Annotated in this window: 49 protein-coding genes and 1 pseudogene (2 of these 50 running past the window's edge); 40 read left to right on the top strand and 10 right to left on the bottom strand. The window is 36.8% G+C overall.

Annotated elements, in window-relative coordinates; translation table 11 throughout:
• Nucleotides 1-316, bottom strand: the beginning of a protein-coding gene (locus AY601_RS02060) for an aminotransferase class I/II-fold pyridoxal phosphate-dependent enzyme (protein WP_232324680.1). It extends 947 nt beyond the left edge of the window; 316 of the gene's 1,263 nt are visible here — the first part of the coding sequence; its start codon is at nucleotides 314-316; its stop codon lies off the left edge, out of view.
• A 126-nt stretch (nucleotides 317-442) separates the two neighbouring features.
• Here AY601_RS02060 and AY601_RS02065 point away from each other — a divergent pair, with 126 nt between their 5' ends.
• The 9 genes from AY601_RS02065 (at nucleotide 443) to AY601_RS02105 (ending at nucleotide 16,546) form a co-directional block, all read left to right on the top strand.
• Entirely contained in the window at nucleotides 443-817 is a 375-nt protein-coding gene (locus AY601_RS02065) for a hypothetical protein (protein ID WP_068395704.1), read from the top strand.
• A 113-nt stretch (nucleotides 818-930) separates the two neighbouring features.
• The gene (locus AY601_RS02070) at nucleotides 931-5,292 is read left to right on the top strand and encodes a CusA/CzcA family heavy metal efflux RND transporter (protein ID WP_068395706.1); all 4,362 of its coding nucleotides are present in this window, start codon (nucleotides 931-933) and stop codon (nucleotides 5,290-5,292) included.
• A gap of 19 nt (nucleotides 5,293-5,311) precedes the next feature.
• Nucleotides 5,312-6,481 carry an efflux RND transporter periplasmic adaptor subunit gene (locus AY601_RS02075; protein WP_084359027.1) on the top strand — a complete coding sequence of 390 codons (1,170 nt, stop codon included), beginning with the start codon at nucleotides 5,312-5,314 and terminating at the stop codon, nucleotides 6,479-6,481.
• Nucleotides 6,482-6,614: 133 nt separating this feature from the next.
• Nucleotides 6,615-7,175 (top strand): hypothetical protein, encoded by a 561-nt coding sequence (locus AY601_RS02080; protein ID WP_157287642.1) that lies wholly within the window; start codon nucleotides 6,615-6,617, stop codon nucleotides 7,173-7,175.
• A 7-nt stretch (nucleotides 7,176-7,182) separates the two neighbouring features.
• Nucleotides 7,183-7,920: an ATP-binding protein gene (locus AY601_RS02085; RefSeq protein ID WP_068395715.1), complete on the top strand. Its 738-nt coding sequence runs from the start codon at nucleotides 7,183-7,185 to the stop codon at nucleotides 7,918-7,920.
• 18 nt (nucleotides 7,921-7,938) lie between these two features.
• Nucleotides 7,939-8,964, top strand: coding sequence for a S66 peptidase family protein (locus tag AY601_RS02090; RefSeq protein ID WP_068395716.1), 1,026 nt, complete (start codon nucleotides 7,939-7,941; stop codon nucleotides 8,962-8,964).
• Nucleotides 8,965-9,099: 135 nt separating this feature from the next.
• Nucleotides 9,100-11,487 carry a TonB-dependent receptor gene (locus AY601_RS02095; protein ID WP_068395721.1) on the top strand — a complete coding sequence of 796 codons (2,388 nt, stop codon included), beginning with the start codon at nucleotides 9,100-9,102 and terminating at the stop codon, nucleotides 11,485-11,487.
• 390 nt (nucleotides 11,488-11,877) lie between these two features.
• Entirely contained in the window at nucleotides 11,878-15,072 is a 3,195-nt protein-coding gene (locus AY601_RS02100; RefSeq protein ID WP_068395724.1) for a SusC/RagA family TonB-linked outer membrane protein, read from the top strand.
• A 61-nt stretch (nucleotides 15,073-15,133) separates the two neighbouring features.
• Nucleotides 15,134-16,546 carry a RagB/SusD family nutrient uptake outer membrane protein gene (locus AY601_RS02105; protein WP_232324681.1) on the top strand — a complete coding sequence of 471 codons (1,413 nt, stop codon included), beginning with the start codon at nucleotides 15,134-15,136 and terminating at the stop codon, nucleotides 16,544-16,546.
• A gap of 82 nt (nucleotides 16,547-16,628) precedes the next feature.
• On the opposite strand, the gene AY601_RS02110 is transcribed toward AY601_RS02105, so the two are convergent.
• Together AY601_RS02110 and AY601_RS02115 are read right to left on the bottom strand one after the other, a co-directional pair.
• Nucleotides 16,629-18,014, bottom strand: a complete 1,386-nt coding sequence (locus AY601_RS02110) for a S41 family peptidase (protein ID WP_084359029.1) — start codon at nucleotides 18,012-18,014, stop codon at nucleotides 16,629-16,631.
• A 12-nt stretch (nucleotides 18,015-18,026) separates the two neighbouring features.
• The gene (locus tag AY601_RS02115; protein WP_068395733.1) at nucleotides 18,027-20,399 is read right to left on the bottom strand and encodes an ABC transporter permease; all 2,373 of its coding nucleotides are present in this window, start codon (nucleotides 20,397-20,399) and stop codon (nucleotides 18,027-18,029) included.
• A 413-nt stretch (nucleotides 20,400-20,812) separates the two neighbouring features.
• Between AY601_RS02115 and AY601_RS02120 the strand changes: the two genes are divergently transcribed.
• Both AY601_RS02120 and AY601_RS02125 read left to right on the top strand, forming a co-directional pair.
• Nucleotides 20,813-21,511: a hypothetical protein gene (locus AY601_RS02120; RefSeq protein WP_068395736.1), complete on the top strand. Its 699-nt coding sequence runs from the start codon at nucleotides 20,813-20,815 to the stop codon at nucleotides 21,509-21,511.
• Between the two features lie 171 nt (nucleotides 21,512-21,682).
• Nucleotides 21,683-22,819: a hypothetical protein gene (locus AY601_RS02125; protein WP_068395739.1), complete on the top strand. Its 1,137-nt coding sequence runs from the start codon at nucleotides 21,683-21,685 to the stop codon at nucleotides 22,817-22,819.
• Nucleotides 22,820-22,904: 85 nt separating this feature from the next.
• Here the strand turns inward: AY601_RS02125 and AY601_RS02130 are convergent, their stop codons facing one another.
• Together AY601_RS02130 and AY601_RS02135 are read right to left on the bottom strand one after the other, a co-directional pair.
• Nucleotides 22,905-23,777 (bottom strand): WG repeat-containing protein, encoded by an 873-nt coding sequence (locus tag AY601_RS02130; protein WP_084359031.1) that lies wholly within the window; start codon nucleotides 23,775-23,777, stop codon nucleotides 22,905-22,907.
• 163 nt (nucleotides 23,778-23,940) lie between these two features.
• Complete coding sequence (locus AY601_RS02135; RefSeq protein ID WP_198163583.1) at nucleotides 23,941-24,273, bottom strand: winged helix-turn-helix transcriptional regulator; 333 nt, start codon at nucleotides 24,271-24,273, stop codon at nucleotides 23,941-23,943.
• A gap of 90 nt (nucleotides 24,274-24,363) precedes the next feature.
• Here AY601_RS02135 and AY601_RS02140 point away from each other — a divergent pair, with 90 nt between their 5' ends.
• From AY601_RS02140 to AY601_RS02215, 16 genes are all read left to right on the top strand, one after another.
• Nucleotides 24,364-25,305 (top strand): MBL fold metallo-hydrolase, encoded by a 942-nt coding sequence (locus AY601_RS02140; RefSeq protein ID WP_068395749.1) that lies wholly within the window; start codon nucleotides 24,364-24,366, stop codon nucleotides 25,303-25,305.
• Between the two features lie 10 nt (nucleotides 25,306-25,315).
• Nucleotides 25,316-26,170, top strand: a complete 855-nt coding sequence (locus AY601_RS25835; protein WP_198163584.1) for a hypothetical protein — start codon at nucleotides 25,316-25,318, stop codon at nucleotides 26,168-26,170.
• Nucleotides 26,142-26,729, top strand: a complete 588-nt coding sequence (locus tag AY601_RS25840) for a M20/M25/M40 family metallo-hydrolase (protein WP_198163585.1) — start codon at nucleotides 26,142-26,144, stop codon at nucleotides 26,727-26,729. The genes AY601_RS25835 and AY601_RS25840 overlap by 29 nt, the downstream gene beginning before the upstream one ends.
• Nucleotides 26,730-26,739: 10 nt before the next feature.
• On the top strand, nucleotides 26,740-27,159 hold the full coding sequence (locus AY601_RS02150; protein WP_068395752.1) for a RidA family protein: 420 nt from the start codon (nucleotides 26,740-26,742) through the stop codon (nucleotides 27,157-27,159).
• 886 nt (nucleotides 27,160-28,045) lie between these two features.
• On the top strand, nucleotides 28,046-29,176 hold the full coding sequence (gene aepY / locus AY601_RS02155; protein WP_068395756.1) for a phosphonopyruvate decarboxylase: 1,131 nt from the start codon (nucleotides 28,046-28,048) through the stop codon (nucleotides 29,174-29,176).
• Between the two features lie 39 nt (nucleotides 29,177-29,215).
• Complete coding sequence (gene aepX, locus AY601_RS02160; protein ID WP_068395758.1) at nucleotides 29,216-30,097, top strand: phosphoenolpyruvate mutase; 882 nt, start codon at nucleotides 29,216-29,218, stop codon at nucleotides 30,095-30,097.
• A gap of 183 nt (nucleotides 30,098-30,280) precedes the next feature.
• Nucleotides 30,281-31,450 (top strand): pyridoxal phosphate-dependent aminotransferase, encoded by a 1,170-nt coding sequence (locus tag AY601_RS02165; protein ID WP_198163586.1) that lies wholly within the window; start codon nucleotides 30,281-30,283, stop codon nucleotides 31,448-31,450.
• A gap of 341 nt (nucleotides 31,451-31,791) precedes the next feature.
• Nucleotides 31,792-34,236 carry a TonB-dependent receptor domain-containing protein gene (locus tag AY601_RS02170; RefSeq protein WP_068395764.1) on the top strand — a complete coding sequence of 815 codons (2,445 nt, stop codon included), beginning with the start codon at nucleotides 31,792-31,794 and terminating at the stop codon, nucleotides 34,234-34,236.
• Nucleotides 34,237-34,641: 405 nt separating this feature from the next.
• Nucleotides 34,642-35,958 carry a radical SAM/SPASM domain-containing protein gene (locus AY601_RS02180; protein ID WP_068395770.1) on the top strand — a complete coding sequence of 439 codons (1,317 nt, stop codon included), beginning with the start codon at nucleotides 34,642-34,644 and terminating at the stop codon, nucleotides 35,956-35,958.
• A gap of 20 nt (nucleotides 35,959-35,978) precedes the next feature.
• The gene (locus AY601_RS02185) at nucleotides 35,979-38,186 is read left to right on the top strand and encodes a peptidase domain-containing ABC transporter (protein ID WP_068395773.1); all 2,208 of its coding nucleotides are present in this window, start codon (nucleotides 35,979-35,981) and stop codon (nucleotides 38,184-38,186) included.
• Between the two features lie 47 nt (nucleotides 38,187-38,233).
• The gene (locus AY601_RS25985; protein ID WP_068395776.1) at nucleotides 38,234-39,580 is read left to right on the top strand and encodes a glycosyltransferase family 25 protein; all 1,347 of its coding nucleotides are present in this window, start codon (nucleotides 38,234-38,236) and stop codon (nucleotides 39,578-39,580) included.
• A gap of 18 nt (nucleotides 39,581-39,598) precedes the next feature.
• On the top strand, nucleotides 39,599-40,306 hold the full coding sequence (locus tag AY601_RS02195) for a LicD family protein (RefSeq protein WP_068395779.1): 708 nt from the start codon (nucleotides 39,599-39,601) through the stop codon (nucleotides 40,304-40,306).
• 31 nt (nucleotides 40,307-40,337) lie between these two features.
• Nucleotides 40,338-41,120, top strand: coding sequence for a phytanoyl-CoA dioxygenase family protein (locus AY601_RS02200; RefSeq protein ID WP_068395782.1), 783 nt, complete (start codon nucleotides 40,338-40,340; stop codon nucleotides 41,118-41,120).
• Between the two features lie 15 nt (nucleotides 41,121-41,135).
• On the top strand, nucleotides 41,136-41,846 hold the full coding sequence (locus tag AY601_RS02205) for an NTP transferase domain-containing protein (protein ID WP_068395784.1): 711 nt from the start codon (nucleotides 41,136-41,138) through the stop codon (nucleotides 41,844-41,846).
• Between the two features lie 3 nt (nucleotides 41,847-41,849).
• The gene (locus tag AY601_RS02210) at nucleotides 41,850-42,395 is read left to right on the top strand and encodes a class I SAM-dependent methyltransferase (RefSeq protein ID WP_068395787.1); all 546 of its coding nucleotides are present in this window, start codon (nucleotides 41,850-41,852) and stop codon (nucleotides 42,393-42,395) included.
• A gap of 601 nt (nucleotides 42,396-42,996) precedes the next feature.
• On the top strand, nucleotides 42,997-44,232 hold the full coding sequence (locus AY601_RS02215) for a hypothetical protein (protein WP_068395790.1): 1,236 nt from the start codon (nucleotides 42,997-42,999) through the stop codon (nucleotides 44,230-44,232).
• A 368-nt stretch (nucleotides 44,233-44,600) separates the two neighbouring features.
• Here AY601_RS02215 and AY601_RS02220 read toward each other — a convergent pair whose 3' ends face one another.
• Complete coding sequence (locus AY601_RS02220) at nucleotides 44,601-45,293, bottom strand: hypothetical protein (protein ID WP_068395793.1); 693 nt, start codon at nucleotides 45,291-45,293, stop codon at nucleotides 44,601-44,603.
• Nucleotides 45,294-45,572: 279 nt separating this feature from the next.
• Between AY601_RS02220 and AY601_RS02225 the strand changes: the two genes are divergently transcribed.
• From AY601_RS02225 to AY601_RS02240, 4 genes are all read left to right on the top strand, one after another.
• Nucleotides 45,573-45,836 (top strand): helix-turn-helix domain-containing protein, encoded by a 264-nt coding sequence (locus tag AY601_RS02225; protein ID WP_068395796.1) that lies wholly within the window; start codon nucleotides 45,573-45,575, stop codon nucleotides 45,834-45,836.
• Between the two features lie 346 nt (nucleotides 45,837-46,182).
• A complete protein-coding gene (locus tag AY601_RS02230) occupies nucleotides 46,183-46,596 on the top strand; it encodes a plasmid mobilization protein (protein WP_198163587.1) in 414 nt (137 codons plus the stop codon).
• The gene (locus tag AY601_RS02235; RefSeq protein WP_068395801.1) at nucleotides 46,577-47,599 is read left to right on the top strand and encodes a relaxase/mobilization nuclease domain-containing protein; all 1,023 of its coding nucleotides are present in this window, start codon (nucleotides 46,577-46,579) and stop codon (nucleotides 47,597-47,599) included. Before AY601_RS02230 ends, AY601_RS02235 begins: the two co-directional genes overlap by 20 nt.
• Nucleotides 47,600-47,651: 52 nt before the next feature.
• Nucleotides 47,652-48,074, top strand: a complete 423-nt coding sequence (locus AY601_RS02240) for a hypothetical protein (protein WP_068395804.1) — start codon at nucleotides 47,652-47,654, stop codon at nucleotides 48,072-48,074.
• Nucleotides 48,075-48,178: 104 nt separating this feature from the next.
• Here AY601_RS02240 and AY601_RS02245 read toward each other — a convergent pair whose 3' ends face one another.
• Nucleotides 48,179-48,445 carry a helix-turn-helix domain-containing protein gene (locus AY601_RS02245; RefSeq protein WP_068395807.1) on the bottom strand — a complete coding sequence of 89 codons (267 nt, stop codon included), beginning with the start codon at nucleotides 48,443-48,445 and terminating at the stop codon, nucleotides 48,179-48,181.
• Nucleotides 48,446-48,858: 413 nt separating this feature from the next.
• On the opposite strand from AY601_RS02245, the gene AY601_RS02250 reads away from it, so the two are divergent.
• The 9 genes from AY601_RS02250 (at nucleotide 48,859) to AY601_RS02290 (ending at nucleotide 53,751) form a co-directional block, all read left to right on the top strand.
• Nucleotides 48,859-49,755: a HEPN domain-containing protein gene (locus tag AY601_RS02250; RefSeq protein ID WP_068395810.1), complete on the top strand. Its 897-nt coding sequence runs from the start codon at nucleotides 48,859-48,861 to the stop codon at nucleotides 49,753-49,755.
• Complete coding sequence (locus tag AY601_RS02255) at nucleotides 49,748-50,110, top strand: hypothetical protein (protein ID WP_068395813.1); 363 nt, start codon at nucleotides 49,748-49,750, stop codon at nucleotides 50,108-50,110. Before AY601_RS02250 ends, AY601_RS02255 begins: the two co-directional genes overlap by 8 nt.
• A gap of 18 nt (nucleotides 50,111-50,128) precedes the next feature.
• Nucleotides 50,129-50,422 (top strand): hypothetical protein, encoded by a 294-nt coding sequence (locus tag AY601_RS02260; RefSeq protein ID WP_157287644.1) that lies wholly within the window; start codon nucleotides 50,129-50,131, stop codon nucleotides 50,420-50,422.
• The gene (locus tag AY601_RS02265; protein WP_157287646.1) at nucleotides 50,409-51,158 is read left to right on the top strand and encodes a hypothetical protein; all 750 of its coding nucleotides are present in this window, start codon (nucleotides 50,409-50,411) and stop codon (nucleotides 51,156-51,158) included. The genes AY601_RS02260 and AY601_RS02265 overlap by 14 nt, the downstream gene beginning before the upstream one ends.
• Nucleotides 51,159-51,168: 10 nt before the next feature.
• A complete protein-coding gene (locus AY601_RS02270; RefSeq protein ID WP_068395821.1) occupies nucleotides 51,169-51,546 on the top strand; it encodes a hypothetical protein in 378 nt (125 codons plus the stop codon).
• 190 nt (nucleotides 51,547-51,736) lie between these two features.
• Entirely contained in the window at nucleotides 51,737-52,153 is a 417-nt protein-coding gene (tssD, locus tag AY601_RS02275) for a type VI secretion system tube protein TssD (RefSeq protein ID WP_068395824.1), read from the top strand.
• Between the two features lie 15 nt (nucleotides 52,154-52,168).
• Nucleotides 52,169-52,558, top strand: coding sequence for a type VI secretion system tube protein TssD (tssD, locus tag AY601_RS02280; RefSeq protein ID WP_068395834.1), 390 nt, complete (start codon nucleotides 52,169-52,171; stop codon nucleotides 52,556-52,558).
• 3 nt (nucleotides 52,559-52,561) lie between these two features.
• The gene (locus tag AY601_RS02285; RefSeq protein ID WP_068395837.1) at nucleotides 52,562-53,326 is read left to right on the top strand and encodes a hypothetical protein; all 765 of its coding nucleotides are present in this window, start codon (nucleotides 52,562-52,564) and stop codon (nucleotides 53,324-53,326) included.
• Nucleotides 53,327-53,328: 2 nt separating this feature from the next.
• Nucleotides 53,329-53,751, top strand: coding sequence for a hypothetical protein (locus AY601_RS02290; protein ID WP_068395840.1), 423 nt, complete (start codon nucleotides 53,329-53,331; stop codon nucleotides 53,749-53,751).
• A gap of 226 nt (nucleotides 53,752-53,977) precedes the next feature.
• Here the strand turns inward: AY601_RS02290 and AY601_RS25845 are convergent.
• The 3 genes and pseudogenes from AY601_RS25845 to AY601_RS02305 all read right to left on the bottom strand — a co-directional run.
• Nucleotides 53,978-54,208, bottom strand: a pseudogene (locus tag AY601_RS25845) (tyrosine-type recombinase/integrase); the annotation flags it as partial.
• Nucleotides 54,209-54,314: 106 nt separating this feature from the next.
• On the bottom strand, nucleotides 54,315-56,135 hold the full coding sequence (locus AY601_RS02300) for a reverse transcriptase/maturase family protein (RefSeq protein ID WP_068395848.1): 1,821 nt from the start codon (nucleotides 56,133-56,135) through the stop codon (nucleotides 54,315-54,317).
• 548 nt (nucleotides 56,136-56,683) lie between these two features.
• Nucleotides 56,684-57,671: the 3' portion of a site-specific integrase gene (locus AY601_RS02305; protein WP_232324682.1), read on the bottom strand. The gene runs 35 nt beyond the window's last position; the window shows 988 of its 1,023 coding nt (coding positions 36-1,023); its start codon lies beyond the right edge, outside the window — the gene reads right to left on this strand; it ends in the stop codon at nucleotides 56,684-56,686.

The raw sequence follows: 57,671 nt of genomic DNA on the forward strand, positions 1-57,671 counted from the left end.
CACCAATTAACGGTGATGCTCCTGCACCAGTACCGAAGTCTGATATTCCCTGAATAGCAGCCGCTTTTACTTTTGGATGCTGCGTAAAACCCAGGTAATCATTAGAGACAAAGCTCACATAATCAAAACCATCCTCATGTATTGAAGTTTTTACACGCATTTCCGGACCGCAGCCTGAGAAATTCTGAAGACGGTAATTCATATGGCCATTGTCTTTCATGTATTGAAGGAAATCGCCGAAAACAGCTGCTCTATCATACATATCATGGCCTTCAATGTTCTCGAAATTTTTAAAAGTAGCAGTAGTGAAATCCATTTTCATGGCTATTTAAGATTGAGAGGTGAGCGAAAATAATTTAATACAATGCTAGTTAACGTTATTCAAGTTTGCAAATAAATTTCACGTTATATTGAATGATGATGATTTGTCTATATTTACAGCGTGAAAAAGGCATGTTTATACGTACTATTTCCAATTCTTTTTCTGAATACCTCTTTCTCCGAAGTATTCAAACTGCCTCATCTTGTCTCACATTTTCAACAGCACCACCAACAAAACAGTCAGGTTGGGATTATCGATTTCTTATCCATGCATTATTTTGGGGAAGATTTAAACGATAATGATGATGAAGAGGACATGAAACTGCCATTTAAAAAGATCAGTAGCCAGGGACATATTTCTCAAGCTATTTCTTTTTCAAAAACTATTCAATTTAAACAACACTATATCTTTTTGGTAGAAGCCCCTGTTAAACCCGGGCAACACTGGCTGTGCAATCCTGCACTCGACAATTTATTCAGGCCACCCAGAGTATAAATTCTTCTTTTAAAATTCCGCAGAAGCCATTTAACCGGCTTTAATTAGTGTGCCATAGAAAAAATGTCTCTATAGCACTGACGTATTCCTGTTTTTTAAAATAATTAGAAATTATGCTTAACCTGATTATTAGCTTTTCTATAAAGAATAAGCTGATCATTGGTCTTTTTGTACTCGCGCTAATTGGCTGGGGTACTTATGAGGTCACCAAATTACCTATAGATGCACTTCCCGATATTACAGACAACCAGGTCCAGGTGATTACTGTATCACCCTCTCTTGGTGCACCAGATATCGAAAGATTAATTACATTTCCTATTGAACAAGCCTGCAGCAGTATCTCTGGTCTTAAACAAATCAGAAGTTTTTCTCGTTTTGGACTTTCCCTGGTTACTATTGTATTCGATGAAGAGACCGATGTTTACTGGGCAAGGCAACAGATCAGTGAGAAATTACAACAAGTTCAACAAGAGATTCCTGCCGGTGCAGGATCTCCTCAAATGGCTCCTGTTTCAACCGGACTGGGCGAAATTTATCAATATGTGGTCAGACCACTCAAAGGGTATGAAGCGCAGTACGATGCTACAGAACTCCGGACCATTCAAGACTGGATTGTACGCCGCCAGCTTTTAGGAACCCCCGGTATCGCGGAAGTGTCCAGTTTCGGTGGTAAACTCAAACAATATGAAATTGCTGTGCGTCAGGAACAATTAAAAGCCCATAATCTTACCATTGCTGATGTATTTGAAGCGCTGGAAAGAAACAATGAAAATACCGGTGGCGCTTATATTGAAAAAGGTCCTACCGTGTTATACATCAGAAGTGAAGGATTAACCGCTACAACGCAGGATATTCAGCAGATCGTTGTCAAAACATTAGAGAATGGTACCCCTTTACTGATGAAAGATGTTGCGACTGTTCAGTACGGAGCTGCAATCAGGTACGGCGCAATGACCTATAATGATCAGGGAGAGGTTGCCGGTGCCGTGGTCATGATGCTGAAAGGAGAAAATTCTTCAGTAGTCGTTAAAAGAGTTAAAGATAAGATTGCTGAAATACAGAAAATGCTGCCAAAAGGAGTAGTTATTGAACCTTTTCTGGATCGGACTAAAATGGTGGATAACGCTATTCATACTGTAGAAACCAACTTATTAGAAGGTGCATTGATTGTTATTTTTGTTCTCGTATTCTTTTTAGGTAACCTCAGAGCAGGGCTTATTGTATCGTCAGTTATTCCGCTTTCGATGTTATTTGCAATTATTCTCATGAATAAATTTGGCGTTGGCGGCAATCTGATGTCATTGGGAGCCATAGATTTCGGACTGATTGTCGATGGGTCTGTTATCGTTGTAGAAGCAATATTACACCGTTTTTCGCATTCCAAACAATTCAGAAAAGCAGGACATATCAATCAGGATGAGATGGATAAAGAAGTAGGTAAATCTACTGGCTCCATGATTAAATCGGCCGTTTTCAGCCAGATCATTATTCTGATCGTTTATTTACCAATCCTCTCTCTCGAAGGCATTGAAGGAAAGATGTTTAAACCGATGGCATTTACAATTGCATTTGCTATTCTTGGTGCATTTATATTATCCATTACCTACGTTCCCATGATGTCGGCCCTATGCCTCAGTAAAAATTTGAAGCATGAAAAAAATATGACTGACAGGTTGATGGCATGGTTGGAAAGAAGATATCAGCCCATACTCAGTAAAGTATTACATTTTCCTAAAACTATCATTCTGGTTACCCTTTCACTATTTGTGCTCGCAGTATTTATACTTACCCGTTTGGGCGGAGAATTTATTCCCCAGCTGGAAGAAGGTGATTTTGCCGTTGAAACCAGGCTATTGACGGGTAGTAACTTAAACAACACGATTGAAACAACGCAGAAGGCTTCTAAAATTCTCCTGAAAGAATTTCCTGAAGTCCAGAAAATCGTCACCAAGATTGGAAGTGGCGAAATCCCTACAGATCCGATGCCTTTTGAAGCAGGTGATATGATGGTTATTCTTAAAGATAAAAAGGAGTGGACTTCAGCTAAATCATTTCCGGAATTAAGTGCGAAAATGACCAGGGCACTTGAAGTTGTTCCAGGTATTACAGTTGGATTCCAATTCCCTGTTCAGATGCGTTTTAATGAATTGATGACAGGAGCAAGGCAAGATGTGGTCTGTAAGATTTTTGGAGAAGATCTGGATTCTCTGGCGAATTACGCACATCGCCTAACCGGAATCATTCAGACTGTCAAAGGAGCTATTAATATTTATGAAGAAAAAGTAAATGGGATGCCACAGGTTGTGGTTAAATACAACAGAGAAGGCATGGCTAAATATGGCTTGAATGTGAGTGATGTAAATCGTGTCGTGAATACAGCTTTTGCCGGGCAGGTAGCAGGACAGGTGTATGAAGGAGAAAAGCGATTTGACATGGTGGTCAGATTAGACGGTGGGGCACGCAAGAACATTGCTGACATCCGTAACCTGATAGTTCCGGCAAAAACCGGTGGTCAGATTCCATTATCACTGGTCGCATCGGTAGAAGAAGTAGAAGGAGTGAACCAGATTCAGCGGGAAGACACCAAACGCAGGATTATTATTGGTTTTAATATCAAAGACAGGGATGTACAATCCATCGTCGAAGAATTACAGCAGAAAGTTGGAAAAGAACTCCGCCTGAATAAGGGCTATACCATACAATACGGAGGGTCTTTTGAAAATATGACCGCCGCCAAAGCAAGGTTAAGTATTGTGGTACCTATTGCACTTTTACTTATCTTTTTGCTGCTGTACTTCGCTTTTAGTTCAGTAAAACAAGGATTGCTTATTTATACTGCAATCCCATTGTCAGCAATTGGTGGGGTTCTGGCACTGTGGATGAGAGATCTTCCTTTTAGTATTTCTGCCGGAGTGGGTTTTATCGCTTTATTCGGAGTTGCTGTTTTAAATGGAATCCTTTTAGTAACTGAATTTAACCGTTTGAAAAAAGAAGGCTGGACAGATGTTAAACGTATTGTGATACATGCTACCAAATCCAAGCTCAGAGCTGTCCTGATGACTGCTCTGGTCCCTTCTCTTGGATTTATTCCGATGGCTATCAGTACTGGTGCTGGTGGTGCTGTACAGAAACCACTGGCTACAGTTGTTATCGGTGGTTTAATTGTCTCGACCTTACTTACCCTATTCGTTTTACCTATGCTTTATATACTTTTTGAAAAAGGATTCAAATATTTCAGGCCACAGAAAGCGATAGCTGTCCTGATTATTTTATTCTCAATCAGCTTTCATGCAATCGCTCAGGAAAAAATACATTTGCCAGCGGCGATAGACAGCGCATTAAAAAATAACAATGCTTTGCGTGTTTCCGCACTGGAAACCAATTATCACCGGGAATTGAAAACAAGCAGCTTTGATGTTCAAAAGGCAACTGCAGGATTTGAATTTGGTCAGTATAACAGTTTAAACAATGATAACAGGTTTTCGATCTCGCAAAGCATCGATTTCCCTACTGTATACACCAGGCAGTCGGCTATTTATAAAACAAATATCCTGATTAGTGAAACTGGACAGCTACAACAGCAGCTAGGGCTCAAAACAAGCGTTAAGTCTACCTATTACGGATTGCTGGTTTTGGAAAATAAACGCAGGCTATTGCTACAAGCTGACAGCATTTATGGTAACTTTCTGAAGAAAGCTGAACAACGTTTTAATTCAGGAGATGTAGACGCACTAGAACTCGTCACTGCCAGAAATCAGCGTTCACAGATCTCTAACCAGCTGGAAATTCTAAAAACAGACTATGAAGTGTTATTGAATCGCTTTAACCTTTTGTTAAATAGCCAGCAGAAAATGGTTCCAGAAACCGATAGCGTGTTATACAAACTTTCTTCTTTGCCACCAGCAGATAAAATAGCAGATAACCCTTCGTTAAAATTGCAACAACAACAAATCCTGCTCTCTCAACAGCAGTACAAATTAGAAAAAAGTAAGCTCATGCCTTCCTTAAATCTTGGTTACAGTAACGCCAGTATTGTAGGCTTGCAGACTACAGCTTCGGGCACTGATTTATACTTTGATAAAAGTAAACGTTTCTCTTCTGTAAATGTCGGTGTTGGAATACCGCTGTTCTTTGGTGCACAGCGTTCAAGGATCAAAGCCTCGAATGTATTAATCAGGCAGCGTGAACAGGAGTTTTCTGTGATTGAACAGGAGTTGACTAACAGGATGGGAGATGCCTTGAAAATCTACGCACAGCAAAGCAGGCTGGTGACTTCTTATCAAAACTCAATTCTCCCGAATGCATCCAGGATAATTACCATTACTACCGATAAATTAAATGCAGGAGAAATCGGTTATCTGGATTGGGTGATCCTGATCAATCAATCTATTCAGATCCGTAGTGAATATTTCAATACCGTTCAACAATTGAATGAAGCGGCTTTTGAAATAGAAAAAATAAGTGCCATTAACTAAGTTTTAACAAAATATACAGATGAAACCATCAATAAAAAAGATGAAAAAAGTAATTCAATTCGCATCCCTTATGCTCTTTTTATGCGCATCCTGCAGCAATCAGCAACAAGATGAAAAGGCTGCCTTAAAGGAAGAAAAACCTCAAACAAAGGTTGATGAAGAAGTGGTTCAGCTTTTGCCAGAGCAGATCAAAAACTCAGGAGTGGAAACCGGGCCTTTTGAAAAGAAGGAAATGCACACAGCCTTAAAAGTGAATGGTGTGGTTGACGTACCACCAGAAAATATGATATCAATCAGTATCCCATTAGGCGGATATGTTAAAAAGATGAGGCTGATCCCAGGAATGCGGGTAGCTAAAGGAAGTATATTAGCTACTATAGAAGATCAGCAATACATCCAATTACAACAAGACTACCTGACGGCAAAGAGTAAATTGAAATTTGCAGAAGCAGATTATATCCGTCAAAAAGGTTTAAATGCAACAAAAGCAACAAGTGATAAGCTTTTCCAGCAAGCAGAAAGTGAATTTAGCAGTCAAAAAATCCTGGCGCGTTCACTAGCCGAAAAGATCAGGTTAATCGGTCTGAACCCAAATGCCTTAAACGAGAATAATATCTCAAGAGCGATTAATATCTATGCCCCTATAAGCGGCTATGTCACTAAAGTAAACGTGAATACCGGGAAGTATGTTACTTCTTCAGATGTTTTATTCGAACTTATTAATCCGGGTGCTTTACATGTGAACCTGACAGTTTTTGAAAACGATGCATCCAAATTAAAAGAAGGGCAAAGAATCATTTGTACAACCAATAAACATCCAGAGAAGAAATACCTGGCTGTAATCCATTTGATTACACCAAACATAGGCGAAGACCGCACAACCAGTGTACATTGTGATTTGAAAGATGCGGATAAAGATTTATTGCCCGGTACTTTTATGAATGCAACTATTGAATTAAACAATAACAGTGTTACTGCAGTTCCTGAAAGCGCAGTAGTGAAGTGGGAAAATAAAGAATATGTTTTTTCTGCAGAAGGAGAAAATAAATTCAGAATGCGGAAGGTAGAAACCGGAGTGATTAACAATGGATTTGTAGAGATTAAATCACCACTGGATGTGAAATCAATTGTAATCAAAAATGCTTACGCGATTTTAATGAAAATGAAGAATAGCGAAGAAGAAGGATAAATAATTAATTTCATGTTATATTTACGACGAAGGTTGCCTTAAACAGGTGACCTTTGTCGTGAATAAATATAACCTTCCAGTCTGAATGAGCGCCCTTAAACAAATACTTTCAAAGAAAACTGATAAAGAATTATTGTTTTATATCAATAATATTGATAAACATACGGATGAAGCCGTACAATTAGCGCTTGCCGAATTACAGCTTAGAAATGTTGAGTTACCTGAAACAATAACGAGCGATATAACAGGAAAGCTTAATGTGAGAACAATACAGACCTTACAAGGAAAAGAAGAAGTCTGGACTGAAAATATCGATGAATACCTTGAGGCTCCAGAATGTTATACTAAAACTGCTGTTTATGCTTTTTCAATTTTATTTTCTGTTCTTCTCGGTGCATATATGCTGGCTGTAAATTGTAAAGCAACCGGCAGAAGAATGTGGCCGGTTGCTTTATTTGGTGTTCTATATACTTTGTCACTCCCTTTTGTTCTGGGAATTATAAAACTGGATGGTATAGGCTTTGGCTATGTAGCTAACAGTGTTGTGACCCTGGTTATGTATGAATTATTTTGGAACAGTGAGCTTAAAAGAGATTTTAAATACAGAGCTAAACCAATCTTGGTTCCATTAATTATAGGCATTATTATCGCTATTTTTATATTGATACGAATTGTTATACTGAAAAATAAATAACACACCATTGAGTAAACTAAAAACATATTTTAACTGGAGTACAGGCAAAGATTCTGCCCTTGCTTTGCACTATTTGATGCAGGATAAAAACTACAGCATAGAACATCTGCTTACCTCAGTGAACCAACAACATAACCGGGTCAGCATGCATGGCTTACGCAGGGAATTATATCAACTGCAAATTGATGCACTCAACCTTCCATACAGTACTATAGAATTGCCAGAACAGCCCTCCATGCAGGAATATGAAATGCTAATGGAAAAGGAAGTTTCCACTTTACAACAACAAGGATTTACGCATGCTGCTTTTGGCGATATTTTTTTAGAAGACTTACGGAAATATAGAGAAAACCAATTATCAACCTTAAATATAAAAGCTGTTTTCCCCCTTTGGAAAAAAGATACCAAAGAATTACTCACTGAATTTATTGACCTCGGTTTTAAAACTATCCTGGTTTGTGTCAAAGCAGATTTACTCGATCAGGAATTTGCAGGAAGAATTATTGATGCAGACTTCATTAAAGATTTACCTTCGAATGTAGACGTTTGCGGAGAGAATGGCGAATTCCACACCTTTTGTTTCGATGGCCCTATTTTCAATAAGCCTGTACCTTTTGAAATAGGGGAGAAGGTTTACAGAGAATACCAAGCCCCTAAAACAGCCGCTGACTCTTGTTCCACCCAGCCCGCGAAAAGTAATAGTGGATTTTGGTTTTGCGATTTATTGCCAGTTAATAATAGCTAATCATTACAAATAAAGCCGATGAACCGAAAATATTTCATTTCCTCTCTGGTTACCTCAGCAATCGTATTTCCAAGCTTAAAAAGCCGGGCTGATTTCCCAGTAGAAGAAGAGATCAGCAAGATTAAAATCCCACCTTATCTAAAACCCGGTGATACTATAGCCATTACTAGTCCTGCTGGTTCGATTAGCTTATCAGGTATCCAGCCCGCTGTTCAGTTGATGGAAAGCTGGGGATACAAAATTACAATTGGCTCAACCATAGGGAAAAAAGATTTCACCTATGGAGGCACAGACAAAGAAAGACTCGATGACCTGCAACAACAATTAGATAATCCGGCTATCCAAGCAATTATGTGCGCCAGGGGTGGCTATGGTATTGTTCGTATTATTGATCAGCTGGATTTTACTGAATTTATCAAACACCCTAAATGGTTAATTGGATTTAGCGATGTCACCGTTTTACACTGCCATATTAATCAGAATTTTGGCATAGCAACCCTGCATGCTAAAATGTGTAATAGCTTTCCCGACGATTGGACTAAAGCAGAACCCATACAGATTTCTACAATCTTATCGATCAGACAAGCATTAGCTGGCGAAGATTTTAAATATACTGCTCCCACAACACAATCAAACCGGTTAGGTAAAGCAGAAGGAGTGCTAGTAGGAGGTAATCTCAGTATTATCGCCAGTAATTCTGGTACAAAATCAGATCTGGACACTGCTGGTAAAATCCTGTTCCTGGAAGATACAGGTGAATATTTGTACAACATTGACAGGATGTTCTGGAATCTGAAGCGAACAGGAAAACTAGCTCATCTTGCAGGATTGATCATTGGAGGATTTTCTGCAAAACCAGATGACCCAGGCGAAATATTTGGTAAAACAACCGAAGAAATTGTGATGGAGAAAGTTAAGGAATATGATTACCCGGTTTGTTTCAATTTTCCTTCAGGGCATCAACGTGCTAACTTTGCACTGAAATGTGGAACCCAACATCTGCTTGAAGTTGGAAAGGAAGGAAGCATACTCCGCTCATTATAATAATCAGGCGTTTTATTTTTCCTGAAAGTTTATTTGTCATTTTAAAGTCTTGTTTTAAATCAGTCTAAATAATAACTGTTTAGTGATCACTTGATATTGTAAGTTTGTAGCCTCAAACAACACACATCAATATTTATGCTTTTTTCAACAACAAAAGTCGCTGTAACCGCATTTTTTCTTTTGCTGGTTACTTCAGTTTCCTTCGCTCAAACAGGAGGGATTAAAGGAATTATAAAAACATCAGACGGGGTACCAGTAGAACTGGCTATGGTTGCAATTAAGGGCGTTGCCAATACTGCCACTGATAAAGAAGGTCAGTACCTATTGAAGAATATTCCAGCCGGCACCTATACTATAGCTGCACGCCTGGTAGGATTAAACTCAGTAGCTCAAAATGTGACTGTAAACAAAGGAGAAACGATAATTGTGAACCTCACCTTTAATGCCTCTAGTCAGCAATTAAAAGAGGTCATTGTGAGCGGTGGAAAAACCAATAAATTCGCAGTGAAGGAAAGTAATTTTGTTGCAAAAATGCCTTTGAAGAATCTCGAAAATCCGCAGGTCTATTCTGTCGTTTCTAAAGAGCTGATGGCAGAGCAGCAAATCACTAACTATGATGATGCTTTGAAAAACGTTCCTGGAATTGATAAGTTATGGTCTTCTACAGGACGTAGCGGAGACGGTGCAGGCTATTTTTCTCTCAGAGGATTTGCTGTGCAGCCTACACTGGTAAATGGTCTGCCAGGTTTAACCAATGGAAGTCTGGATGTTTCTAATGTAGAGCGTATCGAAGTGCTTAAAGGCCCATCAGGAACTTTATTTGGTAGCAGTTTGATTTCTTACGGTGGATTAATTAATACAGTAACCAAACAACCATTTGATGGTACTGCAACAGATGTCAGTTATACTGCAGGAAGTTATGGCCTGAATAGAATAACTGCCGACTTCAATACAGCACTGGACAAAGACCATAAAGTACTTTTCAGGGTGAATGCAGCTTACCACGATGAAAACAGTTTTCAGGATGCAGGATTTAAGAAAACAAGATTTATCGCACCATCTCTATCCTATAAAGTAAATGACAGATTATCTTTCTTATTGAATACTCAATTTTTGAGCGCAGAAGGTACAAATCCTACGATGCTGTTTTTCGACAGAGGTACCGCACTTAAAGTGAATACACTGGCAGGCTTAAACTATGATCCTAAAAAATCATTTACCAATAATAACCTGAGCATTAAAACTCCGGTTGCCAGTATGCAAGCGCAAATGAATTATAAAATATCAGATCAGTGGAATTCTCAAACTGTAATTTCCAGAGGTACAGCGAAATCTGATGGTTACTACTCTTATTTATATGAATCTTCGAAATCTGTTGCCGGATCTTCTAAATTTGACCGTTACATCAGTGATCAGAATTCTACTACAGAAACAACTGACATTCAACAGAACTTCACAGGCGACTTTCAAATTGGTGGAATGCGCAATAGAATTGTTGCCGGGCTCGACTATTTCAACAGGACATTTATAGACAATAGCTCAGCTTATGCAGGCTTAGGTTTGGTTACGTTAGGAGGAACTGACACGGGAGTACTAACCAAACAAAACGCAGATGCTGCGATAGCTGCAGCAAACAGTTACAATAACAGCAATACCAATCAACAAGTTTACAGCGCCTATGTATCAGATGTCCTGAACTTCACCCCAGCGCTTTCAGGAATGTTCAGTTTACGCGTAGACAGATTTCAAAATGGAGGGCAAACTGCTGCGGCTGCAGACAGGTACTCACAGACAGCATTATCCCCTAAATTCGGATTAGTATATCAGGTATTAAAAGATAAACTTTCTGTTTTTGGAAATTACATGAACGGTTTTACCAATGTTCCGCCAGCAAATGTGTCTATAGATGGGATCTCTTCTACAAAAACTTTCAAACCAGAACATGCCAATCAATGGGAAACAGGAGTAAAGACAGATCTATTTGAAGGTAAACTGACTGCTTCATTGAGCTATTATGATATTCGTGTAGCCAATGTGATCTTGAATAGCGGTCAGAATGATGTTTCACAAGGCGGTAAAAACTACAGTAAAGGGTTTGAAGTAGAAATACAAGCTAACCCCTTTCCTGGTTTTAATATAAACGCAGGTTATAGTAAAAATACAAGTAAACTAACAGGGGCAAGTGCAGATTATGAAGGCAGAAGACCAGAAAGTGCAGGGCCGGAAGATCTTATAAATGCTTGGTTTAGCTATAAAATTATGAATGGAAGTGCAAAGGGACTAGGTTTTGGCTTTGGCGGAAATTATGCTGGAAAGAATCGGATCTTGAACAGAGCAACAACTGGCGTGTTTACACTTCCTTCTTATACAGTACTGAGCGCTTCAGTTTCTTATGGTGTAAAGGCTTTTACTTTTGCATTTAAAATGGATAATTTTACCAATAAAGAATATTATAAAGGTTGGAGTACAATTGAACCAATGAGACCAAGAACAGCAACAGGTACCATTAGTTATCACTTTTAATATAAAAAACAGTTAAAAAGTCCTTATTTGCGTCATGTAGGTAAGGACTTTTTTTTGTTTTTAATGATTTCGTGTTCATATTTAATGATTTTTTATATTTTAAAATTCTTTTTCCAATATAAATATCGCTCAAACATTAATTTGTCTCCTGTTTTCTTATTTTAATGGTTATTTACAGTGTTTTTGAGCCGTTTTGTTGGTTTATGTTTTGTTTTTAATGGTTAATTGTTGTTTTTTGTAGTATTATTTCTGTTTTTTGATTAAGATTATTGTTTTTTTTACGTCATTTTGTGATTGTAATTTTTAAAATTTTATTAGTCTGGTTATTGTATTGTATCGAAATTGTTATATTAAGGCAACTACAATTAACTAAAAACTAAACTAAATTTTATGAAGAAAATTCTAACGATCTTTTTCGTGATGATGCTATGTGCAAATTTTGCAATAGCTCAGGAAAGAACCATTACAGGTACGGTTACAGCAAAAGAGGATAACCTACCTCTGCCAGGCGTAACTATTCGTTTTAAAGGCGCCAAGGGCGGAACCCAAACAAAAGCAGATGGAAAGTTTTCTGTCAAAGTACCCGCAACAGTAACTACCCTTGAAATTTCCTCTCTCGGCTTTATTACCCAGGAGAGGATAATTGGCAAATCGTCTGTGTGGAACATTGTGATGGAAAACAGTGCTCAAACCCTTAGCGATGTTGTTGTTGTAGGTTACGGCACACAAAAAAGAGGGGAAATTACTGGAAGCAGTTCCTCTGTAACCGGAGCCGCGATTGCGCAAAAACCAATTCAAAGTCTGGAAGCTGGTTTAGCAGGGCGCGCCTCCGGTGTACAAATTACTGTTCCTTCCGGCGTTCTGAATTCACCACCCGTATTCCGAATTCGCGGAACAAATTCAATCTCATTGAGTTCTCAGCCACTATTTGTTATTGACGGTATCGTAGCTACCTCAGGAGATGCTTCAAATGTAGCTTCGCTAACCGCTGCGGCAACTAATCCTTTGGCTAGCATCAATCCAAATGATATTGAGAGTATTGACATCGCAAAAGATGCAGCATCCACTGCTATATATGGGAGCAGGGCAGCGAATGGAGTTGTATTTGTGACCACAAAAAAAGGTAAAACAGGAGTTCCCAGAATAAATTATGACAATTGGGTTGGCTGGTCAAGCCCTTACCGTCTGCCAAAATTATTAGATGCATTTCAGTATACAGATTATAAAAATGAAGCTGTAGCAAATGCGAATTCAATTCGGGCAGGCAGCGTAAATATTATAGTGAACGGAGTTTCGCGATTACCGAAATTTGCGCTGACTAATGGTCCCGATGGGCAGCCAATTAACACCAGATGGTATGATTATGCTTATCATACAGGTTTTTCTCAAAATCATAATGCGAATATCTCTGGTGGTACTGAAAATACAAAGTATTACATGGGCGCAGGTTATTCCGATCAGCAAGGTATTTACATCAAGAATAGCTTTAAAAGATTAAATGCACTGTTTAATATAGATAGTAAAATTAATGATTACCTGTCCATTGGAGGTAAGTTAGCTTATTCAAATGAGAGAAATCTTGCAGGTATCAATTCAGGATCTAACTATGGTGATGCTTATGGCACTTCTGGCGTAGCAAGAACAGCATTGGTCAATGCACCAAATGTTTCCCCTTACAATAACGATGGGAGCTTTAATCTGGGAGCTACATTTGTAGGACCGATGAACAATGTGGTCAGTGGTAACCAGGTTGGGTTCTATAACTTTGCACAAGTACTTTCTAAGAACAGAGAAAACAATGAAACAGATCATATCCAATCTAACGCCTATATACAGCTCAATCCTTTTAAATGGTTATCACTGAGGTCTGTTTATGGGATTGATAACATCAATTCTGACAATGATATTTTTTACAATCCGGTACACGGACCGGGGCAGGGGCTGAATGGTCAGGCCTTTGGGATCTTCAGAAAAAGAAAAAACTGGGTCTGGACTAATACTGCACAGGCAAATTTAACTACGGGCAAGCATAACTTTAATGCGTTACTCGGTCAGGAACAGCAAAGAAATACCGTGACTGGTTATGGCATAGACCGTCAGGGATTAGCAGACCCGGATTATAATGTGGTACAAGCAGGTTTTACATTAAATAATGCTTCATCAATGATTTATGGTGAAAACTATCTGTTGTCTTATTTTGGACGTTTGAACTATAACTTTGACGGAAAATACTTCCTGAGCGGTAACTTAAGACAAGATGAATACTCGGCATTAGGGCAAAAGAAAGGAACTTTCTGGGGAGTTTCTGCAGGATGGGAAATCACTAAAGAAGAGTTCTGGAAAAACAGCAGCTTAGAAAATATCTTCAGTAGTTTTAAACTAAGAGGTAGTTACGGTAAAGTTGGTAATATTGGCGGTATTGACGATTATGCGACCTTAACAACTTTCACCTCGGGATTATATGGTGGCGCTGCTACTTCTATCTATAATGCTGCTGGTAATACCCAATTGAAGTGGGAGACCAGTAAAAAAACAGATATAGGTTTCAATTTTGGAATTCTAAAGAACAGGTTAACTGCCGAAGTTGCTTATTATAAAAACAACATCGACGGGCTCATTATTAATGTTCCGCAAGCCCCATCTGCAGGTGTGCCGACCAGTATTTTACTGAACGCAGGTACCATGTATAATAAAGGATTTGAATTTTCACTAAATGCAACCCCGGTACAGACCGCAGCATTCAGCTGGACAAGTAATTTCAATATCTCATTCAACAAAAACGAGATCACATCTCTTGCTCCGGGGCTGAAAGAAATCATCTTTGCTACCGGAAGTACTTCAACCGGAGAGAACGTAAACAGAACTGCACCTGGTTATTCCATTGGATATCTTTATGTAGTTAAAACTGCAGGTGTAGATCAGGCCACAGGTAACCGGATATTTTTAAATGCTGCCGGCAGGAAAGTGACTTATCAGCACATTGTACCAACCGGACAATCCAATTGGAAATACCTTGATAATGGAACCACAGCACCAGCAATTACACAAAGTGCTGACGCAGTAATGTATAAAAACTCTTCCCCAAAAGTTTATGGTGGATTTGACAATACTTTCCGTTACAAAGGATTTGATTTAAACGTGATGCTGACCTATCAACTGGGCTTTTACGTTTCTTACGGAACCAACGCAGGTTTGCACGATCAGCGCTACTGGAATAACGCAGTGGATGTATTGAACCGCTGGCAGAAACAAGGAGATATAACTGATTTTCCAAGAGCAGTTTATGGCGATAATGTTTCCTATGGTAATACTATTCCATTGGACATCAATGTGTTTAAAGCTGATTTCGTTAAATTAAAGAATCTGTCTTTCGGTTATACTTTTCCTAAATCGATTTTAGAAAAAACAAAGCTCAATAACCTTCGGGTTTTTGTAGCCGGACAGAACCTTGCGATTATCACAAAATACCCAGGCCCTGATCCTGAAGTTGCTTCGAATGGTTTAAATCCGGGTGGGCAAGGATCAGATAGAAACTCCGGTCCAAATTCAAGAACCTATACCATGGGACTTAGTGTAAGCTTTTAATTGATCAAAATAGAAAATCATGAATAAAAAATATATAATTATAACGGCAATATATAGCTTTATGCTAGTATCAGGTGCCTGTAAAAAAGAACTCCTTAACCCAATATCTCAAACTACTGTTGCTAGTGATAATGCATTTGATACACCACTGCGTATCGAAAATCAGGCCTTGTCTCTGTACGGATCTTTAAAACATGGAAATTTCTATGGTGGCAGGTATGTAGTCTACGGCAATTTAAGAGGAGAAGACTTTATCAATGAAACCAGTAACCTGGTTACCGCATCAGATGTATGGAGTATGAATGTTGCGAACAGTGCAACTTCCGTAAAAACACTGTGGTCACAAGGATACCTGACCATCAACAGATGTAATGTCTTTATTGACGGCATGACCGAAAAGGGGACAGCAGTAGTAGGTGCTCCTTCGACTGCCAAATACATTGCTGAAGCCAGGTTAATCAGGGCCTTATCTTATTACAGCTTGCTACAGGTTTTTGCTAGACCTTACTTAGATGGGAATGGGAATAAACCCGGATTACCGCTTAGATTAACAGGGATTACAGCCCCAGGATCTTCCGATCTGGCCAGAAGTACCGTAGCGCAGCTATACGATCAGATTATTGCAGATTTAAATTTTGCAGAGACAAATTTGTCTTTAACAAACACAACTTCTAATGTAACAAGGGCACATCGTAATACAGCCATCGCATTAAAAACCCGCGTATATCTGAGCATGGGTAAATACGCTGAAGTAATTACTGAAGCTAATAAAATAGTTCCCGCAGTTGCACCTTTCAAAGCAACAAGTGGTGTCCCTAATGAAATGCAAGCTGATCTTGCTTCAGTATTTAAAACATACACAACTGCTGAATCTGTATTTTCATTACCCATGTCTTCTTCTGCAATTCCGCTGGATAACCCTGGTACTCAAAACTCTTTAGCCTCTTATTTTTATATGACAGCAAGTGTACCCGGCACAACAGAATATTCTTTGAATTCAACAGGGATTCTGGCTAATACAGGATGGAAAGCAACTGACCTGAGGAGGAACTTAATCTTTAACAAAGCTGATGGTAAGAAATATATTGCTAAGTTCACAGCGCCAAGTCCTTATACAGACTGGGTGCCTGTTATCAGGTGGTCTGAAGTGTTGCTAAATCTTGCAGAAGCAAGAGTGCGCAGCTCAAATTCAATTGATCCACAAGCACTATTGTTGATTAATGCGGTACGCCAGCGCTCAGATGCAACCACAGTGATTGCTCCCGCATCTGTTGCTGCATTTACTGATGCTTTAATATTAGAAAGAAGAATAGAATTTTTAGGTGAAGGCTTAAGAGGTCCTGATCTGACCAGATTATTGCTCACTATTCCAGCTAAAGGAAGCGCACCATCTAAAGGTCCTGCCGAAAATGGATATATCTGGCCAATTTCTTCGGATGAACTTTCTTTAAATAAATTAATGACAGATAATTAATGGAAGTTAATTAATCTTATAAGAAGATCTCTGAATACTATTCAGAGATCTTCTTATAACTTATGTGATCAATTTGCCTTATCTAATCCACCTGCCTTATCTGATCCATCGCCTTATCTGTAAAACCATCTCCACTGTAAAAACTATTGTAGAAATCCAGTCGATTTCTTGAATAATTCAGCTCATTAATTACCGGGACACCCGTTCCCTCGTAAGTTTTTCCATTACTATCGGTATAAATTTCATTCGATAAACTAAACTCCCATCCATTAGGCAACTCTTTCCATAAAATTTCTGAGAAGATACCAGCAGTTCTTGTACCCATTGTTCTAATATTCGGGTAGTGCTGAGCTGCTAAGGCGAAAATTTCTGCCGCACTCGCTGTCTGACCACTTAAAAGTATGCAGACCTTACCTTTGTAAGCAGAATTTGCGGGCTGCAAAATGTATTTTTGCTTTGCTGTATTACCTTGATCAGTTCTGGCCTCCACAGAAAGCACATGCTTACTTTCACCAACAAAATAACTTAAAAGCCTCAAAGCCACCGTCTCCAGTCCACCACCATTAAAACGAAGATCAATAACTATTGAATCAGACTGCCCAATATCAGCCAGGATCTTTTTCATAATCTGGTCTACACCGTTAATTTCATCCTCAAATTGCATCAGAGGTAACCTGGAGTCTTTAACCTGATCATATTTCTTAGCAAAATCAGGTTGATACTTGTCAGCTGGAGATACATAAGCTGAAAAGTTATTCATATCCTTAATCATCAGATAACCAATCTTTGTACTTTTCAACTTTCCCCAATTGATCACCCCATTATTATAAGTGTGTTTATCTACTAAATATCTTTCTTGTATCGCCTTAACGATATCATCCTTTTTTCTCCTGATTACAGGAGCTGCTACAGCTACTTTTGTTTTCAGTTCATCCGGAACTTCCAATCTGATATGACCATCGCCTATTTTTTTAACGATTTCTCTTAAGATATCAGCTAATTCCTTTTCAGAACTTATTTTTTTTACCCTTGGCAGGTAATCTTCATAAACCTGTTTCCAATTTATATTTCGTTCCCTGAAAAATGCATAATTATCATTGAAGGTCTCCCAGAAAACTTTGAAGTTTTCCTCATAAGAAGCTGCAGCACTGTCGGGGTGAGTACACATCGGAGGCAATGAATCAACCCGTTTAAAAATATAATTTACAATTCCACCTGGATTAAGGATAAGTTCATTCTTATCCAATGAAACAATTGTAAACCTTCCACTCATCTTGCCTTCCGCAAGCGCTTTACAGTTCATGTTATTCGTATTGTAGTAAGTATAAGTAGAATCCTCAATCTTTAAGCATCTGCCGTAGCCCTGTTGGACCCAGGAAGTATTTTTGAACTGATTTTCTGGATTTTGCTGGGCACTGGCACCCAGGGCCATGAGCAGTACGCAAATAGTGAAATTGAAATTTATCATGTTTTTAGAATCTTATTCCTGCTTTAAATATTTGGACAGATTAGCTTGATTAGCCTTGAATATATGCCATGACACACTGATTAAAGTCGTGGAAATTAAAGCGATGACCGCTAATCCAATAGGTAAAAAAGAAAATTCAGAGTTGGTGGATAGTTGATTGAACATGCTGTCTGTCAGGAAAAAAGAAAGTGGTATCCCTACCATAATTGCCGTGGTCAAAGCAAATAAAAACTCTTTATATATCAGGTAAATAATATGAATGATATCGGCACCTAAAATTTTACGGACACTAATTTCTTTCATCCTTTTCCCTAAAATAATAAGCGCCAGGCCGAAAACTCCCGAGATTGATATCACCGTCATCAGCAGAGAAGTAACAGCTAATACAGTTGAAATTGTTGAAAAGCCATTGAAGTAACCATTGAACACCTGATCCTGGTCATAAAAATCGAATGGAAGGTTGGGGTATAAATTGTGCCAGATGCTTTTGATTTCTTCATGCACATTTGAAAATAGACCGGATGAACTTTTTATATAAACGAACTTCACTTCCTTAGGAGTGGCGCTCATTAATAACATAGGTGCAACCTCATACTCAAAACTTTCATAATGAAAATCATTTACCTGCCCAATCACTGAGTAATTATGATGGTTATAGAGAATATTTTTTCCAATAGCTGTAGGCCAGTTCATCATTTTTAAAAAGGCCCGATTTACAATTACGGCATTTTTTTGATCAGTCAACTGTTTTTCGCTGAAATCTCTACCTTCAGTAACTGTCATTCCTAACTGATTTATAAATCCTGGTAATACACTGATGCTTTTAACCTGTTCAGTTTTTCCTTCATTTTTAATCGAAATCTCTTTAACATAATTACCAACGGGCTGAACGGATCCTGTAACTGCTACTATACTTTTACTCCGTTTCAGTTCTTCTTTAAAAGTTTGGTAAGAAGACCCATTATCCAGGCCGACTACAACAGTGCTTTCAGGCTGATAACCCCAGGGCTTATGCTTGATCTGTTTGGTCTCCTGTATAAATGCAATAGCGGTAGAGATGGAGATAAAAGTGAGGAAGAATTGAATACCGAGCAGCGCCTTCCTGAAACGGTTATTACTGCCCATTTTAGTGTTTCCCTTCATCATACTTACCGTATCCAATGCAGATATGTAAAATGATGGATACAAGGCTCCACTTAAAGCGGAAACAAAGATCAGAAGCAACGCTGCTATCCAGGTGCGGAAGTTTAAGAAAAATCCAGGACCAAGCTCAAATCCTGCAATTGAACTGAACCATGGAAAAAAGAAGACTTCAGCCAAAAATAGGCCAAGAAATACCGCAATTGTACAAATTATCATGTTTTCAATGATAAATTGAAAAATGATTTGTTTTCTGCTGCTGCCCATCACCTTTCTGACACTGATCTCTTTTAAGCGGTTGGAGGCCGATGCTATAGTGATATTTATATAATTAAAATAGACCATTAATAAGATAGAAACACCAATTACAACGAGCATAATCAAGCCGATTGGTTCCATGGTATTAAAATAATTTCTGGCCACCTTATAGGAATGAAAGTTCATTGTTTTTAGCGCCTGATAATGAAAAGAAGTGAGCTGATCATCGGGATGTGCCGCATTGTAAAGCTTAAGATATTTTTTGTCCTGAGACCTGATGGATGACAATGTCTTTACATCAGCAATTTCTATAAAAGTGATATTTGCAGCCTCACGCCAATCACCGGCTTTGTCTATTCCTAAAGAAACCATTCTGGAATGTGGTATAAGCGCGGAAAAACTGAAAGATGCATTAGCAGGATATTTACTAAAAACACCTTTAACTATAAAATTCTCAGCTATAGTGCGGCCATCCACATTAAAAGTAATCACCAATGAATTTCCAACAGCATTAAGATGGCCAAACAGCTTTTCCGATAACTCTGAAGTCAGGACAATACCATCTTTATCTGTAAAATGTTGTTTGTCGCCCCATTTTACCGGATAGTCAAACATCTTATAAAAATCATCATCAACAAAAGTAATCTTGTCCCTGAATACATTATCCTTTTGCTTGATGATCACGCTACTATAACTTAGACGGGCTACATTTTTAACCTGAGGAAAGTCATTTTTAAGTGCAGGGCCCAGGGGAGACGGAGCATCACCATGATATTGCTGCTTCCCATTTTTGTCAGTTACTCTTTCCACAACAAACAGATGATCTATTTTGGAATTGAAAGCATCCTGGTGCATAGCCCAGTAAGCATACTCGAAAACCATTAAGCAACACCCTACAGCTAATGCAAGCCCTGAAATATTGATAAATGAAGATGCCTTATGTTTGATCAGGTTACGAAAGCCAAGCTTCATGTAGTTTTTGAGCATAATGTAGTTTTAGTCTGGTATCAATTTACAAAGACAAGCCAATCCACATGCCAAAGTAAAGACAGCTCCTGCAACACTTATAAAGGCGGTAATTGCGTACTAAGATACATTAAGGTGTTCATTATCGAACTTTGGTGAACGAAACTGTACAGGGGAGGATGGACTTAAATAGGTGAGCAAAATATTGGCCCGTAAAAAGTACTGAATATCGTTCTTCTAAAAAATGTATTTCAGCACGTCTCCTATTTATAAATCTTTATCGCGTATGGGAACTAATATATGACCGAACATTTTTAGCACCTGTGTTAGAAGCTTTGTTGTTATCTTTATCAAAAGTTTTTCAATCAGTATTATCCTGGCTTTACCGGCCATGAGGACCATACTTTGTTGTGAAATGATTTTATATTGCTACTATGATAGACTTATCTTACGCTGAGAATCAAATTCATTGTGTTACGAATTTTAAGGATCTTGTTTCTACACCATTTAATGGAGAAATTAATGCGATTTGCTGGACCCGCGAACTAACAGGTGATTTTGCTGAAATTGTTAAAAAGGTAGAGCTAAGCGAAAATATAACGGTAATTGAAAAAGAGGAACTTCGTGAGCTTCAGCTGAGTGAACAAGGACAATTTGCCCGCGAGATTCTCTTAAATGATTTGAAGGCATTGGAAGCTCATGGTGCATCGCCAATACTTAATGTGATCAGTTACTATGACCGGGATGATACCTACCCATTTTTTCCGACCGATGTTTATTCTTTTCATGTAGATCGCTCGCCTATACCAACCAATACCTTTTTATGTACTTACCATGGTGAGTCAAGTGAAATATTGCCAAATTCACAAGGCATAAAGAAAATACTTATTCCAGAAATACGTGTTGAACTCGAAAAAATATATGATGGAGCAGAGGAAGATTTTGAATCCTTCTTAGAGGAACATTTCTTTGATCTGCATTATCAAGCTAAACCTGATTCACACCCAATAAGCTTAGGCCTTGGTCACCTATGGAGATTGGCAGTTGATCATCCTGAAAGTCAGGTTCCTCCTTGTCTTCACCGTGCACCAAAAGAAAAATCCGGACAGAACAGGTTGTTACTGATCTGTTAATAAATCATTCACACATTTTTCTTAATGATTTAAATCTTGAATAACAACATTCGAGACCGCAGTAATGAATCGTAAGTTGAGGATCTTTTAGGTAAAGGAATACCTGGAAGTATATTATTGAATCATCAGGGTGATAAATTCAATTTATTGTATCTTTCTGAAAAAAAATAAATGAAGAAAACCAAACTACTAATTCTAACCCTGTTTATTGCTAATTTCAGTTACGCACAAACCACATTAATAGATAGTTTAATTCAAAAAAACTACTCCACCTTTAAAAAAAACAATAACAATACTTTCGAAGGTAAAGGATGGGTTACCCTACAGGATGAAATCCGCAAAAATAACTCTGTGTTATTAGGCGAGCTACATTTCACTAGTGAAGTCCCTTACTTCACAAACGCGATTATCAATAATATTAAGTTCGACAACTATATTCTGGAAATTGATCCCTATACAATCAACACAATATCAACAAAAATTAAATCCTTATCCCCAGCTGAACTAGACAAATTCCGTAATGAATCAGGTTCAGCTTTATCTTTTTTACAAGGTGAAGCTGAGTTTGATTTATTCAAAAACATACTTCAGCAGAATATCAAAGTATATGGAGCTGAGCAAATTAGTTTATTTTCAGACCGGTTACTGCTTTCTGAATTGAGTAAACAATCCAAAAATGCTAAAGCAAAAGAAATTTATAAGCAGATGATCGCTAATTCCGCTGCTTATGACACAAAAAACAACACCACATTCTATTTGTTCTCTGACGATTGTCTGGCAAAAATGAGCGCATTGAGCGCTCTGGATTTATCAGCCAACGAAAAAGAGCAGCTTGAAGCACTAAAATTAAGCAGGGAACTATATTTAAGTCGAATTCATCGTATGAGAGTTCAATACATGAAACACCTGGTTCTTGAAAAACTCCCTGAATGGAAAGACAAGAAGAATCTTTTCAAATTTGGTGCTAATCACCTGCCTAAAGGAGAGAGTTTAATGGAAGTATTCGATATTGGCAACTTGGTTTCCAATATTGAAGAGGCAAATTACCGGAAGTCATTACACATTATGCTTATCGGAAAGGAAGATGGTGAAACATTGGCTGATTTAGATGAATATAAATCTTTCTTAACCGTCGTAAAAGATGACAATTGGTATGCTTATGATTTAAGACCCTTGAAACAAGCAATCTCTAAAAAGAAGCTTAAAGTAGAGGATTTGGAATTGGAAAGAATTATAAAGGGTTACGACTATTTGGTTTTCATTCCAAAAGTGACTAAAACCCCAAAAACTGGCAAACAAGACCATTAAATCTGTTCAAGAGCCGGATGTTTTACAGGGCAGATGTCTTACAGGCAGAAATAGTTTTTTATAGTCTTATAGGGTACATCAAACTCTATAAGACTTTTTTACCATCTTTATTGATATAGAATGTTTCTCCTTTTTCGTAAACTTCAATCTTACCTTCATCAATATCCTTAATGTAACCATATTTTACAGGAGTAATTTCCAGCCCATGAGTATTGGTCAGGCCATATTTGTTATCAAGTTTTACAATAATTAAGTTTTGTGATTGCAGGTAGTCGTATATTTCAATTCCATCATATTTTAATGGAATCAACACTTCTCCTTTTGTATTGATTAAACCACATTTATTATTGTTTTTTATCACTGCAATAGCGGGCAATTTATTAGTATAGAATATTCCGATATCATCGAACTTTATCGGAGCGACTTCATCTCCTTTTTTGTTAATCAAGCCGTACTTATTAATATTTTGATTGCCAATAACATTAATTATAGTTCCGACTTTTGCAATCCCATTTTCATCAAAATCAGCTACATGATCATATTTAATTGGAATTACTACAACTCCGGATTTATTGACAAAGCCAGACTTACCTTTTAATTTGACGTCGGCCATTCCGTTTTTAAATTTTCCAACATAATCATATACAATAGGGACAATAATTTGTCCTTTTGTATCAATAAATCCATGTTTATCATTGATAACCGCAGCTGCTCTTTCCTCAAAGAAATTGGCGCCTTGTTCATATTTTAAAGGAATTTTTTCTATTCCTTCAGGAGACACAAAACCATATCTGAATTCTTTATTTTTAACCTCTCCAATTTTTTTTCCTACTGAAATCAGCCCATCTTGCTCGTAGTCGCTGATGTAATCATATTTTAATTTCCAATTGGACGATTGACATGAAGCCATTTGGCAAAACAATGAAAGTAAGACAATGGTATTTAATGATTTTTTCATCAGTATAATTTGTTTTTTCTTAGTGTTTGAGTTTTTAATGGTTCTTCAGAGCAATCGTGGTTTAATGGTGATGAAACTATCATGTGTTATATACCACATCAAGTTTAACTGATTTATAAAATGGAAGGATTTGGAACGGCCATCTTCTTAGTATGCGGTCATATTATTTGAAATCAGCTTGATGATGTCTTGAGTTCCATTCTGTCAGCAGATTTAGTATTGGTAATAGCTCTAGTCCTTTATCAGTCAGCGTATACTCTACCCTGGGAGGCATTTCTCTGAAAGCCTCTCTTTTTACGATACCGTCTTCCTCTAGTTCTTTTAATTGTTCTGTCAGGATCTTCTTGCTAATCAGGCCCATTTTAGCGTGGATAAGACCAAATCTTTGCTGTTTTAAGCCAATAGTATAAATGATGATCGGCTTCCACTTGGTACCAATTGTTGCCATTGTCCTGGTCATCGGACAATTGTGACAGATAAAAATTTCGTTAGCCATATTAGTTACAAAAAGGTGCCCACTATTTAGAATATGCCCTTCAAAGGTAATCAAATCAATAGTAACTTTGCGTAACTAATTTATAAAAAAATGAAAAAATACAATTTATCATTACTGATCATCCTATTGGCCAGCCTCATTTCAGGTGGTGTTAATGCACAGCAAAAAAGTAATCAGGCTGGTTATTATCATTTGTCTCTTGGAGATTTTGAGATCATAGCACTATCCGATGGTACTGTTCCTGTAGATGCAAAGGGACTGCTAAACAACGACAGTAAAATTCCGGCACTTTTAAAAAAGGAATTCCTAACTGATACCGTAGAAACTTCTATAAATACCTATTTAATCAGGGCAGGAAAAAGATTGATTCTTGTAGATGCAGGATCAGGAAATCTATTTGGTCCGCACATTGGCGGGGCACTTGTTAAAAGCTTCCAAAAAGCTGGTTTCAAACCGGAAGACGTGACAGATATACTCATTACCCATATCCATCTGGACCATACAGGGGGACTAACTATTGCTGGAAAGATGATTTTCCCCAATGCGGTTGTTCATATCAATCAAAAAGAGGTCGATTTTTGGAAAAGACGCGAAAAAGTAAATGATTTAGATACCAGAGCGATAACCAGCAATATGCAGCCCTATTTAAGCTTTAAAACTTATCTGGATGCAGGGCGAGTGAAAACGTTTAAAAGTGATACAACTTTGTTTCCTGGGCTAAGCACACATGAATATGCTGGTCATACTCCAGGACATACTGTATATGCGCTGGATAGCAAAGGAAAAAAACTGGTATTCTGGGGAGATCTGATCCATGTGGCTGCCATACAGTTTTCTGATTTAGGAATTCCAAATGAATATGATGTTGACAAGGTGAAGGCTATTGCTCAGCGTAAAAAAGCATATGCTCAGGCGGCCGATGGAGGATATTTTGTTGCTGCCGACCATATCTCTTTCCCGGGAATCGGTCATGTGAGACGTGATGATGGTGGTTATGTATGGATACCTGTCAACTATAACTTAGAGAAATAAAATGAGCACAATGAGGATCGAATTTGATAATATCAAAAAAACAAAAAGAATACTTTGTCTATCGGCTTTTTTAATCATTGCCTGTATCAATAATTCACAAGCACAGAGTAAACAACAACAAGATTCGCTTATGCTAAGGTCGCTCTTCGATAAGGCCTTGACCAGTAATAGGGTCGGACCGGATTTGTTTTATCTGACTAAGAAAATTGGAGCGAGAATCTCAGGCTCGGAAAACGCCGGGAAAGCGGTAGAATGGGCAAAAGCAAAAATGGAGGAGATCCATCCAGACAAAGTGTATTTGCAGGAAGTAATGGTGCCACACTGGGAAAGGGGAGCCAAGGAGAGTTCCTCTTTTAAGGCGAAAAATGGAAAAGAGGTTTTGATGTCGGTTTCAGCGCTTGGTGGGTCTGTTGATACCCATGGGATACTTAAGGCACAGGTTGTTGAGGTGCGAAGCTGGGCAGAGCTTGATTCTTTAGGCGTAGCCGGTGTTGCTGGTAAATTTGTATTCTTCAATAGAGCAATGGATCCAAGGGAGATTGAAACTTTTAAGGCCTACCTTGCGGCCGCAGACCAGCGCGGTAGAGGAGCGATAGAGGCTGCCAAAAAAGGTGCCGTTGGTGCATTAGTTAGATCTTTGACGCTTTCGATAGATGATTTTCCTCACACCGGAGCAATGAGTTATGCAGCGGATGTTAAGAAAATTCCGGCAGCTGCGCTAAGTACCAAAAGTGCCGATCTGCTGAGTGCTGAACTAAAGAGAAATCCAGCACTTTTATATTCACTGCAGATGAATTGTGTACAGTTGCCTGATGTGAAAAGCTATAACGTGATTGGTGAGATTACCGGATCCAAATATCCCTAAAGAATTCATTACCGTAGGCGGACATATCGATTCATGGGATTTGAGTGAGGGTGCCAGCGACGATGGGGCGGGCTTTGTACAGACCCTCGAAGTGCTGCGTTTACTCAAAGAACGTAAAAATAGACCTGAAAGAACTTTTAGAGCTATACTTTATATGAATGAAGAGGCAGGAGCGCATGGTGCACTGGAATATGCCCGGAAAGCAGTGTTAGCAGAAGAAAAACATATTGCCGTTTTTGAATCAGATGCTGGAGGATTTACCCCGCGTGGATTTCGTATAGACGGTGATCAGGAAGCTATTGCGAGAATCAGGAGCTGGAAGGGGCTTTTTACCCCGTATAAAGTGGATGATATCCAGTCGGATCAACGGGGTATCGACCTGATTCCTATGAAAGGTATCTCTAAGGTACTTATCAGTCTTACTTGCGATGATCAGCGCTTTTTTGATATCCATCACAGCGCGCTTGATAATTTTGATAAAATAAATATCAGGGAAGTTGAACTAGGCGCCGCATCGATGGCAGCTTTGGTGTCTCTGATTAGTAAATATGGACTATAAAAATTAATGTATGAAAAACTTCAAATTAGGTATAATACTGCTGATCTTGGTTTTAGGTGGCAGTTCTGTTTTTGCACAAACTCCGGTTAAACCTGTACGGCCCTTTAGTAATTACCGGATCGCCGGTGGGTTGGTGTTTGTTTCCGGACAGATTGGCGTCAGTGAATTGATAGCATGCAAGAGTTCTTTTACTGATGAAGTTCATGCCTGTATCAAAAAGGTTTCTTCCGTATTGAATGAAACAGGCCTTTCTTTACAAAATACGGTAAGTATCACGGTGTATCTAAAGAATATAGAGCAGTTTAATGAGTTCAATGAGGTATATCTAAAATATTTTAAAGCTCCTTTCCCTACACGTACATGCGTTATTGTAAAAGATCTGGTGCAAAATTCGAATATTGAAATAAGCGCCGTGGCTAGTATGAACTAATCAATGGTTCGATAAAAACGAAAACCCTCTAAACTGTGAGATTTAGAGGGTTTTTCGTTTTTATCGAATCAGAGAGCCGAGTAGGGCACATATTATTAAATACGTATTGCCCCAATTTGATACCCCAATTACCTTTTTATCATTGATGAACTATGTAAGAATATAGTTTTTAATTCGATAACAAGGAAGCTATTTAGGATCAAATATCTTCGATTCGACTCCGACATTGAGTACAACTCCTTTTTACAGTACGTAGAAAAGAGTTTTTGTTTTTTTTAAGCTTGCTTCTCTGATCTGAAAATATTGGAGTATAGTTCGGATACTGAGCATAAGATTTTGTTGATTGTGAAATAGAATTCAGGTTTGTCTGTTGAACCTTGTTATTTATTTCGTTGCTAATATATAGTTCTGTTAATTAATAATTAAAGCATGTTATTTATTGTCGCTTGTCTTTATGGTTAGAGGCTTAAAGTTTACTTTTTACGTTTCTAAAAAGGTTAATAGTTTTTATTATTGACATCCCAAAACAAAAAATTATGTATCTCAAGCAGTAATAAGATTAAATAATTAATATTATGTAGTCTTTATATTAATATTAGTGATTTTAATTTATCGTTTCAGTATTTAAATAATTACTTAATATTATTTTAGTTTAATATTGATTTAACTTTAGTTTGTCATATTTGTTTTGTAAGCATATGTAAATAAAAATGCAGGAGTAAAAAATGTACTTATTGATACGTAGGATTTTGCCACTAGTTACATTATTCATCATATGTCAAAATCAGGTTTTATTAGAGAATTATATATTTTGGACACTGAACAATAGGCATAAAAAGCAAAACTAAATGGTTAAATCACGATCATATCCTTCAATAAAACATACATGATCAACTCAAAATCGCTTGTTAATTATTTAGATTCTATTGGTATAACTTTTTATGCGGGGGTTCCTGATTCAGTTATGGAGCCATTTTGTACATATCTGGATAAACATAAACTAGATAAATCACACATTATTGCTTCCAATGAGGGTAGTGCTATCGGGTTAGCAGTAGGAAATTATTTATCAACGGGTAATCTACCTGTAGTGTATATGCAAAATTCCGGATTTGGGAATGCATTTAACCCGCTCACCTCAATTACCAATAGAAGCGCTTATAGTATCCCAATTTTACTATTTATTGGGTGGCGTGGAAGCCCAGGTGAATCAGATGAGCCACAACATGAGCTTATGGGAGATATAATTATAGATCTCCTCAATTTGCTTGATATTAAATATGAAATTCTATCAAATAATTTAACCGAGGGTGTTCAGCAGATTCAAAAGTTATATGACTTGGCATCCTCTAATTTATGTCCGGTTTCGCTATTAATACGAAAGGGGACTTTTGAAAAAGATACAAATAACAGTTTTGATTCCATATACGAGATTTCCAGGGAATCTGCCATTGGTGTTTTAATGAAAGGTCTGCCAGATTATTTTTTTGTTTCTACAACAGGGAAGTGCTCTAGAGAAGTTTTTGAATTTCGGGTGTCTAATAATCAGACACATAACAAAAATTTCTATTGTGTAGGGGCCATGGGACATGCCTCCGCAATTGCCATGGGAATAGCAATGAATAATCCCAGCAGAAAAGTATGTGTTTTAGATGGTGATGGAGCAGTTTTGATGCAAATGGGAGTATTAACCACATTGGGGTGTGGACAATTACAAAACTTATTACATGTAGTTTTAAATAATGGCGCTCACGAATCAGTTGGTGGCCAAAGAACTTTAGGATTTAGTGTGGATCTAGCAGCTATTGCAAAAGGTTGTGGTTATAAAAATGTATATACTGTAACTGTTTTTCAGGATTTAATTGCCCTTATTCCACTTATAAGAGGTATAAATGAATCTTGTTTTATAGAAATTAGGATAGATAATTTTTCCAGGGAAGACCTGATCAGGCCAACTAAGACACTTATACAATTGAAAAAAGAACTTATGGGAAGTTTATTAGATAGTAATCTATAAAACTTTATGGAATATAAATGTTCATTATAAAATAATGCTATGAATCTATTATTTGATCAGATTAAATTAGGAAAGAAAAGACGGCTACTTGAGGCCCATTCTGCTATTTCAGCAATGATTGTTGAAAATTCTTCAATCTATGATAAGAATGGCGAGAAAAAGGAATTTGATGGCGTATGGGTTAGCAGCTTAACGCTTTCACTAAGTAAAGGGCTACCGGATATTGAGTTGGTTGATATAACTAGTAAACTTAATCTCATTCAAGAAATAAGACGTATTTCTAATAAGCCTATAATTGTTGACTGTGATACTGGTTCGCTCAAGGAGCAATTTGGTTTTATAGTTAATGCCTTAGAAAGAGGTGGAGTTTCTGCAATTGTAATTGAAGATAAATTTGGTTATAAACAAAATTCTTTAATCGAAGAAAATGAGAATCAAAAGCAAGAGTCTGTTGAAAATTTTTGTGATAAAATCAGAATAGGAGTTAGAGCAATGCAACATGATACGATAGGAATCGTCGCCAGAATAGAAAGTTTTATTTTAGGGAAGGGACTTGATGACGCACTCTTTAGGGCAAAAGCCTATATCAATGCTGGTGCATCTGGAATTTTGATCCATAGCAAAGATAAATCAGCGGATAAGGTGATTGAATTTGCAAAAGTATTTAAAGTTGATTTCCCTAATATTCCTCTTTTTTGTGTTCCTTCTAAATTTAACTCTATAGCTGATGAGGAGCTTTTTAGTTCGGGTTTTGATGTTGTAATCCATGCAAATCATTTATTAAGAGCTGCATATCCAGCGATGTTAAATACCGCTAAAAGTATTCTGCAATTTGACAGATCATATGAAGCGGGTACTGATATTATGGAGATCAATGATATATTAAGCCTTATTCCTGACCCTAATGTGATGCCGATATAAACATTATTTTAATAAAAACTCTATAGCCTATTTTCAAGTACAACTTTCCAGAGGTATTCTTGGTTTTCTGGTGTTTTATACAGCATTAATCTTTAAATAAATATTAATCAATTTTAAAACTGTGCAAATCCTATTAAATAATTTAATCATATGAATTCTGTTCTTCAAAATATACCTAATTATATGTCAAAAACTATTTCCGACAAGGTTTCGTCTAATCCGGAAATAGTTAATCTTAGTATAGGAGAGCCATATTTTTTTCCTCCTGACGCCGTATATAATGATTTGAAAAGTAAATTATTTACACATGGTAGCTATGACTTGATTCCACATAAATATGCGGAATCGAAAGGCGGATTGTCATTAAGAAATGAGATTTCTATTAGATACAGCAGGTTATATGATGCAAGTGTAGACCCAAAAAATGAAATTTTGATAACACATGGTGCTGCTGAGGCTATTTGGCTATCAGTTTTAACATTAACATCAATTGGTGATGAGGTTATTATACCCGACCCGGCATACCCTATGTACGAAACGGCAGTAAAACTTTTGGGAAGGGTTCCGGTAAGATTACCAACTCATGCAGATACAAATTATTGTATGGATATACAGATTATTAAGAAATATACTACAGCAAACACTAAACTTATAATTATTAACTCTCCAGGAAATCCTACTGGAGGTGTATATGGTAGGGATTTAATTAATGAAATTGCAGAATTTACAAAGGCAAATGGAATTTATTTTGTTCATGATGAAGTATATGATTCATATGTCTTTAATGATAAGCATTATAATATATTTAGTTTAAAAAATAAGATTCCTGATAATTGCATCCTGATAAATAGTTTTTCAAAAAGTTTTTCAATGATGAGTTGGAGGCTAGGTTGGATGATTGGGGGAGAGCATATCATATCAAATGCGACTAAAATTCATACAAACTTAACCTTAAATCTGGGTGGATTTCATCAAGATTCGGCTTCAATTTTATTAAACAATGAAGTGGTCGATTCTGAAGTGATGGTCCATTTTGAAAACATTGGTAGAAGTATGGTTAATTTGTGGGAAGCAATAAGTAAAGTTGAAGGTATTGATGCTGGAAATAAGCCACCAAAAGGTGGGTTTTTTCTTTTTCCTAATGTTTCTAAATTATATGAAAAAATCCCAAATAAATTCAAGACTTGCAATACAATAGGTGAATGTGTGACAGAATATTTTTTGGAAAGATATAAGATAGCAGTTGTTCCGGGTTGTGTTTATGGTCAAAGTGGAAATGATCATATCAGAATTGTTGTTGCAGTAGAAGAAGATAAGATAAATCAGGTGATTCTCAGACTCGAAAATAATTGATTTTTTCTCAAAAACCCTATAATCGTTGTTGGTCTAATGTTTAAGCTTGCAAGTTTTAGTTGAATTTTCACTGAAATCTTGCAGGTTTTTAAATTCAAGTTTAATGTTTTGTCTCCTGTCGTATTAATGCAGGGTTAAATTGATATTAATATTTACTATACGCCTCATTTTTTATTAAAAGATTATTTATATTCGATTATGGTTAAATTTTGTTTAATAATTATTATATATATGTGTGTGTTTGATGGTTTTAAATGTCGTATTGATTAATTTAAAAGTAATTCAGCCAATGGAATTTTATTTTTTGTACGAAGAAATTATTTTGTTAATCTATAGGAAAAATGATTAGATTTTCTTCCGTCTATAAGGTTATATACCTCACGATATTATTAGTATTAATACAGCTTGCTATTGTTCGCGGACAAAATATTAAGGGGCGTGTAGTAGGAGTAAATGGAAAAGAATTAGCCTATGCAACCGTTTCGCTCTTTAAAGATACAGTAGAACTCAAAAAATTGAGTTGTGATTCATTGGGGAATTTTGAACTAAAATTGCAAACATCAAATATTAATGGATACAAGCTAAAAGCATTTTATTTGAAAAATGTATCTCCGCTAGTAAATCTGACAGATCCCGAGCATTTTGTGAATTTGATAATCAATGATAATTCAACAATACTCAAGGAAATAAATATTGTAGGCAATAAGCCATCCCTGATAAGAAAACCAGATAGATTTCTCTTTATACCCGGTAAAGCATTAGCAGAAGGAAGCAGCTCATTAGACATGATGAGACATGTCCCCTTAATCAAATATGAGGAAAGTGGCGAAGCCCTTTCAATTATTGGTAAATCAGGGACTGTAGTTTATATTAATAATAAAAAAACTACTATTCCAAAAGAGATGTTAGTCCAGATGTTAAGCTCTTTACCTGCGGAAAATATTAAAAGTATAGAAATTATTACTAATCCAAGCAGTGAGTATGCGGCTAATACAACTGGTGGTATTATTAATATTAATATAAAACGTCAGTTAAACGATGGATGGTTAGGCAACCTGGCTTTTATAAGCCAGCAATCAAACTATAATAAGAGCTTTTTAAATGGGTCTGTAAATTATCGGAAAAATAAACTATCTATCAATGTTATCCCCTCGTTTAGCAATGATTATAGCTTTCATACTGACGTAAATATGTTGAATTATACGGATGGAAGAGAACAGAAAATCGATTCGAGATATTTTCGCAGATATACGGTTTTAGGTGGGGGATTAAATGTTGATTACGATCTTACCAAGAACGATTATATAAGCTTTAATGGCTGGAGATCTAATGTTTACGGGAAATCAGATCAAAGTAGTAATACTGCGTTTTCAATGGCCGGCCCCCCAACTTCAAATACCCAGCAGAATACACTGATCAAAAGTGACGATTTTTATATTTACAATTTCGGGAATCTTAATTATCATCATGCTTTAGATACCCTTGGTGTATCATCACTTGATTTTAATATTGATTACAATCAATTTTTTCAGCGCAAGAAGGACGATGGTAATTTCACGGATTTAGATTATGCGGGAAATGTATCCCGTCCGACAGTGCGCTATAAAAGCAACTTGCCGCAGGATTTATTTAATATGTCTGAAAAGGTTGAGTATATACGTTCGCTGAATAAGGGGATGAGGCTTAAAGCAGGTGCGCAGTTTAGTAATACGCATGTAAACAATGATCTGCATTATTATAATTATGTAGATCAAAATTACATTCCTGATAATACGCTTAGTAATGACTACTATTATTCAGAAAAATATCTTGGTGGATTTGTTAGTTTAGAAAGAACACTTAATTCTAAATGGAGTACTAATATTGGGCTGCGTGCAGAAAGAACAAGCTATTCAACTGAAGTACGAAATTTAGGGATCGCCAAAGATTCAACTTATACAAATTTATTCCCCAGTTTATCAGTTGGTTTTACACCTGATCAGCAAAATCAATTTGGTTTAAGTATTTCCAGAAAGATCAATCGGCCGAACATTGAATTGTTGTTCCCTGGCAGGACATATTATAATGAAAACTATTATGCAGAAAATAATCCTTTTCTTCAGCCAGTATTAATATATAATACAGAACTAACGTATACTAGTCATGGTAAATACACTTTTTTGCTAAATTATTATAATGCAAGAAACAATTATGCAAATTTCACTGTACCCGTAACCGAAAATGGGATTTCGAAGCTAAAATCTACTTATATCAATTATGGGCATGTAAATGCCTTTGATCTGGTCATTGTGGTCAATCAAATTTTCTTTGATGGCTTTTGGGAAACTAACTTTACCCCATCGTTTAATCTAAGTTATTATAAGGGGGCTAACCTTTCAGTACCGACTAATGTAACCAATCATAGTCTTAATATTTTCTTAGATAATACATTATATATTTCTAAAACGAAGAAGTGGACGGCCTTTGTAACATTTAAGTATACTGGTGCCAGTAAGGATCTCTCTGGCGAAACGCTCAATGCCAGGTCTTCTCTCAATTTAGAAGTGAAAAAAGTTGTCCAGAAGTTTTCATTCTATCTTATTTTAGGAGATATCTACAATGGTAATTCTACAGTTAAAACCGCCAGGTTGTCCAATCAATTGTTAACACGAAACCAAATAGAAAGCAATAATTATAATAGATCAGTAGCACTTAAAATCCGCTATAATTTTGGTAATAACCAATTAAAAACCAATAAACAAAGAGGAATAGGAAATGAAGAGGTCAAAAGAAGAGTTGGATTCTAAAATAACTACCAAAGAGGTAATATAAAGAACTTTTGCGCGAAAGAGGGCCGTACTCGAAAAGCCTTTTTAAATAGAGTAGAGACAACGTAAATTTCAAAAAATGACAAAGAAAACAAAACTTGACCTATCTTCATTTGAGGTATTGGCAGAAAATGACAAGGGAGCTTTAGTTGGGGGATTCTCGACTATTATTAGTAACCCGCAATCTTTAGTTAGCGAATTGGGGAGTATCAATGCAAACGTTGGAAACTGTTCAACTACGAACAACTGCTCAGGTGGTAACTGTACTACAACTTGTGGTGGACACTAACCAATAAAGAATTGTACTGTGTAAGGATGATAAATCCTTACACAGTAATTAGTGCCAGATAGCAAAATCAATCACATTTTACAAAAAAACCTAGAATGAAATACAGTCAGTTTAATGCAGTTATACCTTATGATGAAAAATTCGCATTGTATAATTCTTACAATCAAAAGGTAATTTTTATTGAAGAAGGGCTAAAAGATATATTAAATGCTGCGATTTTTGAAGGAATTGATAATCTCCAGGAAATTCATCCAACATTTTATGCATATCTGATAGCGGAGAAATATGTGATAGAAGAGGATATTAGGGAGGTGGAACTAGTCAAAGAAATCACTAAACAGGTCGATGAGAATCACACCGATTTTTTTCTCACAATTAATCCCAGCATGAACTGCAATTTTAAGTGCTGGTATTGCTATGAAACTCATGTTAAAAAGTCAAAACTTGATGAACCAATGATTCAAAAAATCAATACGTTTATCGATACGACTATTGCGAAACCTGAAATCAGAGCTTTCAGTTTATCATTCTTTGGGGGAGAGCCTTTGTTGTATTTTAAAAAAGACGTTACTCCAATTATTAAGGCTTATGCGGATGCTTGCAAGACCAAAGGCATAACGCCAAGTATTGGTTTTACAACGAACGGTTATCTCATCAATGATGAATTTATAAATTTTTTTAAAGACAATGATCTTACCTGCTCTTTACAGATAACACTTGATGGTTATAAAGAGGAGCATGATTTGGTTAGGTTTGTAAATGCAAATAAAGGTTCTTATGAACAAATCATGAAGAATATCAGGTTGCTTATCAATAATAAATTCTATGTCCGTTTAAGGATTAATTATACAGATAAAAATCTCCATGATTCCTATAAAATTGCTGATGACCTGGCAGATATTACACAAGAATTAAAGGATAACTACCTGCTCATTGACTATCACAGAGTCTGGCAAAATGATAAGGTTGATAATTTGAAGGTAGTGCTGGATAGGAATGCAAATATAATGCGTGATCAGGGGCTTGAAGTGCTGACTAATTTCTCTCCGAATAATGTGCTCAGTTCTTGTTATGCAGATAAAAGAAATAGTGCGGTTATTAATTATAACGGAGATCTTTTTAAATGTACTGCCAGAGATTTTACCAATGTAAAAAGAGCGGGTTATTTAAGTGAAGAAGGGGAGTTGATTTGGGAAAACGATTATCTGAACAAAAGAATGAATGCCAAATTCAAGAATAAACCTTGTCTTACTTGTAAGATTATGCCGATCTGTAATGGAGGATGTTCGCAACATGCAATGGAGCATTTGGAGGGGGACGATTACTGTGTTTACCATGGAGATGAAAATGAAAAAGACAAGGTTATCGCCACTAAAGTAGAAGAATTAATGAATGCTGCTGTTGCTGTTTAAATTGAGTAGACAAATATTAAATGTTTTCTAAAAGAAATAAGTTTAAATTTTTTCATCAGCTCGAAAGCATTGATTGTGGGCCGGCATGTCTGGCTATGGTAGCTAGTTATCATAAAAAACATTTCACTTTAAAAGAATTAAAAAAATTGTGTTCTATTACCAGAATGGGGGTTTCCGTTCAGGATATTATTACGGGTGCACAAAAGATAGGCTTTGAAGCAGAGGCTTTAAAAATTACAATAGAGGATTTGGAGAAAATACCGCTACCATCAATTCTGTACTGGAAACAAGACCACTTTATATTACTCCATGAAATAAGAAATAAAAAGTCAGGGAAAAACTATTTTCTTGCTGATCCGGGGTACGGGGAAATTAAACTAGATCAGGAAACCATCATAAAGGAATGGTTAGGGACAAGCGATAAAGGAGTAGCTATAGTATTACAAGTAGCTGAAACTAATGAACTCAATTCTTCAAAGTTGGAGAAGATGCGGTTTAAGGATAATCCGCTGGTAAAGCCCATTGTTGCTTTTGTAAAAGAAAACAAATTATTATACTCTTTCACAACACTGCTACTCGTATTGGGGTTATTGGCAAACTGGGCCATGCCATTGGTTTTTCGCAAGATTATTGATGAAGGGATTATCAATAAATCTCTGCAGATGGTATGGATTCTTTTGCTGGCCCAATTTGGTTTGTTCCTGGGTAACTTTTTCTCTGATTCAATAAGTCATCTGATTTTAACGAAGATTAATTTTAAGCTAAGTCTTCTGCTTAAAAATAAGTTGTTAAATAAGCTCATGAGACTTCCTATTAGTTATTTTGATACGCGATTGAATACGGACACGCTCCAAAGGTTATCTGATCAGGGCAAGATTCAGGCATTTATAACCTGGAAAGGATTGGAACTAATTTTAAACTTCCTGAATATAATTGTCTTTAGTACAATGTTGTTTTTTATGAATAAAATCATATTTGTCATATACATTGTACTTAGTATTTTATCATTTGTCTGGGTCAGTTTCTTTCTGAAACTAAGGGCGATCCTGGAATATTCTATGTTTTTGAGGCAATCTGAAAATAACAACAGTTCTTACGAATTTATTATGCATATGCCCGAAATAAAAATCAACGGTGCCCAGCAAAATATGATAGATAAATTGTTGACTATTCAGGAAAAACTAAATAAAATAGAACTCAGGTCGCTCTTTCTGAATCTGTATCAGGTTGTTGGTGTAAGTTTTATTTCTAAGCTGAAAGAGTTTGTTACTATTGCGTTCTGTGCTTTTTTGATCATTAATGGCAAAATGACTTTAGGCTCTTTATTGAGCATCACTTACATACTGGGGGAACTTTCCAGACCTATTCAAAACTTTATTAACTATGTCAGGGACGCGCAAGATGCTGATATTGCACAAAAAAGAGTAAATGATATCTATACCGAAAAAGATGAAAACGAGTCCCATCATTTGGCTTTAAAAGATAAAATAAAAAGCCTGAGACTGGACAACGTATCCTTTAAATACCCTGGTAGCTTTAACCCATTTGTTATCAATCAGCTTTCATTTGATATTCCTGTAAATCAGATAACTGCAATCGTAGGCCAGAGTGGCAGCGGTAAAACGACTTTATTGAAACTGTTATTGTCTTATTATGTCCCAACTGGTGGATCTGTTTTATTAAATGGAACAGATTTGTCTTCGTTTAATGCTGAACAGTGGAGGGAACGTTGTGGCGTAGTGATGCAGGATGGCCACATTTTTAGTGGTACAATAGCTGAGAATATTGCCTTTGCTGATCCTGAAATTATGCCTGAAAAAGTTAAAGAGGCCGCCAGGATTGCTTGTGTTGATTCTTTCATTGAACTATTGCCATTGGGATATAATACGAAAATAGGGAATGTTGGTATTCAGTTAAGTGGTGGGCAGAAGCAACGTATACTAATAGCCCGTGCAGTGTATAAAAATCCAGGTTTTATACTTTTAGACGAAGCAACCAGTTCACTGGATGCTAACAATGAGAAAAATATAATGGACAATTTGAATGAATTCTTTATTGGCAGGACTGTGGTAGTTATAGCACACAGATTAAGCACTGTGAAAAATGCTAATCAAATTATAGTAATGAACCAGGGTCAAATAGTGGAAATTGGGGCTCATGATGAGCTGGTATCCGGCAAAAAACACTACTACGAATTAATAAAAAATCAGTTAGAATTGGGCAATTAGTACCCTGTTTCTTTGTGCATCAATAATCCTTTAAATCATTTTAAATTATGTTACCTGTCATTAAAACATATGCGATTAATCTCAAACACAGAACTGATAGAAAGGCTCATATCCAGGCACAGTTTGAGGGAAGAAAAGAATTCGATCTTAAAATAATAGAAGCCTGTGAAGCTCAGATTGGCGCTGTTGGCTTATGGAACAGCGTACTTTATATTTTGGGAAATGTGGCTGATAGAAATGATGAGTATATAATTATTTGTGAGGATGACCACCAATTTACTGCTAATTATTCTCCTGAATTGTTCATCAGTTGTATTGAACAGGCAAGGGCAAAAGGAGCGGATATCTTGTGTGGAGGTGTAAGTTGGTTAAATTGTGCTATCCAAATCTCAAAGGAACTTTTTTGGGTGGAGAAATTTACTGGTGGACAATTCATCGTCATCTTCAATAAATTCACTCCATTTCTGTTGAGTGCCGTTTTTAAAGATAGTGATTGTTATGATCTCGTTATTAGTTCGCTTACTAATCAAAAATTCATTATCCACCCATTTATTTCTACTCAGAAAGAATTTGGATATTCTGATGTAACGGAAATAAATAGCATAGAAGGACGCGTAAATGGATTGTTTAACAAGACTTCGGCAAGTGTTCAGATCTTAAAAGATGTTTCTGCTTTCTACAAAAAAAGTCAGGATAAAATTAATCAGGCAAATCATGTTGCAGTAATAAAGGATATGGTAATTCCCACTTATATTATCAATCTTAAAGACAGAACAGCCCGTAGAGAACATATTGAAAAGCAGTTTGAAAACAGACCTGAATTTGATTTTAGTGTTATTGAGGCCTGTGAACATGAAATTGGCGCGGTTGGTCTATGGAACAGTATCCGTAAAATCATTGAAATTGCACAGTCCAATGAAGATGATGTGATCATTATATGCGAGGACGATCATGAATTTACATCAGATTATTCCAGCGATCTTCTAATGAAAAATATTATTGAAGCCTATCAGCAAGGAATAGAGGTTCTTTCTGGTGGAATAGGAGGATTCGGTGCGATTATTCCTGTCACCAGAAACAGGTTATGGGTCAATGCTTTTTTGAGTACTCAATTTATAATTGTATACAAGCGTATTTTTCAGAAAATACTGGATGCCCCTTTTGACGATAAAGTGGTGGCAGATGGTGCAATATCTGAAATAGCGGATAACAAGATGGTTTTATATCCATTTATATCAGTTCAAAAAGATTTTGGCTACTCGGATGTGACAGCTGTCCATAATACAAATAGTGGATTAGTGAATACAATGTTTGAGGATACCAGTATGAGAATTCAAAATATCTATAGCGCCATGGATGTCCTTTTTGAAGAGATGATTGTGGTTTCGGTTTAATCTTAATTATTTCAGCAAATGAATACTAATCATTACGACTGGCCAGCAGATGACAGGGATAAATGTATTTCAATGGAAGAGCAAGTGCATTGTGTGCTTTTGAGGATGTTGAAAATATTTGATCTGATTTGTACTAAACATGACATTACCTATTGGTTAGATTATGGAACCTTATTAGGTGCTGTACGCAACAAGGGATTTATTCCCTGGGATATGGAAATTGATATAGGGATGCCGCGTCATGACTTTGATACTTTTAAGAAGGTTGGTATTGCAGATCTACCTGTAGATCTTTTCTTTCAGGATGCTTTTACTGATCCTGATTATTTACATAGCCATATTATAGAAGCAAAAATAAGAGATAGATATAGTAATTATATTGAGTTTGAACAAGCGAACCCTGAGTGCAAATGGCATAATGGAATTCAAATAGACATTTTTGTATATGATCTGGACAGTGAGTTAAGAGACTGTATCTCCAATTCATTTGAAAGAGTCCTGACAAATAAAAAGGCATTTTTCTTTACAAAAGAGTTTCAATATCTCTTATATCAGCAATTTGGAGATACTCAATTTCCGATTCCTGATTGTTATCATGCTTATCTGACAAGAAATTATGGCGATTATCTTGTGCTTCCACCAATTGAAGAACAGGTCGCAGAAATTGTAAATCCTTTTGATTCTTGTCAGCATAAGGAGTCTTTAACGTGGAAAAATAAGCCCTGATTTCAACATTAATAATCTTTAAACTAATCCTATGAAATTAAGTAATGAAAAAGTTATCGAATTTGAGGAGAATGGATTCCTGACTATTCCAAAATTCTACTCAGATAGCATAGTAGACCAAATTCGAATAGCTGCTACTGATTTGATGAATCAGCCCAATTTATTAAATGGATGTACTAAATATTACGAAAATAGTGTGATCAATGCTAATGAAATTCTTTGCAGAATAGAGAATTTTATCGGTTTCAATGATTTTTATTATCAATTGATGAACGATCCAGGACTCCTATCTATTCTGGAAGTGTTGTTCAAAGAAGCTCCTGTGCTTTTTAAGGAGAAGATAAATTATAAACTACCAGGAGGGAATCCATTTGCACCACATCAGGATGCACCTGCATATGCAATGTTTGATTGTGATATTTATCTGACAGTGATGATTTGTATTGATGACAGTGCTAAAGAAAATGGAACGCTTGCTTTTGCAAAAGGAAGACATAAAGAAGGAATATTTCCAGTAGGTGAAACAGGAGAGATCCTGGAATCTTATACGCGTGAAATGGAGTGGGATCTGATCAGTTTACGGGCTGGAGATATCATGATATTTGATTCGTTTGTTCCTCACAAATCTGATGCTAATCTAAGTGAATATTCCAGAGGACTGATTTTTTCTACTTATAATAAAATATCTTTTGGTGATTTACGAAAGGATTATTATGATTTAAAACGAAAACACTTTCCGCCTGATCATGAACGTGACCCAAATAAAGATTATAGCCTGAATAATCCATTTAACCTTGCAAACCCTCTTAAATAATTCAATATCATTCTTATGACAACTAAAATTGAAACTGCTGTAGTTTTAGCTGCAGGGGCCGGAATCAGAATTAGGGAATTCTTTGATGTTCCAAAAGGGTTTATTAAAATTAATGATAGACCTATTATTGAAATTTCCGTAGAGAAATTAATAGCAGTAGGGATTAACAGAATTGTAATAGTAACAGGGTATAATCATAATTTTTATGAGACTCTGGCAATTAAATACCCTCTGATTGAATTGATTTTTAATGAAAAATATGCCTCCTGTAACCACTTGTATTCATTATGCTGTATAAAAGGAATTGTTAATGAAAGTTTTTTATTACTTGAATCAGATATCGTTTATGAACAACGGGCACTCGAAAAAATATTGGATATAGATGAATCAAATGCAATTATAGTCTCTGCAGTTAGCGGATCTGGGGATGAGGTTTTTGTTGAATCCAGAAATGAAAATCTTGTCAATATGAGTAAGGATTCAAAAAGCATTAATCAAATAACAGGGGAATTTATTGGTATATCATTATTTTCGATGCCCTTCTTTAATAAAATATTTGAACTGGCTGAAAAAGACATAACAAACTTGTCAACAGGATCATACGATACTAATGGAATTACCAGTGCGGCACAATATTTCCCTGTCTATTGCCTGTTGATACAAGATCTGATCTGGGTAGAAATTGATACTTACGAAATGTATGTGGACGCTATTAAAATTTTTTAATTTATGAACTGGCAAAAAATATGGGAAGATAAAGGAAATACCACCATCAATAATTTAAAGGAATTAGACGGGTTTGATCATACAAATATTGATGAAAGTTTGGTAGGTAAAGAAATCACGTCAATTTTAAAGATTCAGGAATCAGACAACGTTCTTGAAGTAGGGTGTGGAGCCGGCATGATTGCACAGTTCCTGAAATGTAACTATGTAGGAATTGATTATTCAAAGTCATTGGTTGAAAAACATATACAAATCCTTCATAATTCTGTTTTATATGGTCAGGCAAATGATCTCGTTTTTAAAGATAGAATATTTGATAAGGTTTTTGCCTTCAGTATTTTTCAATATTTCCCTGATAAGAAATACGCGCTGGAGGTTATCAGTGAAATGAAGAGGGTTTCAAAGGGCTCTATATTTATCGGGGACATTCCTTTATCATCACATCGGGAGGAACATTTACTCTTTGAACACAAAGATTTCGATGGCTGGGAAATTTATGAGGGATTTTATAACAATGAAAGATTTAATGCAATTTTGAAGGTAGGTTAGAATCCGCTTTTTATTTCCTGAAATTCCATAAATGAAAATAGGGTCGAAATAAAACAAAAAAAACCTTAAATCGTACGATTTAAGGTTTTTTGCCGACTTTTAAAAGTCAAATAGTCGGGGTGGCAGGATGCTTAACCCAACTCTTAAAATCTTGATTGTTAATCATATATCAAATAAAAATCAATTCAGGGAGCCTAATAGGGCACATATTGTTAGATATGTATTGCCTCAGTTTAGCGGACTAATGACCTATATTAATGATTATCAATGAACTACATGTAAATCTAGTTTTTTAACTATTAAAAAGCAAGTTTTTAAGAATAATTAATCTTTTTACATTGCTGCAATACTTACTGCCTATATTATTAAATTAGAAAATAACTTAATAAAAGCAGATTATCAGTTAGACTTACGGTTGATTAATTATTCCTATAGATAGAATAATGTAAAACTGCTTGTTGAGGATTGGAGAAAATAGCTATTGCGGATAGTAAATAAGTAGATAGTATAGTTTAAGAAGACAACAAAAAAAACTTATTCTTGGGAAGTGAATAATAATAGAAAAAAAATATTTTATATTGCCATTCAAAATTAACCTCTCGTGGATAAAAATCTAGCAAAGTTTAAAAAAAATAACTCAAGTGTTAATGTTGTAAAAGAAACAGAACATTTAAATATTGAAAATTTGTGGGCTGATTCAACATTTATGTGCCGGTTTTCAAATAATGAAGACTTTAGTTCTTTAGCCAATGTTTTTCTGCCCGCAGAATTGGCTGCGCTTTACCATTCTGATACAAAAACTATTGAATTTATTTATGCTCCAATTGATAAGGATCATAAGTTGATAAGTAGAAAATTTAATTTTTATTATAAAGGAATTGAATTTACTGCAGAATTCAAAGAACCTTCAGAAGCATTAGTGTTGTTAGCCACCGCATTTAGAGAAGTCGGCTTAGGTTCGTCTACCAATTATCGAAATTTGGTTAAGTTCCGTGATTTTTATAAAAAGGATACAATGCCAAATTTTGTCAAAAATTATTTTGGTGAGAAAGTGCCAATAGTTTTTAGTATATCTGGTGACTTTGATGCATTGGAGCTTGATTTCGTGAGCTTTTCTAAGAATCTGAATTTTTATCTTGATTTCTATGATAGAAAGTCACCTTGGATTTTAATTTATGAACAAGACAGGGAAGCTGAAACATATAACTTACCTTGCTATAGTAATGGAGATGAGTTTCCTTCAATATTAAATACAAGAGAAATAGACCCTGTATTAGTGGATTTATTTGGTGTTGCCAAGATGACTTCAAACAGCAGATTGAAGTTTTTGTTTTATTTTCAAGTTCTTGAATATTGTTCATATTATCATCTTACCGAGGAATTTAAAAAAAAATTGACTAATATTATAAAGAGACCAGACTTGCTTGTTAATTCATCTTATTATGGCAAGCTAATTACTGAGGAATTTAAGGATAATTTCAAAATGAATGATGATTCTGTTAAATTAGAAAAGTTGATCGTTGAATATGTTGTTTTTGATGATATAAAGATGGAAATACAAGACAATGCTGAATATTTCAAAAAAGATATAGTATTTGATGGTGGTTTTGTTATTGGGGGATTAATTAGTAATATCGAAGAACTTAACAGTCCACCCAAGCAAATTCTAAAAACAATTAAAACAAATATTGAAAAAATACGTAATGTATTAGTTCATATTCGAGAAAGTAGAGAAAATAAAATTATTTTGCCAACCAAAAGAAATACCAATTTATTATTACCATATTTGCACTTAGTAAAAAGAATTGCAGAAAAGGTAGCTATACAGTATGAATAACTATTTAAACATAAATATCATGGGAAACGATTAAAAAAAAACCAAAAAAACTAATTTAATTATTTAAAACCAAACCCTCTTTAAGAGGGTTTTTTAGTTAATGTATCTGGTACTTTTAGGCTAGTATAAATTCTAATCCTACAAGGACAACAAACTTAAAAATGACTAACGAATTTATTAGTTGATCAAGTAGGCATAAAATAATAGAATTTAGACCGAAGTATAGATGAAAAAATGTGATAATTTATACTCGATACAATTTGGTCAGAACTCGTTATTTGTCAATGTCCAATTCCTTCACCACTTTAAAACATAAAATTCTAGTAGCAAGTTTGTATAATAGAAAAGATTGAACATTTTCAAGCTTCTTATATGCGGTGAATCCATTTTAAAGCCCTTTCTAATAATTCATCCGCTGGTCTATCTGAATAATATTTTGAGGCATATTCATAAAATCGATTCCTTGTATCAGGGTGATTAAATTCCATTACTGTTAATATCAACATCGGCCATCTTTTGGTTTTGGTCATGAAGCCATATAATGGTAAATATGGCGGTGCATAATAAAGCGAGTTGGTAACAAGTTTTTCATATAATGATTTGTTAAAAATGCGCTTGAAATCCCTTACCACATCAAAAGCAATTACATTCTTACACCCTTGGAGCAACACATCACCAAAAGCCGGATTTCCCTCATCCCAAAAAAAGGTATGTAGATAATCAATAAATCCTTTCTCCATGATATCACATAAGTCTTTACTGTAATAGGTATAGGCGGTTTTAAAAAGTTCAAGAGAGAAATTGTCTTTATATTTTTCGATGATAAAGCTGATGACTTCATTTTCCCGTTCAATAATTTCATCTATTGTTGGTGCTTTACTTCCCACGCCCGGAACTGTAAGCAAATAGCGTGGTTTTGAAAAAAGTTCAAAATAATAGCTCTTAAAATAAATTGGTTTCCTTTCATACGTCACTTGTACGTATAAGGGATAGGTCAGTTGCCCGTGGAAATCCACTTGTTTAAGCCGATCATTTAGATATGTTTTGAAACTAATTTTCATTTTTTATAAAAATTTTATTTGTGTCCTTTTGCATTATTTTAAGGCTTTCAGGATTTACCATTTTCTATTTTAACTATCAAATCTAATCAAAGGTCATCAATATAAATTCCAGTCTTTGCTGATATAACAATTCAAATATACTGATTTGTTATGATGTATTTTATATTACCATAACAATAATCTACCTTTGTTTCATTGGAGCTATAAATACTTGCAAATGATATGGGTTAGCATTCTCCAAGAATAGTGATTTATTTTTTAACCTTAACAGTTTATCAGATGACAGCGATTGAATTGATTACAAAAGAAGACTTAAAAACATTTAGAACAGAATTGCTAAATGATATTAAGGGGTTACTAAAACCGGGAATGGGTGAACAAAAGCAATGGCTGAAAAGCTACGAGGTTAGAAAGTTGCTGAACATTTCGCCAGGCACCTTACAAACATTACGGATTAACGGGATTTTGCGTTTTAGTAAAATTGGCGGCATGCTGTATTATAAATTGGAAGACATCCACCGCTTATTGGAAGAAGGGAGCTAGTGATCTGGATATACCGTTAGGCAGCTATATAGCTTAGCAGCTCTACAGCTGGGATATGATAACCCAGTCATTTGGCCGCTCGGTTGAGCGAGCGAAAAGACAGAAAAAGGAGCTGGGAAACCCGGCAAAGTTGGCACCCTGCCGCTCCTTTCAGGAGGCGGCAGTGCATGGAAATCGCAGGACGTAAGGCGAAGCTTTCAGCACGCCATACTATGCGATTTGTAGGAAGCAAGTTTGTGTATTTGGTACCCAAATACTCCGTTCAGCCAAGGGGCTGGAACGGAAACTTGCTTCCTGCTCCCGATGGTCGCCGGAAGGCCGGCAAGACACTTAAAGCATGAGAACTATGACCAGTACTATATCAAAGAGCGGTCAAAATGACCAGCTCGATAAGCCAAAGAAAAGTGCCAAAGGCAGGGGAGGGGCACCGAAGAAGAGAATCAGGCGTGAAGTGCATGTTAAGGTACGGCTTAAGACTACAGAACGTTTCCTGATTGAATCCAAAGCGAGGCAAGCAGGTATGCGGATAAGCGACTGGGTTAGGGAAGCCACCCTGAAAGCAAAAGTAGTATCACGGTTGACAGCCGAAGATAGGCGAGTTTTACACATGCTGGCGGGCATGGCAAATAATCTGAACCAATTGACTAAACTGGCACACACCAGTGGTATGCTGTCCATTGCAATCAGGTGCAGTTCATTACTGGAAGAAATAGATCAGGCACTTAAATATTTGAATAGCGATGATGGGAAAGATACCTAAAGCGGGCAAAAGTTTTAAAGGTTGCGTAGAGTATTGCGTGCTGAAAAACGATGCGGAAATTCTGGATGCTAATGGCGTACGAATTGATCAGGTCGCTCACATTACCAGCGATTTTAACATGCAGCGGAAAATGCGCCCAAGTCTGGGGCAGGCAGTTGGACATATTGCGTTGAACTGGAGTCCGGAGGATGCACCAAAGTTGACCGATGAATTGATGGTCAATATCGCCAAAGAATACTTGCAGAAGATGAATATCACCGATACACAGGTGCTGATGATCAGGCATCACGATACCAAACATCCACACCTGCATCTTATTTACAACCGTGTTGATAATCAGGGAAAGCCGATTAGTGATGCCTATCAGCGGTGGAAAAATGTAAAAGCCAGCAAAGCACTCACCTTAAAATATAGTTTCCATATGGGTGAAGGAAAGGCAAAGGTCAACCGTCCGCAGCTTAAAGGAGCCGATAAGGTGAAATATGAACTCCGCGATAAGATTAAAGCCATATTGCCAAAAGTCATCAGCATGGACGAACTCCAAAAGCAGTTGGGTAAACAAGGAATTGGGATGATGTATAAATACAAGAGTGGAACCGCAGAGGTGCAGGGAGTTAGTTTTACTAAAGGTAAATACCAATTCAAAGGATCGGAAATCGACCGCAGTTTGAGCTATGGAAAAATGATTAAGGTTATAGCAGACCGTATGCAGGCACAGCAAGGGCAATCGCAAAAGGAAAAAAAAGAGCAGCCGAAAAGCCTTGCCGATCATTTAAGAGAAGTGATAGAATCAACTTACCTAAAGTCCGAACCCGAAACTCACTACCTGTGGGAACAACCGGAAATCAATTACTTGCAGTCAGAATCACAGGTCAATTACATGAACAAAATATTACCTGATCCATTCTTACCGGAAATTCATATTTCGGATGACGTAGACGATGAAGCCATACATGGCCGTAATAGGCAGCGTAAGGGGCAAGCCCACACAAATAGGCGGTAAATAAGCTAACTAATCAATTTATTTATAACATTTTGAAGAAAGGAGTGAAAATATGAACAATCAACAAACACCTGAAAAAACAGTAATAGATGAAGTAGTTGAAAGCCTGATTAAAAGGACAGAGCTACTGGAAAAAGAGCAGTTAGTAAAGAATGAGGTGTTATTGGCAAAGGAAAAAGAGACACAGGCTTTATTAGCTAGCTTTGATAGCAAGTATAGTAATATAGTTATTCAAGCCCCAAAACCGGATATGTCCGGGGTAACCGCTGAATTGTTTAGAAGTTTAACGGACATAAAGGAAACTATTGAAAAATGGCAGAAGCCGCTAAAGAAAGAATATCGCATTACGTTATTTCCAGAACAGCTAAGAAGTGTGGAATATGTCAGGGCAGTTTTAACCAGATTAATCTTGGGTTTCATTGGTTTGGTATTTTTGATTTTCACTTACCTGCTCATGAATAAGTATATCCAATAAATTTTTTGAATATTTATTTAGAAACTTGTGCGCCGTGATTTCTGAAAGACTCAATAGATTAAAGAAAAGCGTACCTAGTTACGCTTTTCTTTAATGTGATCTGGCTATTTCTGAGACTCCTCATTTTGTGAAACAGGAAAAGCCTTTTTAGGTAAAAATTCTTGCGGTGAAATACCCCAGTGATCTGCAAGTCTATTGATATGATTTAGATTATATTTTGCATTATGCTCAAGATTCTCGATTTTATTAATGAAGCTACGGTCTACCCCAAGTATAAAGCCTAAATCCTCTTGGGTAAGTTTTTTCTCAGTCCTAATTTTTAATACAAAATCCACGACAAACTGTTCTACATCCGTTAAAGTCTTTTCCATTCTTCGAACCAATGAAAAAAATATAAGCAAAAGGTGACATATATGTCACCTTTTGCTTATATTTGATTTGAGCTTATTAAATGTGGGGTGAAGTTTTGATCAAACCTCTTTTTTGTTTTGCTCAAACATCTATTTAACCAGAATTGATTTATGATTTAACATTTTTTGAATATTTATTTTAAGAGTCTTGCGGCGATTATCTGAGGCCGTATCGCAGGACAGCAGAATATCCCATGATCTATGCTTAGATATGCTATCTTTGCACATCAAGATAGATTTGGGGTCTGCTGTAATCCCGTGTTACGTAAGGCCTCAGAAACTTTAAGTCGCCACGGTTGGCAGATCCCAAATTTATCATCTCCAATTATCCAAGACTCATTTGAACAGTTTATTAACTATAAATGAGATGATATATGGAAATGTACCCCTTGTTCCCAACAGATGAACATTCTTTTTATTTTAAGATATTCGTCAAATCACTAATTCAAAAATTCTTACCTCAACAAATTTTCTGCTTTGCAAAAAAGAGTTTATTAAAGCAATCACATGGCTGTTTTATCGATTCTGGAAATGACTATGATAGTCATTACTGCTTATTGATCGTAATGGAAACTACTACACGAATTGATCACGAGATACAGGAATTTGCTAATGTTCATTACAAGCATGGTGTAATTATTATTCTTTGCCACGGAAAAGAAACTATCCTGGAAGCCATGAAGGCCAATAACAGGTTCTTCATTACGGTTTTTAATACAGGACATTTAGTATACAGCCATGACGGTATGACCGGGCCAGATTTCCCGGTCAGGTTTATCCCTACACAAGCCGGGATAAAAGCTAAAAAACAGCTACAGCATCGAACGCCATTAATTGAGGGTTTTCTTACTGGCGCATATCAATGTTTGATCAATGGGCAATATAATATATGCACTTTCATGCTTCACCAGACTATAGAACAATGTTGTATTGTGCTGATTAGAGTGCATATAGCATACCGTTCAGAGATTCATAATTTAAAACGTCTTTTAAACCTCTGTAAATGCTTTTCCAGCAAACCTTTTAAAACATTACTATCAGGAACCTCTGAGGATGAAAGACTATTTGAAATTTTGATTAAAAGCTATTCGGAAGCACGTTATGGGGATCATTTCTCAGTTGAATCTGAGGATGCACAGCACTTATATGATAGGATTACAGATTTTGTAAGTCTTGTCAAAGCGATGTGTAAAGAGAAAATTCAGAAACTGGAAAACGAGGCCGCTTTATACAAAAGAGTAATGCAGGAAAGTGAGGTTATAAATGGATAAGCCGGATATAGAAGTCTCACTTTGCAATAAACGGTTCTTAATGCTCCCTTTTCAGAAAGGAACCAGAATCCTGCTGCGTCAAACAGTTGATCTGTATTCAAATTTAGCTTCATTGCAGTTTCCTAAAAATCAAGATCAGGTGCGTGTAGTCTCTTATAAGGGTGGGATCTTATTACTGGCTGTAATTGTACCGAAGGCAATAGAACAGCGTGTATCTATCAAGGTTACAGAAGATTTTCTACTGGTCAGTTGTAGTTCACATCAAGGTGAAAAATATCTCAGCTATTATGCCAGTTTATCGCTGAACTACTTGCTGTGCAAGGGTGATTCAGCAGATTTCCAAGAATTTTATTAAAAGCTACCCGTGATGAAAATGAAGAAAATTAAAAAACAATTGAACTATCAGCCGAGTGGTCTGACAGCCGATCAGATGGAAAATCCAGTAAGATTGATGTCTTATTTTTTTGCAGACTTCCCCATCCATGAGACAAGAGACAATTTATGGGAACTATACAAAGCCTGGATTTATCATTCCGCAGCATATAGGGATGAAGACCTAACAAAGAATATGATGTGTTTTTACACCCAGTTCCTGGAAATGGTCAATGCCTGTTATGTCTATGCTGAAATGACAAAACCTAAAAAAATGATTGATGAAACGAATTAACAAGCAACAAATCATAGTCCCTTTAGAATTTAGCGTGGCCTGTGCGATATATAAAGTTGAGATTGTGGAGGTATTACAGGTTTTCTCCGACCATGTAAGGCTATATGATACTATGCGTGAGGATTATTGCGAAGGGTTTTCAGAGGCCACCAGAACCGTTGGTTCTTATGTAAGGGCAAAAAGGAAACGGCCTGTGCATAGCAAAGCCATGAGGAATTGCGGCGCATTACTCATATCCTGTCTATCAAATATTAAAGTATTGGCCACAAAAAAGGCTGGCCTGACCGCTATTAAAAGAGAGAAAACCCGCCCCCTTGTCAACATGATTTTTGATGCAATGGAACGGATTTATACCATTTCAGACACCTTATACCTTGATGAATATTCCGCTATCAAATTGAACAAAGATTTTTGCGTACTCTGTGAAGCTCATAATTGTTATCCCAAGGAATTTCTGGAATATTTTATGGGCAGAATTTCAGCAGCAGATGCCCATGCCCATAAAGGGTTAAAGCTCACCTATGATAATTTTACTTTTTCTTTGTTCTCAAATATAGCAGAAGGTTTTGGAGGAAATAACCCGAAAGCCTATCGATTAACAGAAACCGAACTCAATTTCTTTGGGAGAATGGAGGAATTACATTTGGGACTCTACATCATACGTAATCTGGAGGAACGCACAAATATTTTAAGAGAAATTTACCTCGCACACTATCTGGCTACCACTCAAAACTAAACTTACCATTATGGAAACAGCAATTAACCTTACCCTACCAGAAGACTTTGACATACTTTGCAGTATTTACCAGATTAAGCCAGAGGTGCTTATACAGCAATTCATCAATCAGGTTTCTTTTCCTTCTTATTTTAGTAACCCGACTGGAAGCGATTGCTGGGCAACCCTCTGTTTCCTCAATTTCATTGATGTGGAGAGTCCAAAATTCCAGGTGAATGAAGATTTGGGAATTCACTACCTAACTTTATTCAAGAAAGCGATCAGGTACAACCTTGTTACTAGCCCAGAGGACAAAGTTAAAGCTGTAAATAGTGGAAGAAAAGTTATCAGGCAATGGTTAAAAGCCGTATTGGCTGAACGTACCAAATATATAACTGATAGTTTATGACTTGCTTTCATCTTATCAATTAAACAGTCAAAATGGCTCCTAAGATAACTAGAGAATGACCCTAATGATGTAAGTTGGTTTGAGATAATTTATTTCTTTTGGAGTTGTTTGTTAAATCAATTGTGATAAATTTTAGTTACATTGAAAATAATTATCCATTTAGATCATTGTATACTTAATTTAACTGCCTATGTCTTCCTTTAAATCGATTTTAAGTCTTAGTAGTGTACATGAGGCATCAACACCGATAAATTCCAAAACGTATAATCTAATGCACAGTGAGTTTAGCTTGAATCAATCCACTCAACAGGATGGGAAAGCAGTAGGCTTAGTGGCAGGTGGGACAATTATTCTCCATTTAGATCACTTTGTAGATCAAAACCTAACAAAATGGGCTTTTGGTCACCGTGAGCGAAAAAACGGTCTATTATCATATCTGGATATTACAGGAATTGCATTTAACAAAATTGCATTTAAAGATGCTTGTTGTGTTGCGTGTTATTTGAGTTACTCTAAGTTCGGGGATAACAATATAGTTACCACATTAGTGATTCAGGCTAACGAAATAGAGTTAAATGGAGTTGTTCACAAGAATGAATGGAAATAGTTAAATCAAAATGTTATGAACGTTAAAGCAATCTTATCAGTTGGAATTGAAAAATACGAGTTAGTGCATCTTGATTTTTCTGTCGAACAGGCAGTTGACGATAAAATGCAACCTCAACACGAGGTTTATGGTGGTTTCTTTGAAATGGAAATCGCTCAACAAATAAATGCCTTAACTTATAAATGGATGGTTAACAATTTTGAACAGCGCGATGGTAAAATTGATTTCAAAGATGAAGGCGGACAAACTATGCACACAATCCATTTTACGAAAGGTTATTGTGTGAATTACCGTCAGCAGGTTAGTGCGACAGGGAATCAAAGTTTAACTACTTGGTTAACTATCTCGGCTGGTAAAGTCATGTTTAACAATATTGAACTGGATAATAATTGGGTAAAGAATTAGGCCATGGGTAAACAACAAGAACATGGGGTCAATCAAGCACCCTATAGGGTATATAGCTTAATTGAATTTCAAAGACTAGGCCGTTTGGGCATTTGGCCGGGTGCCAATGTGGAAGGCATCGGTTATGTTCATCAGGGAAGGCCAATCCCTAAATATATATCCGTTTACGCCTCAAAATGGACAAAAGGAACTCAACCAAAAAGAACATCCCTATTAGATAAAGTTAATTCTGGTGTTTTATATGGAGGAATTGCTGCAGGTATATCAGAACACGGTAAATTTGGGTCTATTGCTTTGCGGTACAAGGGTGGATTTAATCCGGTATATTATCGGTATAGCCCGAAGTTGGGAGCAGGCTATAGAGGGGGAAGCAGGGCTGCAATTGAGACGTTTCAAATTAGTGGTAATGGGGGAGTAGGGCACGTGGTAGGCAATACGATTGCCGTTGCGGGTATGGGAATTTCTTTTTATGTTGGAGTTGATTCCTATATGAAGGACGATAATGCCGGAGTTCGAAAGGCAATTGTCGACATCATTATGACTAGAGTTGGAATGATGAGTCCAATCGGATTCGTTATTAGTTCAGTATATTTTTTAATTGACCCTTTAGATCCAAATAGTCGTAATAGTGAAACGCGTAACCAAGAAATAACACCAATAGACAACCTTAGCGTTGATAAAAAAATCATGACCCCAGATGAGCAGGCGGCAATGAAAATGAGACAATTGAACAAAATAGAAAGACCAATTATTAAACGTAAATTTTAAAAATGTTAGACACCATAAAAAAAGCATACCGTTATTATTTCTATAGAATGTATTTATTTTATTTAAAGAGGTGGAATAATAGCAGGGGAATGGGAATATGGATGAGTCAAGCAGCTATGATGGGTACATTTATGGCAAATTTTGCTACATTATTTATAATATGGGTAAACATTTTTAAGATTAATAGAACTAACCTTTTGCCGGATTATAAGACGCATAAGCCACAAATTATTGTTGCTATTATTATCATAAATACCATTTTTTTAATATTCAATAGATTTATTTTGATAGATAAATTCGACGAAATCGTTCACGAATTTAAGAATGAGGATAAAAAGACCCATATAACCAGAGGATGGATAGTTACGATATATGAAATTGGCTCTTATGTTGCTCTTTTTGGATTAATGTTGGCTACAATTTGACGGGTAATAATAGAAATCTCCCCTCGCTCACTTGCGGCCTGCGGAACCCCATGCTCATGCCTCTGCGTTCCCGCTTTTGCATCTACGGAGTGGTAGCAGTGAGTTTCCTGTTTTCAAGTTTGGCTGTGCGAGGTCGGGCGGTACACATCTACTTGTACCTTTAATAAATCAACTGGAGCTGTCTCTGAAATTAATTAATAAACCTTTGTTTTGTTGTGAAGAATAATCATGCTTCTAATTTCTCCCTCAGTCTGGCCATATCTCCTCCTAGCTTGCTATCTACTACTTTACTGTAGATTTGTGTCGTGCTAAGTTTTTTATGCCCCAGCATCCTGCTAATAGTCTCTATGGGTACACCATTGGTTAGGGTAACAGTAGTTGCAAAGGTATGCCTGGCAATATGGAAGGTCAAAGGCTTGGTAATTCCACAAATGTCCGCAATCTCCTTTAGTGGGCTAGGCCAACAGCGCTTTGCCACCTTGCGGTGGTAAGTCTCTGCTAACCCGCCCCCGAACCGTACGTACATGTCTCCATGTATACGGCTCTCCATTGTCAACATAACTTTACTTATCATAGCTTTTATGGATTAATGCATCACAGCCTTGACAGACTGCGAGTGTTTTACGATGGCGTTTGATCATCACTGCATTCCATTTGGTATCAGCTTTAAGCTGATTAATGTTACGTACGTGATGCATCACGAGGTCTCCCATTACACCGCAAAGTTCACACTTTCTCTCTCTGAGCCTTTCCACAAGTGTGGGGGCAGGAAGATACATGGTATTGGGAGCCTTGTCGTAATAATTATCCTCGTAGATGTCTTTGAAGCGTTTACATCTGAATCCCCCATTATACCACACTCTTTGTTTCGCGTTGCCTTTATTATCCCTATAGGGGATGACCACATCCGTCCCGTCTCTATACTTCTCAAGTATTTGTCCGACAGTTCTTTTGTGCTTACGGCCGAGCGTTTTGAGCATGCTATATTTCATGAAGTAATTGAACTTCCATCCCCGATAGCCGATGTTGTCTGCGATGGAATAGTAGTTGTAGAATCCCCGCAATTCAAGATTGTATTGCGCCATGATATCTGCATCTTGCCTATTCACCATATACTTGCGAGACGATGGCTTAAGCGTTTGTTTCCTGTCTACTTGTGTGATAAGCACAGCGTTATAGGACTGAAGTCGCTTAAGTACGGTTTCGTAAGATAAATTTAAGACAATTGTTCCTGACCACGGACGGCGCTGTAGTCCACATCGTGTACGCGTGTGGTCCATGGACCGGCGTGCAGTGATTTCGTATCCAAGGAATTTTGCGGGTTCTTGTGCGCTGGTAATCAAAGTCTTCTCTTCAGACATTTCCAATTTGAGTTTTTCACTCATGAAAGTGGTAATATCAGCTTTGATTTTTTCACATTCTCCCTTGCTGCCGATTACTCCGATGAGGAAGTCATCAGCATACCTTATGTACTTCAATCTTTTGAACGTGTCATCCATGTCCCTTGTTGCTGGAATATCCAGCATTTCCGTACGCATTTCGGCCATTTTCAATTTCAGTTCAGCTTTGCGGTTTTCATCCGTTTCCGCTTCCAGTTTCCATCGTAATGCATTTCTCTGATTCCGGTTACGCTGATACTCAGTGGTTAGTCTACGTGATTTGCCTTTATTGAAACTTTCTGCATACTGTTTTACATACTTATCGAACTTGTCAAGGTAGATGTTAGCCAGGATAGGACTAATGATTCCGCCTTGCGGTGTTCCTGAGTAGGTATTGTTGTATGTCCAGTTCTCCATATAGCCAGCATTCAGGAACTTACGGATTAAACGCAGGAAACGATCATCAGAGATACGTTCTCTGAGGATATCGATCATTACATTATGGTTGATATTATCAAAGAAACCTTTGATATCGCCCTCAATAAACCATCGTGTTCCCTTGAATGTAACCTTAATGTCCCTTAATGCCGTGTGGCAGCTTCTGTTGGGACGGAAGCCATGTGAGGTGTCTTCAAATTGCCCCTCATAGATGGCTTTCAGAATCATATGTACCACTTCCTGCACGAGTTTATCCTCAAAAGAGGGAATACCCAACGGGCGTTTCGTTCCATTCTTCTTGGGTATATACACCCGGCGGGCAGGATGAGGCTGATACGATTCGTCTCTCAGACTTGCCACAAGTTTCTGAATGCGGTGAATGCTCATTCTGTCGACGGTTCTGCCGTCGGTGCCCGGCGTCATATTACCTTGATTGGCATATTTACGCTGATAGGCGATGAAAAACATTTCCTCATTAAACAGAATTCGGTAGAGCCTTTGGTAACGGTAGCCCGAATCTTTGCTATGTTCGCATAAAGCGTTTAATACTTGCACTGGATCTCTCATACGTCTCACACGTTTTCCTTAGTTTGTATTAAGTTGACAACTGCTTCCCTTCGCCATGTACAGGGTATTACCCTGCTCGGACTACTACGGAAGCTCCGTTTCCATATCGGGTATTCAGTATCTTTATACATAGCCCTTTTTTTTTTATATATGGGCATCCCGACTTAGGAAATCCCCGTTTAGCTTCGTAATGACTGTTAGCGCGACAGACTGTCGGATGCGACTTTCGTTCTTTTCTCCGCTTATTGCGGTTGTGCCGTAGCGGTGTTCTATGCTCTCAAAGGCTACCTGTCAATTGAGATAGCTACGGTGTGACAATACAACTGCCTTTCGTCACAGGTTCAACATGCCCCACTGAACTATCATTCAACCAGTATAGGCTTCATCCTCGTGTCTGTCTTTCTCCCCAGCAATGCACTCGCCTTTGGCAATTAAAGCGGCCATGCTGTAAACCGACATGCTACACTCCCTATCAGGTTTCCCCTCCAGATAAGTCGGTCGGGAGTAGACTTGGAACCTAGTCTAGTCTCTTGCTAAAGAGACATTCATTACGCAACCTTTACGGGCGCACAATATCCATTTAACTTCTGATTCGACATCACAGGCAGAACTTTACCCTCTGCTAATGTTTGTGGATGCTTTCTGTATTTTTCAATGATATGAAGTGCTTTAGGTAATAATGGCACCGTTACCGGGGTATGGGTTTTTTGCCTAGTGGTTTTTATCCAAAATTCGCCTTCTGCAACTTCGACAATATGCTGAGGTTTTAAATTGAATACATCAATATAGGCCAGTCCGGTATAACAACTGAATACAAACAGGTCTTTAATAGTTTGCAAACGTGAAATAGACATGGTTTTCGCCTCTAGGTTTGCCAGTTCCCATTCAGTTAAGCATTCACGTTCTACCTTTTCAAATTTTAGCTGGTAGGCATTAAATGGGTTTCTTTCCAGCCATTCCAGTTTTACCACAAGATTGATCATCTTACATAAACGTTCAAGGTGTTTCATTACCCCGTTATTTGCCATTGCTGATAAACCGTTTTTATCTTCTACCTGACGCAGATACATTTCAAGGTCGGTAATGAATTTATAATTTAGCTCTGAGAGGAATTTATCATCTGTACCCTGCTTTTCTTTAAGGAACTGTAGGATATACTTTTGGGTCGTGTAATAGTTTTTCATTGTTCCCCATTCCAGATTGTCCTTTTCCTGCTGGTTGTGGTAATCAATCAGTTTGGAAATGGTGAGGTCCTGCTGGTCTTTTCCTAAGAACTTATCCTTAATCAGGTCGGCAGTAATTAATTTTTTCTGCAACAGCAGCGTTTGATAGCTTTCAACAATTCCTGATCTGAATTTCTCCAGGTAATTATTAAGCAGAGTCATTTCCTGTCTGCTCCCTTTTGCCATTCCTTTTTTTGCATTCCAGTTATCCTCTTCAATTGTCCGTTTGGTTGCAATATCAGACCGTTTACCATTTACTGTAATCCGGGCGTAGATAGGTGTCTTTCCGTTACTGGTAGTCTTATATTTTCTC

Source organism: Pedobacter cryoconitis, from assembly GCF_001590605.1.
GTDB classification, from domain to species: Bacteria; Bacteroidota; Bacteroidia; order Sphingobacteriales; family Sphingobacteriaceae; genus Pedobacter; species Pedobacter cryoconitis_A.

Bases quoted from the DNA above. Each gene is read 5' to 3' on its own strand.
- AY601_RS02250 (WP_068395810.1), top strand. From the start codon at position 48,859: ATGGAAATGTACCCCTTGTTCCCAACAGATGAACATTCTTTTTATTTT.
- tssD (WP_068395834.1), top strand. From the start codon at position 52,169: ATGAACGTTAAAGCAATCTTATCAGTTGGAATTGAAAAATACGAGTTA.
- AY601_RS02265 (WP_157287646.1), top strand. From the start codon at position 50,409: ATGAAACGAATTAACAAGCAACAAATCATAGTCCCTTTAGAATTTAGC.
- AY601_RS02130 (WP_084359031.1), bottom strand. From the start codon at position 23,777: ATGAAAAAATCATTAAATACCATTGTCTTACTTTCATTGTTTTGCCAA.
- AY601_RS02200 (WP_068395782.1), top strand. From the start codon at position 40,338: ATGAAATTAAGTAATGAAAAAGTTATCGAATTTGAGGAGAATGGATTC.
- AY601_RS02070 (WP_068395706.1), top strand. From the start codon at position 931: ATGCTTAACCTGATTATTAGCTTTTCTATAAAGAATAAGCTGATCATT.
- AY601_RS25835 (WP_198163584.1), top strand. From the start codon at position 25,316: ATGAGGATCGAATTTGATAATATCAAAAAAACAAAAAGAATACTTTGT.
- AY601_RS02135 (WP_198163583.1), bottom strand. From the start codon at position 24,273: ATGGCTAACGAAATTTTTATCTGTCACAATTGTCCGATGACCAGGACA.
- AY601_RS02120 (WP_068395736.1), top strand. From the start codon at position 20,813: ATGATAGACTTATCTTACGCTGAGAATCAAATTCATTGTGTTACGAAT.
- AY601_RS02255 (WP_068395813.1), top strand. From the start codon at position 49,748: ATGGATAAGCCGGATATAGAAGTCTCACTTTGCAATAAACGGTTCTTA.
- AY601_RS02210 (WP_068395787.1), top strand. From the start codon at position 41,850: ATGAACTGGCAAAAAATATGGGAAGATAAAGGAAATACCACCATCAAT.
- AY601_RS02230 (WP_198163587.1), top strand. From the start codon at position 46,183: ATGACCAGTACTATATCAAAGAGCGGTCAAAATGACCAGCTCGATAAG.
- AY601_RS02115 (WP_068395733.1), bottom strand. From the start codon at position 20,399: ATGCTCAAAAACTACATGAAGCTTGGCTTTCGTAACCTGATCAAACAT.
- AY601_RS02105 (WP_232324681.1), top strand. From the start codon at position 15,134: ATGCTAGTATCAGGTGCCTGTAAAAAAGAACTCCTTAACCCAATATCT.
- AY601_RS02225 (WP_068395796.1), top strand. From the start codon at position 45,573: ATGACAGCGATTGAATTGATTACAAAAGAAGACTTAAAAACATTTAGA.
- AY601_RS02245 (WP_068395807.1), bottom strand. From the start codon at position 48,445: ATGGAAAAGACTTTAACGGATGTAGAACAGTTTGTCGTGGATTTTGTA.
- AY601_RS02140 (WP_068395749.1), top strand. From the start codon at position 24,364: ATGAAAAAATACAATTTATCATTACTGATCATCCTATTGGCCAGCCTC.
- aepX (WP_068395758.1), top strand. From the start codon at position 29,216: ATGAATCTATTATTTGATCAGATTAAATTAGGAAAGAAAAGACGGCTA.
- AY601_RS25985 (WP_068395776.1), top strand. From the start codon at position 38,234: ATGTTACCTGTCATTAAAACATATGCGATTAATCTCAAACACAGAACT.
- AY601_RS02125 (WP_068395739.1), top strand. From the start codon at position 21,683: ATGAAGAAAACCAAACTACTAATTCTAACCCTGTTTATTGCTAATTTC.
- AY601_RS02260 (WP_157287644.1), top strand. From the start codon at position 50,129: ATGAAGAAAATTAAAAAACAATTGAACTATCAGCCGAGTGGTCTGACA.
- aepY (WP_068395756.1), top strand. From the start codon at position 28,046: ATGATCAACTCAAAATCGCTTGTTAATTATTTAGATTCTATTGGTATA.
- AY601_RS02075 (WP_084359027.1), top strand. From the start codon at position 5,312: ATGAAACCATCAATAAAAAAGATGAAAAAAGTAATTCAATTCGCATCC.
- AY601_RS02205 (WP_068395784.1), top strand. From the start codon at position 41,136: ATGACAACTAAAATTGAAACTGCTGTAGTTTTAGCTGCAGGGGCCGGA.
- AY601_RS02110 (WP_084359029.1), bottom strand. From the start codon at position 18,014: ATGATAAATTTCAATTTCACTATTTGCGTACTGCTCATGGCCCTGGGT.
- AY601_RS02095 (WP_068395721.1), top strand. From the start codon at position 9,100: ATGCTTTTTTCAACAACAAAAGTCGCTGTAACCGCATTTTTTCTTTTG.
- tssD (WP_068395824.1), top strand. From the start codon at position 51,737: ATGTCTTCCTTTAAATCGATTTTAAGTCTTAGTAGTGTACATGAGGCA.
- AY601_RS02185 (WP_068395773.1), top strand. From the start codon at position 35,979: ATGTTTTCTAAAAGAAATAAGTTTAAATTTTTTCATCAGCTCGAAAGC.
- AY601_RS02195 (WP_068395779.1), top strand. From the start codon at position 39,599: ATGAATACTAATCATTACGACTGGCCAGCAGATGACAGGGATAAATGT.
- AY601_RS02290 (WP_068395840.1), top strand. From the start codon at position 53,329: ATGTTAGACACCATAAAAAAAGCATACCGTTATTATTTCTATAGAATG.
- AY601_RS02235 (WP_068395801.1), top strand. From the start codon at position 46,577: ATGATGGGAAAGATACCTAAAGCGGGCAAAAGTTTTAAAGGTTGCGTA.
- AY601_RS02240 (WP_068395804.1), top strand. From the start codon at position 47,652: ATGAACAATCAACAAACACCTGAAAAAACAGTAATAGATGAAGTAGTT.
- AY601_RS02300 (WP_068395848.1), bottom strand. From the start codon at position 56,135: ATGAGAGATCCAGTGCAAGTATTAAACGCTTTATGCGAACATAGCAAA.
- AY601_RS02165 (WP_198163586.1), top strand. From the start codon at position 30,281: ATGTCAAAAACTATTTCCGACAAGGTTTCGTCTAATCCGGAAATAGTT.
- AY601_RS02170 (WP_068395764.1), top strand. From the start codon at position 31,792: ATGATTAGATTTTCTTCCGTCTATAAGGTTATATACCTCACGATATTA.
- AY601_RS02285 (WP_068395837.1), top strand. From the start codon at position 52,562: ATGGGTAAACAACAAGAACATGGGGTCAATCAAGCACCCTATAGGGTA.
- AY601_RS02090 (WP_068395716.1), top strand. From the start codon at position 7,939: ATGAACCGAAAATATTTCATTTCCTCTCTGGTTACCTCAGCAATCGTA.
- AY601_RS02270 (WP_068395821.1), top strand. From the start codon at position 51,169: ATGGAAACAGCAATTAACCTTACCCTACCAGAAGACTTTGACATACTT.
- AY601_RS02220 (WP_068395793.1), bottom strand. From the start codon at position 45,293: ATGAAAATTAGTTTCAAAACATATCTAAATGATCGGCTTAAACAAGTG.
- AY601_RS02150 (WP_068395752.1), top strand. From the start codon at position 26,740: ATGAAAAACTTCAAATTAGGTATAATACTGCTGATCTTGGTTTTAGGT.
- AY601_RS02100 (WP_068395724.1), top strand. From the start codon at position 11,878: ATGAAGAAAATTCTAACGATCTTTTTCGTGATGATGCTATGTGCAAAT.
- AY601_RS02180 (WP_068395770.1), top strand. From the start codon at position 34,642: ATGAAATACAGTCAGTTTAATGCAGTTATACCTTATGATGAAAAATTC.